At 30.6% G+C, this 57,244-nt stretch carries 61 protein-coding genes and 4 tRNA genes (1 of these 65 cut by a window edge); 31 read left to right on the top strand and 34 right to left on the bottom strand.

The genetic code is table 11. The annotated features are described in order from the left end of the window. The 6 genes from OIF36_00875 to OIF36_00850 all read left to right on the top strand — a co-directional run. Window positions 1-574, top strand: the 3' portion of a protein-coding gene (locus OIF36_00875) for an ABC transporter permease (protein MCV6599023.1). 206 nt of this gene lie to the left of the window's left edge; the window shows 574 of its 780 coding nt (coding positions 207-780); the start codon falls outside the window, past its left edge; its stop codon occupies window positions 572-574. An 11-nt stretch (window positions 575-585) separates the two neighbouring features. Then, window positions 586-1,377 carry an ABC transporter ATP-binding protein gene (locus OIF36_00870; protein MCV6599022.1) on the top strand — a complete coding sequence of 264 codons (792 nt, stop codon included), beginning with the start codon at window positions 586-588 and terminating at the stop codon, window positions 1,375-1,377. Next, window positions 1,377-1,622: a Fis family transcriptional regulator gene (locus OIF36_00865; protein ID MCV6599021.1), complete on the top strand. Its 246-nt coding sequence runs from the start codon at window positions 1,377-1,379 to the stop codon at window positions 1,620-1,622. The genes OIF36_00870 and OIF36_00865 overlap by 1 nt, the downstream gene beginning before the upstream one ends. Further along, the gene (locus OIF36_00860) at window positions 1,603-3,711 is read left to right on the top strand and encodes an ATP-binding protein (GenBank protein ID MCV6599020.1); all 2,109 of its coding nucleotides are present in this window, start codon (window positions 1,603-1,605) and stop codon (window positions 3,709-3,711) included. Before OIF36_00865 ends, OIF36_00860 begins: the two co-directional genes overlap by 20 nt. Beyond that, the gene (locus tag OIF36_00855; protein ID MCV6599019.1) at window positions 3,704-5,068 is read left to right on the top strand and encodes a sigma-54 dependent transcriptional regulator; all 1,365 of its coding nucleotides are present in this window, start codon (window positions 3,704-3,706) and stop codon (window positions 5,066-5,068) included. Before OIF36_00860 ends, OIF36_00855 begins: the two co-directional genes overlap by 8 nt. A gap of 93 nt (window positions 5,069-5,161) precedes the next feature. Then, window positions 5,162-5,833 carry a hypothetical protein gene (locus tag OIF36_00850; protein ID MCV6599018.1) on the top strand — a complete coding sequence of 224 codons (672 nt, stop codon included), beginning with the start codon at window positions 5,162-5,164 and terminating at the stop codon, window positions 5,831-5,833. Between the two features lie 112 nt (window positions 5,834-5,945). Here OIF36_00850 and ychF read toward each other — a convergent pair whose 3' ends face one another. From ychF to OIF36_00825, 5 genes are all read right to left on the bottom strand, one after another. Next, a complete protein-coding gene (gene ychF / locus OIF36_00845) occupies window positions 5,946-7,046 on the bottom strand; it encodes a redox-regulated ATPase YchF (GenBank protein MCV6599017.1) in 1,101 nt (366 codons plus the stop codon). Window positions 7,047-7,074: 28 nt separating this feature from the next. After that, window positions 7,075-8,628, bottom strand: a complete 1,554-nt coding sequence (locus OIF36_00840) for a hypothetical protein (GenBank protein ID MCV6599016.1) — start codon at window positions 8,626-8,628, stop codon at window positions 7,075-7,077. Between the two features lie 14 nt (window positions 8,629-8,642). After that, complete coding sequence (locus tag OIF36_00835; GenBank protein ID MCV6599015.1) at window positions 8,643-9,347, bottom strand: hypothetical protein; 705 nt, start codon at window positions 9,345-9,347, stop codon at window positions 8,643-8,645. Window positions 9,348-9,408: 61 nt separating this feature from the next. Beyond that, window positions 9,409-9,870 (bottom strand): hypothetical protein, encoded by a 462-nt coding sequence (locus OIF36_00830; protein ID MCV6599014.1) that lies wholly within the window; start codon window positions 9,868-9,870, stop codon window positions 9,409-9,411. After that, the gene (locus tag OIF36_00825; protein ID MCV6599013.1) at window positions 9,845-10,369 is read right to left on the bottom strand and encodes a hypothetical protein; all 525 of its coding nucleotides are present in this window, start codon (window positions 10,367-10,369) and stop codon (window positions 9,845-9,847) included. The genes OIF36_00830 and OIF36_00825 overlap by 26 nt, the downstream gene beginning before the upstream one ends. A 130-nt stretch (window positions 10,370-10,499) precedes the next feature. On the opposite strand from OIF36_00825, the gene OIF36_00820 reads away from it, so the two are divergent. Continuing rightward, on the top strand, window positions 10,500-10,904 hold the full coding sequence (locus tag OIF36_00820) for a TraR/DksA family transcriptional regulator (protein ID MCV6599012.1): 405 nt from the start codon (window positions 10,500-10,502) through the stop codon (window positions 10,902-10,904). Between the two features lie 51 nt (window positions 10,905-10,955). Here the strand turns inward: OIF36_00820 and OIF36_00815 are convergent, their stop codons facing one another. From OIF36_00815 to OIF36_00795, 5 genes are read right to left on the bottom strand one after another with little or no spacing between them, the layout of a single operon-like run. Continuing rightward, the gene (locus tag OIF36_00815; protein MCV6599011.1) at window positions 10,956-11,900 is read right to left on the bottom strand and encodes a M23 family metallopeptidase; all 945 of its coding nucleotides are present in this window, start codon (window positions 11,898-11,900) and stop codon (window positions 10,956-10,958) included. A 3-nt stretch (window positions 11,901-11,903) separates the two neighbouring features. Next, window positions 11,904-12,272 (bottom strand): hypothetical protein, encoded by a 369-nt coding sequence (locus tag OIF36_00810; GenBank protein MCV6599010.1) that lies wholly within the window; start codon window positions 12,270-12,272, stop codon window positions 11,904-11,906. Between the two features lie 38 nt (window positions 12,273-12,310). After that, the gene (locus OIF36_00805; GenBank protein MCV6599009.1) at window positions 12,311-12,688 is read right to left on the bottom strand and encodes a DUF2155 domain-containing protein; all 378 of its coding nucleotides are present in this window, start codon (window positions 12,686-12,688) and stop codon (window positions 12,311-12,313) included. Continuing rightward, window positions 12,669-13,145 carry an MlaD family protein gene (locus OIF36_00800; protein MCV6599008.1) on the bottom strand — a complete coding sequence of 159 codons (477 nt, stop codon included), beginning with the start codon at window positions 13,143-13,145 and terminating at the stop codon, window positions 12,669-12,671. Before OIF36_00800 ends, OIF36_00805 begins: the two co-directional genes overlap by 20 nt. Before the next feature lie 12 nt (window positions 13,146-13,157). Continuing rightward, the gene (locus tag OIF36_00795; GenBank protein MCV6599007.1) at window positions 13,158-14,651 is read right to left on the bottom strand and encodes a SurA N-terminal domain-containing protein; all 1,494 of its coding nucleotides are present in this window, start codon (window positions 14,649-14,651) and stop codon (window positions 13,158-13,160) included. 150 nt (window positions 14,652-14,801) lie between these two features. On the opposite strand from OIF36_00795, the gene tpiA reads away from it, so the two are divergent. The 6 genes from tpiA to miaA all read left to right on the top strand — a co-directional run bounded on the left by tpiA (window position 14,802) and on the right by miaA (window position 20,452). Beyond that, on the top strand, window positions 14,802-15,572 hold the full coding sequence (gene tpiA, locus OIF36_00790) for a triose-phosphate isomerase (protein ID MCV6599006.1): 771 nt from the start codon (window positions 14,802-14,804) through the stop codon (window positions 15,570-15,572). Window positions 15,573-15,599: 27 nt separating this feature from the next. Next, a complete protein-coding gene (gene secG, locus OIF36_00785) occupies window positions 15,600-15,980 on the top strand; it encodes a preprotein translocase subunit SecG (protein MCV6599005.1) in 381 nt (126 codons plus the stop codon). Between the two features lie 71 nt (window positions 15,981-16,051). Continuing rightward, window positions 16,052-17,713, top strand: a complete 1,662-nt coding sequence (locus OIF36_00780) for a CTP synthase (GenBank protein MCV6599004.1) — start codon at window positions 16,052-16,054, stop codon at window positions 17,711-17,713. Between the two features lie 147 nt (window positions 17,714-17,860). Beyond that, complete coding sequence (locus OIF36_00775) at window positions 17,861-19,210, top strand: UDP-N-acetylmuramoyl-tripeptide--D-alanyl-D-alanine ligase (GenBank protein MCV6599003.1); 1,350 nt, start codon at window positions 17,861-17,863, stop codon at window positions 19,208-19,210. 8 nt (window positions 19,211-19,218) lie between these two features. Continuing rightward, complete coding sequence (gene cdd, locus OIF36_00770; protein ID MCV6599002.1) at window positions 19,219-19,617, top strand: cytidine deaminase; 399 nt, start codon at window positions 19,219-19,221, stop codon at window positions 19,615-19,617. Further along, complete coding sequence (miaA, locus tag OIF36_00765; GenBank protein ID MCV6599001.1) at window positions 19,607-20,452, top strand: tRNA (adenosine(37)-N6)-dimethylallyltransferase MiaA; 846 nt, start codon at window positions 19,607-19,609, stop codon at window positions 20,450-20,452. Before cdd ends, miaA begins: the two co-directional genes overlap by 11 nt. A 10-nt stretch (window positions 20,453-20,462) precedes the next feature. Here miaA and OIF36_00760 read toward each other — a convergent pair whose 3' ends face one another. Next, the gene (locus OIF36_00760) at window positions 20,463-21,389 is read right to left on the bottom strand and encodes a tyrosine recombinase XerC (protein ID MCV6599000.1); all 927 of its coding nucleotides are present in this window, start codon (window positions 21,387-21,389) and stop codon (window positions 20,463-20,465) included. A gap of 121 nt (window positions 21,390-21,510) precedes the next feature. Between OIF36_00760 and OIF36_00755 the strand changes: the two genes are divergently transcribed. Next, window positions 21,511-21,586: transfer RNA gene (locus OIF36_00755), tRNA-Lys, on the top strand. 472 nt (window positions 21,587-22,058) lie between these two features. Here OIF36_00755 and OIF36_00750 read toward each other — a convergent pair. From OIF36_00750 to OIF36_00735, 4 genes are read right to left on the bottom strand one after another with little or no spacing between them, the layout of a single operon-like run. Then, a complete protein-coding gene (locus OIF36_00750) occupies window positions 22,059-22,499 on the bottom strand; it encodes a flavodoxin family protein (GenBank protein ID MCV6598999.1) in 441 nt (146 codons plus the stop codon). 25 nt (window positions 22,500-22,524) lie between these two features. Beyond that, the gene (locus OIF36_00745; GenBank protein MCV6598998.1) at window positions 22,525-22,698 is read right to left on the bottom strand and encodes a hypothetical protein; all 174 of its coding nucleotides are present in this window, start codon (window positions 22,696-22,698) and stop codon (window positions 22,525-22,527) included. Between the two features lie 38 nt (window positions 22,699-22,736). Continuing rightward, complete coding sequence (locus OIF36_00740; protein MCV6598997.1) at window positions 22,737-22,970, bottom strand: hypothetical protein; 234 nt, start codon at window positions 22,968-22,970, stop codon at window positions 22,737-22,739. Beyond that, entirely contained in the window at window positions 22,960-23,376 is a 417-nt protein-coding gene (locus OIF36_00735; GenBank protein MCV6598996.1) for a transcriptional repressor, read from the bottom strand. Before OIF36_00735 ends, OIF36_00740 begins: the two co-directional genes overlap by 11 nt. 156 nt (window positions 23,377-23,532) lie before the next feature. On the opposite strand from OIF36_00735, the gene OIF36_00730 reads away from it, so the two are divergent. Then, complete coding sequence (locus tag OIF36_00730; protein ID MCV6598995.1) at window positions 23,533-24,264, top strand: coenzyme F420-0:L-glutamate ligase; 732 nt, start codon at window positions 23,533-23,535, stop codon at window positions 24,262-24,264. Window positions 24,265-24,371: 107 nt separating this feature from the next. On the opposite strand, the gene OIF36_00725 is transcribed toward OIF36_00730, so the two are convergent. Further along, the gene (locus OIF36_00725; GenBank protein MCV6598994.1) at window positions 24,372-24,623 is read right to left on the bottom strand and encodes a DUF3977 family protein; all 252 of its coding nucleotides are present in this window, start codon (window positions 24,621-24,623) and stop codon (window positions 24,372-24,374) included. Window positions 24,624-24,742: 119 nt separating this feature from the next. Between OIF36_00725 and OIF36_00720 the strand changes: the two genes are divergently transcribed. Together OIF36_00720 and OIF36_00715 are read left to right on the top strand one after the other, a co-directional pair. Further along, the gene (locus OIF36_00720) at window positions 24,743-25,018 is read left to right on the top strand and encodes a hypothetical protein (GenBank protein ID MCV6598993.1); all 276 of its coding nucleotides are present in this window, start codon (window positions 24,743-24,745) and stop codon (window positions 25,016-25,018) included. A gap of 9 nt (window positions 25,019-25,027) precedes the next feature. Then, window positions 25,028-25,249, top strand: coding sequence for a DUF167 domain-containing protein (locus OIF36_00715; protein MCV6598992.1), 222 nt, complete (start codon window positions 25,028-25,030; stop codon window positions 25,247-25,249). A 10-nt stretch (window positions 25,250-25,259) separates the two neighbouring features. On the opposite strand, the gene OIF36_00710 is transcribed toward OIF36_00715, so the two are convergent. The 6 genes from OIF36_00710 to OIF36_00685 form a co-directional block, all read right to left on the bottom strand. Beyond that, entirely contained in the window at window positions 25,260-25,823 is a 564-nt protein-coding gene (locus OIF36_00710; GenBank protein MCV6598991.1) for a hypothetical protein, read from the bottom strand. Between the two features lie 139 nt (window positions 25,824-25,962). Further along, window positions 25,963-26,580 carry a 30S ribosomal protein S4 gene (gene rpsD, locus OIF36_00705; protein ID MCV6598990.1) on the bottom strand — a complete coding sequence of 206 codons (618 nt, stop codon included), beginning with the start codon at window positions 26,578-26,580 and terminating at the stop codon, window positions 25,963-25,965. A gap of 201 nt (window positions 26,581-26,781) precedes the next feature. After that, window positions 26,782-27,042 (bottom strand): hypothetical protein, encoded by a 261-nt coding sequence (locus tag OIF36_00700; protein ID MCV6598989.1) that lies wholly within the window; start codon window positions 27,040-27,042, stop codon window positions 26,782-26,784. A 36-nt stretch (window positions 27,043-27,078) separates the two neighbouring features. Next, complete coding sequence (locus OIF36_00695) at window positions 27,079-28,422, bottom strand: HD domain-containing protein (protein ID MCV6598988.1); 1,344 nt, start codon at window positions 28,420-28,422, stop codon at window positions 27,079-27,081. Window positions 28,423-28,445: 23 nt separating this feature from the next. After that, window positions 28,446-29,330: a formate/nitrite transporter family protein gene (locus OIF36_00690; protein ID MCV6598987.1), complete on the bottom strand. Its 885-nt coding sequence runs from the start codon at window positions 29,328-29,330 to the stop codon at window positions 28,446-28,448. An 88-nt stretch (window positions 29,331-29,418) separates the two neighbouring features. Then, window positions 29,419-29,670: a hypothetical protein gene (locus tag OIF36_00685; protein ID MCV6598986.1), complete on the bottom strand. Its 252-nt coding sequence runs from the start codon at window positions 29,668-29,670 to the stop codon at window positions 29,419-29,421. Window positions 29,671-29,871: 201 nt separating this feature from the next. Between OIF36_00685 and dnaK the strand changes: the two genes are divergently transcribed. From dnaK to OIF36_00670, 3 genes are all read left to right on the top strand, one after another. Further along, window positions 29,872-31,776, top strand: a complete 1,905-nt coding sequence (gene dnaK / locus OIF36_00680) for a molecular chaperone DnaK (protein ID MCV6598985.1) — start codon at window positions 29,872-29,874, stop codon at window positions 31,774-31,776. Window positions 31,777-31,943: 167 nt separating this feature from the next. Continuing rightward, window positions 31,944-32,078, top strand: coding sequence for a hypothetical protein (locus OIF36_00675; GenBank protein ID MCV6598984.1), 135 nt, complete (start codon window positions 31,944-31,946; stop codon window positions 32,076-32,078). Window positions 32,079-32,286: 208 nt separating this feature from the next. After that, a complete protein-coding gene (locus tag OIF36_00670; protein MCV6598983.1) occupies window positions 32,287-33,186 on the top strand; it encodes a hypothetical protein in 900 nt (299 codons plus the stop codon). Between the two features lie 351 nt (window positions 33,187-33,537). Here OIF36_00670 and clpX read toward each other — a convergent pair whose 3' ends face one another. Then, the gene (gene clpX, locus OIF36_00665) at window positions 33,538-34,845 is read right to left on the bottom strand and encodes an ATP-dependent Clp protease ATP-binding subunit ClpX (GenBank protein MCV6598982.1); all 1,308 of its coding nucleotides are present in this window, start codon (window positions 34,843-34,845) and stop codon (window positions 33,538-33,540) included. A 63-nt stretch (window positions 34,846-34,908) separates the two neighbouring features. Then, window positions 34,909-35,499: an ATP-dependent Clp endopeptidase proteolytic subunit ClpP gene (gene clpP, locus OIF36_00660; GenBank protein ID MCV6598981.1), complete on the bottom strand. Its 591-nt coding sequence runs from the start codon at window positions 35,497-35,499 to the stop codon at window positions 34,909-34,911. A gap of 159 nt (window positions 35,500-35,658) precedes the next feature. Here clpP and OIF36_00655 point away from each other — a divergent pair, with 159 nt between their 5' ends. From OIF36_00655 to OIF36_00635, 5 genes are all read left to right on the top strand, one after another. Next, window positions 35,659-36,315, top strand: coding sequence for an SPOR domain-containing protein (locus OIF36_00655; protein MCV6598980.1), 657 nt, complete (start codon window positions 35,659-35,661; stop codon window positions 36,313-36,315). Window position 36,316: 1 nt separating this feature from the next. After that, window positions 36,317-36,946 carry an endonuclease III gene (gene nth / locus OIF36_00650; GenBank protein ID MCV6598979.1) on the top strand — a complete coding sequence of 210 codons (630 nt, stop codon included), beginning with the start codon at window positions 36,317-36,319 and terminating at the stop codon, window positions 36,944-36,946. A gap of 55 nt (window positions 36,947-37,001) precedes the next feature. After that, window positions 37,002-37,086, top strand: a tRNA-Leu gene (locus OIF36_00645). 110 nt (window positions 37,087-37,196) lie between these two features. Next, on the top strand, window positions 37,197-38,519 hold the full coding sequence (gene tig, locus OIF36_00640; GenBank protein ID MCV6598978.1) for a trigger factor: 1,323 nt from the start codon (window positions 37,197-37,199) through the stop codon (window positions 38,517-38,519). Window positions 38,520-38,965: 446 nt separating this feature from the next. After that, entirely contained in the window at window positions 38,966-39,859 is an 894-nt protein-coding gene (locus OIF36_00635; protein MCV6598977.1) for a hypothetical protein, read from the top strand. A gap of 65 nt (window positions 39,860-39,924) precedes the next feature. Here the strand turns inward: OIF36_00635 and OIF36_00630 are convergent, their stop codons facing one another. From OIF36_00630 to OIF36_00615, 4 genes are all read right to left on the bottom strand, one after another. Continuing rightward, a complete protein-coding gene (locus OIF36_00630) occupies window positions 39,925-40,881 on the bottom strand; it encodes a hypothetical protein (protein MCV6598976.1) in 957 nt (318 codons plus the stop codon). 398 nt (window positions 40,882-41,279) lie between these two features. After that, window positions 41,280-42,329, bottom strand: a complete 1,050-nt coding sequence (gene rlmN, locus OIF36_00625; protein MCV6598975.1) for a 23S rRNA (adenine(2503)-C(2))-methyltransferase RlmN — start codon at window positions 42,327-42,329, stop codon at window positions 41,280-41,282. Then, window positions 42,329-42,832: an invasion associated locus B family protein gene (locus tag OIF36_00620; GenBank protein MCV6598974.1), complete on the bottom strand. Its 504-nt coding sequence runs from the start codon at window positions 42,830-42,832 to the stop codon at window positions 42,329-42,331. The genes rlmN and OIF36_00620 overlap by 1 nt, the downstream gene beginning before the upstream one ends. Window positions 42,833-42,946: 114 nt before the next feature. Continuing rightward, a complete protein-coding gene (locus OIF36_00615; protein MCV6598973.1) occupies window positions 42,947-45,607 on the bottom strand; it encodes a hypothetical protein in 2,661 nt (886 codons plus the stop codon). 153 nt (window positions 45,608-45,760) lie between these two features. On the opposite strand from OIF36_00615, the gene OIF36_00610 reads away from it, so the two are divergent. Genes OIF36_00610 through secB form a run of 4 tightly spaced genes read left to right on the top strand, consistent with a single transcriptional unit; the run spans window position 45,761 to window position 50,929 of the window. Next, window positions 45,761-47,938 carry an SLBB domain-containing protein gene (locus tag OIF36_00610; protein MCV6598972.1) on the top strand — a complete coding sequence of 726 codons (2,178 nt, stop codon included), beginning with the start codon at window positions 45,761-45,763 and terminating at the stop codon, window positions 47,936-47,938. A gap of 47 nt (window positions 47,939-47,985) precedes the next feature. After that, the gene (gene prmC, locus OIF36_00605; GenBank protein MCV6598971.1) at window positions 47,986-49,995 is read left to right on the top strand and encodes a peptide chain release factor N(5)-glutamine methyltransferase; all 2,010 of its coding nucleotides are present in this window, start codon (window positions 47,986-47,988) and stop codon (window positions 49,993-49,995) included. Window positions 49,996-50,009: 14 nt separating this feature from the next. Continuing rightward, window positions 50,010-50,489: a hypothetical protein gene (locus tag OIF36_00600; protein MCV6598970.1), complete on the top strand. Its 480-nt coding sequence runs from the start codon at window positions 50,010-50,012 to the stop codon at window positions 50,487-50,489. Window positions 50,490-50,500: 11 nt separating this feature from the next. After that, on the top strand, window positions 50,501-50,929 hold the full coding sequence (secB, locus tag OIF36_00595) for a protein-export chaperone SecB (GenBank protein ID MCV6598969.1): 429 nt from the start codon (window positions 50,501-50,503) through the stop codon (window positions 50,927-50,929). Between the two features lie 333 nt (window positions 50,930-51,262). Here the strand turns inward: secB and OIF36_00590 are convergent, their stop codons facing one another. Continuing rightward, window positions 51,263-52,756 (bottom strand): ribonuclease J, encoded by a 1,494-nt coding sequence (locus OIF36_00590; GenBank protein ID MCV6598968.1) that lies wholly within the window; start codon window positions 52,754-52,756, stop codon window positions 51,263-51,265. A gap of 89 nt (window positions 52,757-52,845) precedes the next feature. On the opposite strand from OIF36_00590, the gene OIF36_00585 reads away from it, so the two are divergent. Continuing rightward, window positions 52,846-53,541 (top strand): pyrimidine 5'-nucleotidase, encoded by a 696-nt coding sequence (locus OIF36_00585; protein MCV6598967.1) that lies wholly within the window; start codon window positions 52,846-52,848, stop codon window positions 53,539-53,541. A gap of 103 nt (window positions 53,542-53,644) precedes the next feature. Here OIF36_00585 and OIF36_00580 read toward each other — a convergent pair. The 3 genes from OIF36_00580 to OIF36_00570 form a co-directional block, all read right to left on the bottom strand. Beyond that, window positions 53,645-53,732, bottom strand: a tRNA-Leu gene (locus tag OIF36_00580). 42 nt (window positions 53,733-53,774) lie between these two features. Then, a complete protein-coding gene (locus tag OIF36_00575; protein MCV6598966.1) occupies window positions 53,775-54,455 on the bottom strand; it encodes a response regulator transcription factor in 681 nt (226 codons plus the stop codon). Window positions 54,456-54,554: 99 nt separating this feature from the next. Then, a complete protein-coding gene (locus tag OIF36_00570; protein MCV6598965.1) occupies window positions 54,555-55,073 on the bottom strand; it encodes a DUF1013 domain-containing protein in 519 nt (172 codons plus the stop codon). A gap of 139 nt (window positions 55,074-55,212) precedes the next feature. On the opposite strand from OIF36_00570, the gene mutM reads away from it, so the two are divergent. Beyond that, a complete protein-coding gene (gene mutM / locus OIF36_00565; GenBank protein ID MCV6598964.1) occupies window positions 55,213-56,040 on the top strand; it encodes a bifunctional DNA-formamidopyrimidine glycosylase/DNA-(apurinic or apyrimidinic site) lyase in 828 nt (275 codons plus the stop codon). A gap of 112 nt (window positions 56,041-56,152) precedes the next feature. Here the strand turns inward: mutM and OIF36_00560 are convergent. Further along, window positions 56,153-56,238, bottom strand: a tRNA-Leu gene (locus OIF36_00560). A gap of 51 nt (window positions 56,239-56,289) precedes the next feature. Further along, window positions 56,290-56,859, bottom strand: a complete 570-nt coding sequence (locus OIF36_00555; GenBank protein ID MCV6598963.1) for a hypothetical protein — start codon at window positions 56,857-56,859, stop codon at window positions 56,290-56,292. Window positions 56,860-57,244: the final 385 nt, after the last annotated feature.

Here is a 57,244-nt window from a genome sequence, read left to right as displayed (position 1 = left end):
TATGGCATTGGCTCTTCAAACTTATTCAGGATTCTCTAGATTCTCTGCAGAAGGAGCTGTGGCTACAGTAGTAGTGCTAGGTATAACTAGAGAACTTGCTCCTGTTATGGCAGGGCTTATGGTTGCAGGAAGAGTAGGGGCGGCTATAGCGGCAGAGATAGGAACAATGAAAGTTACAGAACAAATTGATGCTCTTACAACTTTATCTACAAATCCATATAAATACTTAGTAGTGCCGAGAGTTATAGCAGGAACAATTATGTTACCTGTATTGGTTTTAATTGGAGATGTTTTTGGAGTTATGGGGGGATTCTTAGTTGGAGTATATAACTTAGATTTTAATCCAGCAAATTATATCAGAAATACAGTTGAGTACTTAGAGCCTATGGATGTTTATTCTGGATTAATTAAAGCGGCTGTTTTTGGATTTATAGTATCTTTAATGGGATGTTATCATGGGTATAACTCTAGAGGAGGAGCTCAAGGAGTTGGTTCTGCAACAACAAATGCAGTTGTATCCGCTTCGATTTTAATATTAATAGCTAACTATATCGTTACAGATTTACTATTCTAGAGGTAAGAGAAATGAAAATAAAAAAAGATAAAACTCCTAAAATAAAAATGAATAATGTTTATAAGCATTTTGGCAGTAAAAAAGTTTTAAATGGAGTTGACTTTGAAGTGGCTAAAGGAGAGTCTTTAGTGATTATTGGAGGATCTGGTACAGGTAAGTCAGTTACTATAAAATGTATATTGGGATTACTCCAACCAGACTCTGGTTCTGTAGAGATAGATGGAGTTAATACTAAAAAAATGAACTCTAAAACAAGAGAAAAAGTAAATGCAAACTTTGGAATGTTATTTCAGGGAGCAGCTCTTTTTGATAGCTTAACAATTTGGGAAAATGTTTCTTTTGCTTTAATGCAAGGAAAACATAAAATGAATAAAAAAGTAGCTAGAAAATTAGCTGTAGAGAAATTATCAGAAGTAGGTTTAGGTAAGGAGGTCGCTGATTTATATCCTTCAGAGTTATCTGGAGGTATGCAAAAAAGAGTGGGCTTAGCAAGAGCAATTGCCTCAAACCCAGAAGTTATATTCTTTGATGAACCTACTACAGGATTAGATCCTATTATGGGAGATATAATTAATGATTTAATCGTTAAGTGTGTGAAAAATTTAGGTGCAACTGCTATATCTATAACTCATGATATGGCGAGTGCTAAAAAAATAGCAGATAAGATTGCTATGTTACATGAGGGGAAGATTATTTGGTATGGAACTGTTAAGCAGTTAGAAAGAACAAAAAATCCATACATAAGACAGTTCGTTGAGGGAGTGGCTGAAGGACCAATAAAAATGAAAGTGAGTAATGAGTAATGTCTAAAGGTGTGGCTTCTTGTATTAAAGAAAAATTAAACAGTTACTTCTATGATTTGCATGGAACTTGTCCAAGAGATTTATATGCTTCTTTATTAAAAGAATTTGATTATTCTCTTATAGATGTGGTTTTGACTCAAACAAAAGGTAATAAAGTTAAAACAGCTGAAATACTTGGCATAAATAGAAATACTCTAAGCAAAAAAATGAAAGACTTAAATATAGATGCAAAAAATTATAAGTAAAATTACATTAAATTCGGTTGCATTTTTGATTACATTCTGTGCAATCGTTTTTGGTGTATTTACTTATATTAAATTCTTATCATCAGACTATTTATTAAGCGATATTAAAACAGTATATGTTTTGATGGTAATAGAGTTATTATTGTTAATATCTCTAGCTTTTATTTTCTTATATAAAATATCGTTCATATTAAGAGAGAAAAAAAAGAAGAGGGCTGGTGCAAAATTGCAATCCAGACTAATTAAGATATTTACAGCTATCCTTACAATACCATTCTTAGTTATATGTATATCTTATGTTTTTTCATCATATTTGGGTATGCAAACATGGTTCTCTGATAGAGTTAAGCAAGCCGTTAATGAATCAGTATATGTATCAGAAGCTTATTTAATTGAGCATAAATCTATAATTAAAACAGATGTTTTAAATTTAGAAAATATGATAAATGAAATATCTATGCAGACCTATAATGATAAGAGTAATTTCTCAGGTATACTAAGAAAATATGCTAATAGCATGGGATTATCAGAAATTATAGTTTTTGATGGGTCAAATAGAGTAATTGCTGAAACTGAGATGTTGCCATCTTTAGAGTTTGATGTCTTTAAAAATATTGAAGAGATGAATTTAGCAAGAAATGGTGAAATAGTTATTATGCATAAGGATAATGAAGAGAGTATTAGCTCTTTGAAGAAGCTGGATGGATTAATAGACTCTTTTGTGCTGGTGAGTAAGTTTGTAGATACAAATATATTGCAACATGTTGAAATTTCAAAAAAAGGAGCTGAAAATTATTTCCATTTAGAAAAGAACATGAGTAAAATCCAGTTCACATTTATATTGGTTTTTGCTATGTTATCTTTAGTCTTGTTATTTCTATCTATAATGCTTTCTTTTGTTTTCACTGATAGAATAACCTCTCCAATCATAGACTTAATAAAAGCTTCTAGAAAAGTTGGGGAAGGTAACTTTAATATAAATATTTGTGAGAGTAAGAACTCTGGAGAAATAAATGATTTAATAAAAGCTTTTAACTTGATGACTAAAAAACTTGAGGAACAACAGCAAGACCTAATAAAAGCAAATCAAGATTTAGATGAAAGAAAGCAGTTTATTGAAAGTGTGTTATCAGGGGTTCCTTCTGGAGTAATGGGAATTAGCAATGATTTAATAATCAATCTAGCTAATCCAGAGGCGGAACACATTTTAGATATTAAAAAGAAAAGTTTAATTAATAAAAATATAGATAGCATTTTTCCAAATGTTAGAAAAATGATAGAAAATAATGTAAGTAGTAAACAGATAGAAATATCTTTTGATAATCAGCCCCATAAAATATTATCGATTAATATTACTAAACAAGAAAAGCAGGGTTTTGTTATTTCTTTCAGAGATATAACAAGTTTGATATATGCTCAGAAACAGGCGGCATGGGGAGATGTTGCAAAAAGAATAGCTCATGAGATAAAAAACCCATTAACTCCTATATCAATATCAACGGAAAGAATTAAAAGAAAGTTTAAGGATGAGGTTAAAGATAAGGAGGTTTTCAATACTTGTACAGATACAATTTTAAGACAAGTAAAAACAATCAGGCAAATGATAAATGAGTTTTCCTCTTTTTCAAGAATGCCAGAACCTGTATTTAAAGAAAACAACTTATCTTTATTAGTTAAAAATGCTACTTTAGCTTTCAAGACAGATGATATTAGTATATCTTTTAGAGGTTTTTCAAAAGATGTAATGTGTTATTGCGATGAGATGCAAATAATACAAGCTATTAGTAATATAGTAAAGAACTCAATTGAAGCTATGCATGAAGTAGTAGATAAAAAGCTGGTTGTATCTATAAATAAAAGTGAAGATAATATAAAAATCACTATAGAAGATAATGGTAGCGGTATAGATATGGATAAAGATATTATAGAACCATATGTAACTACTAAAGATAAAGGTACAGGTTTAGGGCTTGCTATAGTTAAAAAAATAATGGAAGATCACTTAGGGACTATAAGTTTTTATAATAAAAGATCTAGAGGAGCTAAGGTAACTCTATGTTTTAAGTGTAGGAGGATAAATAATGTCTAATAACATATTAATAGTTGATGATGAAAGAGATATAAGAGAGTCCTTATCTGGTATTCTAGAAGATGAAGGTTTTAATGTTATCAAAGCAAATAACGATATTAACTGTTTCAAAAAAATTAAGACAGATAATCCTGATGTAATTATATTAGATATATGGCTTGAGGGTAGTGAGCTTAATGGAATAGATATCCTAAATAAATTACATAATGAGCATTGTGATATTCCTATTATTATGATTACAGGACATGGAGATATAAAAACATCAATAAAAGCTATTAAAATGGGTGCTTATGATTTTTTAGAGAAGCCTTTTGACTTTGATAAATTAATTATGATTATAGGAAGAGCTTTAGAACTAAATGAATTAAAGAAAAATAATAAAAAATTAATTGTTGAGAATGAACTTCATGAAGATGGCTTCTTAATAGGAGAATCAATGAAATCTTTAAAAGAGGAGATTGATGTAATCTCTGGATCTAACTCTAGAGTTTTTATAACGGGTGAAACTGGTGCTGGTAAAGCAAGTGTTGCTAGACTAATACACGAGAAGTCTAATAGAAGAAACAGCTCTTTTATCATGATAAATTGTGCTTCAATGAATGATAAGCTACTAGAAGAAAAACTATTTGGCTCAAAAGACATGGAGGGGCTTATTGAAAAAGCTCAAGGTGGAACTTTATTTCTTAATGAAATAGCAGATATGTCTTTAGAGATACAAGCGAAGATATCTTCATTCATCTTACAAGAAAAATTTTCTAAAATTGATAGCGATATAATATTGGAATCTAACTGTAGAGTAATATGCTCTACAGCTAAAGATATAGAAAAGCTTGTAGAAAAGGGAGCTTTTAGAAAAGATTTATATTATAGACTTAATGTGGTTCCTTTATATGTTCCTAGTTTGCAGGAAAGAAAAGAAGATATTCCTTTATTAAGTAAATATTTCATAGAGCAATATTGTTTAGAGCATAATTTAATACCTAAAAAGATTTCGGAAGAAGTTATGCTACTTTTAAAGAGGTATGATTGGAATGGTAATATTGTTCAATTAAAAAATGCTTGTGATTCAATTATAATAACGAATGCTAGTAATAATAAAAAAGAAATAAAAAAAGATATGTTACCAAGCTATCTACTAAATGCATATAAGTCCTCTTCTGTAAATGTGAATAATACATCTGTTCAATTTCTTAATAAGAACTTAAGAGAAGCTAGAAGTGTTTTTGAGAAAAACTACATAGAGGACCAATTAGATAGATTTCGTTGGAATATCTCCAAGACAGCCGAATTCATAGGCATGGAGAGGAGTGCTTTGCATAAAAAAATGAACTCTTTAGGAATAAAGTCTAAAAAATAACTTGACATTATAGGAATAATATCCTATAGATATAAAAAGAATGAGGGCCATTGTGTCCTCATTTTTTTTAACAATAAATAAAGGAGACCATTTATGAGTGAAAATCTCTTATCTGAAGATAAAAAAGAAAATCAAGAGGATGTAAAAATTCCTCAAAAATTCCTGAATAAAGAAACAGGAGAAATTAACACAAAATCTTTATTAAAATCATATTTAGAACTTGAGAAAAAATTATCAGAAAAAACTTCTCAAATGCCAAAACTTCCAGCATCAATAGAAGAGTACTCTATTATATGCAACCATGATTATTTTAATCCTGATAATGAAATAAATCAAAAACTATTAGAGAAAGGTTTTTCAAATGAACAGGCTCAATTAGTTTATGATTTAGCAGAAGAAAAAATGATACCAATGATTATAGAGATCGCTTCGCACTTTCAATGTGATAAAGAAAAAGAAAAATTGCATCAAAAGTTTGGCGGTCAAGATAAGTGGAGAGAAGTTTCTAGACAATTATTACAATATGGTAAGACTAAGTTGCCAGAGAAAGTTTTAGAAGGTCTATCATCAAGTTATGATGGAGTTATTGCTCTTTATAATATGATGACAGAAGATGCTCCAATTATTTCTGTTGCAGAAGAGTTTGAAGAAGGATTGACTCCTGAAGACTTGCACAAAATGATGAAAGATAAAAAATACTGGCAAACTAAAGACCCTGAGTTTGTAAAAAAAGTAACTCAAGGATTTAAAAAGCTATATAAATAGATTGTATTTTTGATTTTTATTTTGAATATAAAAGAAATCCACTGTTATACTTTTATGTACAGCAGTGGATTTTTACTTTTATCTAAAATAATATCTCAGATTTTTTAACTCTTTAGTTATTAAACTTAAAGTGCATTACATCGCCATCTTTAACTATATATGCCTTACCTTCTTGTCTAACTTTACCAGCTTCTTTACACTTTGATTCTCCACCTAGCATTACATAATCTTCATAAGCTATAGTTTCAGCTCTAATGAAGCCTTTTTCAAAATCTGTATGGATTACTCCAGCAGCTTGTGGAGCAGTTGAACCCTTAACAACAGTCCATGCTCTTGTTTCTTTTACTCCAGCTGTAAAGTATGTGATTAAATCAAGTAGTCTATATCCTGCTTTAATTACTTTATCAAGTCCCGCTTCTTCTAGTCCTAAGCTTTCTAAAAATTCTTTCTTTTCTTCATTGCTATCTAGCTGAGAGATTTCTTCTTCTATTGAAGCACAAATAATAACAACTTCAGCATCTTCTTTCGCTGCTTTTTCTTGTATTTTTGCAGAAAACTCGTTACCTTCTGCAGCACTGTCTTCATCAACATTACAAACATATAAAACTGGTTTAGTAGTTAATAATTGTAATCCTTTTAAAAGTTTATTTTCATCCTCAGTTATTTCTGTATATCTTGCAGGTTTTCCCTCTCTCAATACTTCTAGTACTCTATTTATAATTCCAATTTGCTCTGCAGCAGATTTGTCATTACCTTTTGCTTTCTTTTCTAAAGCAGGTAATCTTTTCTCTAAACTTTCTAAGTCTGCTAGCATTAATTCAGTTTCAATGATTTCAGCATCTCTTATAGGATCAATATTCCCTTCAACATGAGTTATGTCTGTATTTTCAAAACATCTTACAACATATATGATTGCATCAGTCTGTCTAATGTTACCTAAAAATTGATTGCCAAGACCTTCTCCTTTAGATGCTCCTTTAACTAAGCCAGCAATGTCAACAAACTCTAATTGAGTAGGGACTTCTCTTTTGGTTTCAGCAATTTCTCCTAGTATATGTAGTCTTTCATCTGGTACAGCAACAATACCTACATTAGGTTCGATTGTACAAAATGGAAAATTGGCAGCTTGAGCAGATGCCGTTTGAGTTAAAGCATTAAATAAAGTTGATTTACCGACATTAGGTAAACCTACGATTCCACAATTAAATCCCATATTATATATTCTTTCTTTTTATTATTTATTATTTTTGTTCAGTGTGTACAGCTAATGTAGCTGCTCTATTCGCTAATATTTTTTCAAGAACCTGATACTGTTTCCATTTTATAGCTAATGTAGTACCTAAGTTTCTAATAATCTCTCTATCTATGTTTGTAGGGTTATCAGGAGATAATTTTACATAGTAACCTGTAGATTGAGGTATTCTTCTAACAAGAGAATCTAAGAATTGATACTCTGATATTGTATTACCTAAGTCAGCATAATCCTCTTCGGCAGCAGCATTGTTTTCTAACTCTTCTTTTATATATTTAGCAGCATATGTTCCTGTGCCTTCTTTCCCATCGTTAAGAGCCTCCCTGAATGCCATTGAGAAATTACTGATATCTTGAGCAACAGAAAATCTAGCTTGTTTAGATTTTGCTGCAACAAAATCAACACTTCGTGAAGATGGTACATTATCTATGTTTGTTTCTTCTGGTATTGGATTAAACAAGTTAACAATTCCGTTTAATGCAGCAAAAGAATGCTGTAGTGTTTTAATTACAGGTCTTGCTAAAACAAAACCATAGTAGTTTCTATCAGCGGCAGGCAAAACAGTAGGGAATATACTTACTCCAGCTAAGCTATCCAATGGTGCAACACCAATTGGTGTACCATCTTCGTTAAATCTAGCAGGAGGCATAGATGTTTTTTCTGAGTAACCTTCTTCATTTTTTTGTTCAGGGAAATCTCCTGTTGTTTCAAAGGCTAAACTTGAAGCTAATCTTGCATTAATTGCTCCAGATGAATTTGGTGCGAACTCTTCTTTTGTTCCGCTTAATTGCTGTAAAGTTTCTTTATTCAGATTTGAATAAGAAGTAGCTGTATTAGATGCTTTTTTGTATTGTTCTTCGGTCTTTTTAGCAATTTCTATAGCACCAGATTTTGATTTAGCTTTTTCACAGTTATTTCCTAGCTTATCCTTACCAAGACTCATAGCTATTTCAGCTTTCCCTTGATCTATAATCATATTTCTATTTATCTGTTTTTGTTTATTTAGCATAGCTTCTTCTTTTTTAGTTATCTCAGAAAAAGCTGCTTCAATTCTCATCTTTTGACAGTCTATTGCCTGTACAACAGATGTTGGTAATACACATTGAGTAAGAGTAACAGTAGGTATCTCATTATCTATTAAAAGTTTCAAAGCTTGTTCCATGGTTGTCATTCCAGCAGTGAATGATGCTTCAACTAAAGTAGCAGCAAGATCCCCAGTGCCTGAACCTAAGCAAGGTATAGGGGGAAGACAAGAGGCAACGGAGGGAATGGACATCATTCCTGCCCCTGCAGCTAAATTTGTTTCTCCACTTGTTATCGAGCTAATTTGATTTATTGTTTTTTCTATAGAGTATAGTTTTTCTTGATCTGCTTCAATTTTATTTTCTTCTATTTCTTTTTTGATTTCAACATTAGCAACAGAATGTTTTTTTTCTGTATTATCTTTTTTTGGTGTTGCTAATATATTTTGAGCATTAGCAAAACCAAACCCTAATAAAGAAAAAGTAATTATAAATAAACTTATTTTATTTGTTATTTTCATTTTATATCTCCATTTTATTTTGCTAATACATCTGCAGCAATAGATTTATAGTTTTCTTTTTGAAAGCTAAATTTATATGTTGCTGAATTATCTGCTTTAATTTTGCCTACATAAGGAATCTTTTTATATTTTTTGGTGTATGTTTCCACATTTAAGTAAGATTTTGTTGCATCAGTAGTTGCATCAACAAATTTTGTACAAGCCTCGTTAAAGAAACTTGCTCCCGCACCAAGTAATGAGTCCATTAATTTGCCAGGGTTCGCTAAGTTGCCAGCAATTTCTCCAATGTCTTTCATCATTCCGCCAACGATATCTAATCCGTCACCCATCATGCCAGCAATTCCTGACATTATTTCATCACTTGAAAACTTAAGTCCAGCTCCTAGAGCCCCTCCTAGTCCAATTAAAGAAAAATCTGGGACACTAAAACAACCACTTTCTTTTTCTTTTTTTGTCGGAGAAACAGAAGGTTGTTTTTTTATTATTTTATTTATCTCTTGTGTATCAGCTATTACTAATTGTTTATTTCTTTCTGCAATTTTTTGTTTGATTTTCGGATCGCAAAATGTAGAGTTATCATTTGTTGAGCTTTTTTCTGCACTGGTTTCTGTTTGTTTAACCCCAGTAGTTTTAGGAGGAATTGCTACTGCTTGAGCGAAAGATTCAGAGCAGAATATAGAAACTCCTATCAATAAACATAATATGACTTTAATTTTCATCCTTTGATTTCTCCTTACTTCCCTCATACTATTAAATTTTATTAAATTTTACAAGGTTTTTTTAATTTTTACAACCAATTAATTTTATAGAGTATCCTTTTGTATTAATTTTTTTATCACTGTTAAGTTTACCCTTATATACTTTATTATTGTTTTTAACTTGCACAGCAGCATTAGCTTTATCATTTTTATCATAACTACAAGAATTAAATTCTAAATTAAAATCACCTACTTTTTTAAAATCACCTTTATTCATCTCAAGCATTTTATATTTACCGCTATCTAAGTCAGTTACTTTAAAAATCCCTAAATTACTACTGCCGCTATTAATAATTAATGCATTATTTTTATCCTTTTTATTTTTATCACTATTTTCATTATTTTTATTATTATTTTTATATTTCTCAGATCTCTTTTTATTTTGATCTCCATTATTTATAGAATTATATCTACCGTTAGCTTGGCTTAAGCCCCTGTCAGAGCTGGTTTCAAGAGACTCATCTACCCCCCCCCTCAACGGCATCTGCAGATAATTCTTTGAATCTTTTGGTGTCTGGTATGCCTACAGCTTCAGTTACTTTAAACTTTTTTTTCTTGAGATTAACTTTGCCTCCAGTCATATCTTTTACTTGATCAAAGGCCATGTTTTTAGCATCTTTTATAGAGTCTTTAACATATTTATTAGCTATTTTTGATGATTTTTCAACTACATCGCAAAGAGCTTTTTTAATATCTAGGATGGAGGGCATACTTGCTCCAATTTCAAGTTTTTTTAGACAGCTGATGTCAGCCATCTCTTTTGTATTCTTGATACCTTCTCCTATCATTTCACCAGATTTTTCTAAGTTTACAGCATTTAATTCTTGAATCTTATTGGATACATCGCTTCCGATGTCAGCAGTATCTGATTTTATAGAATTTAATTTTTCTGTATTTTCTTTATTCATAATCTCTTGAGCATTAGAGTTTAGGCTAATTACAATAGAAAAAATTAATGTAAGTAATAATAAGTGTGTTTTCATGGTAAATACTCAATAAATAGTTAACAATTTAAGCAATTATAAAATTTTTTTTGCTAAAAATAAAGAAAAAAGTTGAATTTTTTTTATTTTTATAATATCTAAGGGTAAATATTATTTTTAGGAGGGTATCATGTCAGATAATAATTATAAACCAACAGAACAAGAAGAGTTCATGAATGAACAAATGGTTAAGTATTTCGAAAACAAACTTTTAGAAATGAAAGATAAAGTTTTATCAAGAGATAAAGATCATGATATAAATGAAGATCTACAAGACTTAAAAGAAGCAGATCCAAATGATAGAGCAACTAAAGAAGAAGAAGCTGCTCTAGATTTAAAGAATAAGGAAAGAATAAATAAAACTCTAGCAGATATTGAGGTTGCTTTAAATAAAATTAAAATAGGAGACTATGGCTACTGTGAAGAAACTGAAGAAGAGATAGCTGTTATGAGATTAGAAGCTATGCCTACAACAAGGTATTCTATAGAAGCTTTAAAAGAGTTGGAAAAGAATAACGGTAATAGACCTATCTAATATTTATTTACATAATATTAATAAAAAAGCATTTGGAAACAAATGCTTTTTTTATATGTATTTTTCAGGATTAACAGGTTTTGTTCTTTTTCTTATTTCAAAATGTAGTTGGTTATTATCTACTGAACCTGTGTTTCCTACTGTTCCTATTATAGAGCCTCTGTTTACAGTTTGCCCTTTTTCAACTAATATTTTGTTTAAATGAGCATAAGTTGTTATCCACCCAGAATCGTGTTTTATTAATATTATATTACCAAGCCCTTTTATCTTGTCGCTTGCATAAACTACTATGCCGTTTTCAGCAGCTTTAACGGCTGTTCCTTTTGGTGCTAATATGTTTATGCCATCATTGTGTAGGCCGTTTTTCTTTGAGCCAAATGAAGATACTATTTTCCCACTTGTTGGCTTTAAGAATTTTGAAGAACTTCTTTTTGGTGGGGTTCTGCTAATAATATTTTTACTTATTCTTACTTTATTATTGTTTTTTACAAGAGATTTTCTTGTAGTGGACTTGGAATTATAAGGTATGGTTAATTTATCTCCTTTGCTTATTATATAAGGGGATTTTAGATTGTTAACACTTATTAAGGAAGATAATGTTACACTATTTTCTCTTGCAATTGAATACAGAGTGTCATTCTTTTTAACAGTGTAATACTTTGTGTTAGATATTGCTAATTTTTGTCCTACTTTTAAACTATAAGGCTTCTTTAATTTATTTATTTCAATTAGAGATCTTAAAGGAATTTTATGTTTCTTAGCAATTGAATAAGCTGTGTCATTCTTTTGAACTATGACATAATTTTTATATTGATTCTTATTATGTGTTTCTTCAGAGCTAATTGTTTCATTGATAGCTATTGCTCTTCTCTGATTATATTGTCTTCTCGTTAGTTTTCTTAAATTCGCAGATCTTAGAGGGGCAGGGTGTTTCCTTGCGCATGATGTCGTTGCACAACATAAAAGAATTAAAATTATTAACCTTTTTGCATTCATTTTTTAGTTACAAGAGCAGCTCTTTTTATAAGCACAACATCTTGAAGGAATCCAACCTTTTCTTTTCATACACTTTTCTATGAAGGTTTTTGAATTTTGAGATTTCCAATCGTTACCATCTTTAACAGCACATCTTTTTGTATTCAATGTTTCAACTTCAAGCTTTTGTCTGTTTTTAGAGATTGATATGCATTCAGCTAGATCTCTATCTAATAAATCTTTTGCTTTTGGTCCTGTTAAGCTAGTGTCTGTGCTTAATTTTTCTCTTTCCCATAAGTTGCTGTATTCTGTTTTTCTATTTATCATTCCAGAGCATGATGCTAAAGTTAAAACCATTAAAAATAGGCTTGTTGCTTTTAAAATTTTATTCATAGTAATTATTTCTCCTTGTTGTCGCTATGTTACGAAATTTATTTTTCTTTTACAAGTGTTTTTTTGCAATCTTTAACCCAAATATCATATATGCCGCTTTCCATTGCTGATAAAGAAGGGGAAGAGGCAAACATCCAACCCGAGAAGATTTCATCTTTTTTATAATATATCTTTAAAAATGAAGCGGATTCAGGTAGGTCTAGGGGAGATGATTTTTGACAAGATAATGCTTTTATTTTTAAATCTCCAAAATCTGTTTCTTTTCCAACTTCTATTTCAAGAGTTTCTGTTTTACCAGTTATTTTATTTAAAGCTCCTAATACAGATGTATCATAATCCTCCATTTCCATAGCATTAGAAATAGAGGTTGATAATAGTATTAAGAATATTGCAAGTTTAATTGCTTTCGCTTTCATTTTTATCACCTTTATCTTTTAAAGAGAATATAACTTGTCCAAGAAGTTGCTCTAAACTCGCTCCAGATTGAGTGTTTGTAATTTCGTCTCCATCATGTAGAAATTCCTCTTCAAAACCTGCTTCAATGGCGATTAGCTTATTTCCCATTAAACCTGGAGATGATACTGTAGCGATAGAGTCATAAGGTATTCTATCTTTTAAAGAATCTTTTATTGTTAAAGTTGTTTTAACGAAAAAATCATCTTCAATATCGATGTTACTAACAGAACCAACTTTAAATCCTCCAATAGTTACATCAGAGCCTACAGCAATTCCGTTTACATTTGAAAACTTAGCAATTAGGTTGAAGCCGTCAACTGTTTTGATGTTTGATGATGAGTAAACAAACATTAAAAATGTAACCGCAATAGCTAAAACGACACCGCCAAAAATAGTTTCTATTATATTTCTTTTCATAATTTTTTTCCTTTATTCTATTTCGTATAATTTATCAAGAGCATTATAATTTATCTTTGCTTTATATTTATCAAGTAAAGAATTAGCATAAGCTTCCATTATTGTGTAAGATGTATCTACATCTTTTTGTTCTGATACTTCCTTCTTTTCTTCATAATCTATTTCATTAAGAGTAAATAAAAATACACCTTCTTCAATTATTGATAAGCCAGCTTCACCTTCTTTTTCTTTTGTAAATAGCTGAGCTATAGCAATAGGAGAAAGTTTGCTTAACTCTTCAATAGTAGGTCTTCTATGGAAGTTTGAACTTGTTTGAACTTTTAAATTTTCTTCTTTTGCGATATCTTCTAAAGTTTTTTCACTAGCATTTATTTGCTTAACAGCTGCTACAGCTTTCCCTCTAACAAGATCTTCAGCTTTTTGAGAAATATATTTCTCTTTTACTTCTTCTTTAACTTTTGCAAAAGGTTTAGCTTCATTGCCTTTTGTTTCATCTATTCTAACAATAAAGAATTCTCCGTTAACTGTTTCTTTAAGCTCTGATGTTGGTGTTTCTGTAGATGATAGTTCTAAAAGAGTTCCAAGGATATCTTGTTTTGCAACTAATTCTGTCTTCACACTATCTGCATTCATAGGATCAACATTTTTAATTGTTATTATGTCTGTACCAAGCTCTTCACTTATTTCTTCAATAGATAGTTCATCAAATAGTAAGTTTTCAGCTAAATCTACTTTAGATAATAACTCATCTTCAGCTTCTTCAGATTTTTCTTCTCCTGAACTTGATAAAACTAAAACAGATATATCATGTAATACAGGTTCTCTGTATAAATGAAGATTTTCATTATAATATTTTGTTAAATCTTCATCTGAAAATTCAACCTTAGATTCTTCTATAGGTAGTATAATATATTTAGCATTTCTAACTTCACTATTATACTTATTAAGTAGCTCTTTAGAGTATGCTAATGGTTTAGCTCCAGAGGTTATGATTGAAAGTAAATTAACTCTAGCTTTTTCTTGCTTTAGATTATCTATAAATTGTTTTTCTTTTCTATATCCTGAATAAGCAATAACAGATTTAAATTTTTCAGCATCAAAATTACCATTTTCATCTTGGAAATATGGTTCTTCAGCTATTAGCTTTGCAGCAAGGTCATCGCTAACCCTTATCCCCATGCTATCAGCTTCTGTATTAAGAGCTATTTCACTTATCATTTTTTTAACTGATGTATTTAATAGTCCTGCTCTTACACCATCTTCTAGAGAAATGCTTGTATTGTTTTGTTGCCCTATAAAATATAAATCTTTTTTAAAGTTACTATCTATAGCAACATTTGATATTTTTTGTCCATTAATTTCAACTGCTGCATTTTGAGTATGTAAAATATTTCTAATTACATCTGCTACTCCCCATAGTCCAAAACTAAAAATAAGGATTAGCATTACTATTGTAAATAATATAGTTTTTAAATTTTCCGCTAAGTGTTTGTATAATCTTTTCATTGTATTTTCTTCCTAATTTATTTTGTTTATACTCATAATATAGAAAAAGATTTTTTTTTCAAGTTAAAAAATGTAAAATTTTACTAGATTTTTTTTTAAGAAAATGTTAAGTAGTAAAAATAAGAAAATTCAATAGAAAAGGAAAATAAAATGTCAAAAACAAAACTTATTGCAGGAAACTGGAAAATGAATGGTGTGAAAAGCTATGTTGAAGATTTAGCAAAACCTCTAGCTGAGTTCATGAATCAAAAACAATGTGAATCAACAAATGAAGATTCTTACGAAATGCTTATTTGCCCTCCATTTCCTATTTTAGATAGAGTTGTGCAAATTGCAGGTGAATCAAAACTTATGGTTGGATCTCAAGATTGTCATACGGCTGTTTCAGGTGCTCATACAGGAGACACTTCTGCAACAATGATTAAAGATATTGAAGCTACACATGCTATTGTTGGGCACTCAGAAAGAAGAGCTGATCATGCTGAAACAAATGAAATTGTTAAAGCAAAAGCAGCTGCTGCAAATGAAGCTGGACTTGTTAGTGTTATTTGTGTTGGTGAAGTAAAAGAAGAAAGAGAAGCTGGTAAAGAAATAGAAGTTGTTTCAAAACAATTAGAAGAATCTATCCCTGCTGGAGCTACTGCAGAAAATACAGTTGTAGCTTATGAGCCAGTTTGGGCTATCGGTACAGGTCTTGTTGCAAGTATTCAAGATGTTGAAGATATGCACAAAGCTATTAGGGAAAAACTAGCTACAATGATGAGTGATTTTGAAAATGTTAAAGTTCTATATGGTGGTTCTGTAAAACCTGCAAATGCTAAAGAAATCCTAGCAACTGAAAATGTTGATGGTGTTCTAGTAGGTGGTGCAAGTTTATCAGCAGAAAGCTTTATCGAAATTGCAAAAAGTGCTACTTGTTAATTAAATTAATTAAGAGAGGATATTTAAATGCTAGAAATAGTTTTAGTTATACAAGTTATAGTTACTGTATTTTTAATTGCAGTAATTATGATACAAAAATCAGAAGGCGGTGGCCTAGGTATAGGTGGCTCTGGTGGAGGAATGGGTGACTTCTTAGGTGTAAAAGGAACCGCAAATCTTTTAACAAGAGTAACAGCTGTTTTAGCGGGAGCATTTATGGTTCTAGCTATTGTTCTAGCTATATTATACTCTAGAGTTAATTCTCAAGATTCATCAATAGTTGATAAAATCGTTCAACAAGAGGTTGTTGTAGAACAGGTGGTTCAAGATACACAAGAAACACCTCCGGTCGAAACGGAAGTAATAACAACAGAAACTGATGTATCTGATAAAGATCAGAATAAATAGTAACCTTAAAAAAAGAAGTTGTTTTGACTTCTTTTTTTAATAGTAAATAAGTAAGTAAGGAGTTTTAGATAGTGGCTAAAAGAGAAACTAAATTTATATTCGTAACGGGTGGTGTTGTATCATCATTAGGTAAAGGTATAGCGGGAGCTGCAACAGCAGCAATTTTAAAATCTCGTGGTTATAAAGTGAGAATGAAAAAAATTGATCCGTATCTTAATGTTGATCCAGGGACTATGAGTCCAACTCAACATGGAGAGGTTTTTGTTACGAATGATGGTGGTGAAACAGATTTAGATTTAGGGCATTACGAAAGATTTGCAGGAGTTCAAACTTCTAAAAAAGATAATATTACAACAGGTAGAGTTTATCTAAATGTTCTTGAAAAAGAAAGAAAAGGCGATTATTTAGGTCGTTGTATTCAGGTAATACCTCATGTAACAGATGAAATAAAAGAGTTTATAAAAGAAGGTGTTGGAGAATACGATTTTATATTTATTGAAATCGGAGGAACAGTCGGAGATATAGAGGTTACTCCATATCTTGAGGCTATAAGACAATTCGGTAATGATTACGGTAGAGAAAATTGTGTTTATATGCATTTAACTCTATTGCCTAACTTAGAAAAAGCTGGGGAAATTAAAACTAAACCAACACAACACTCTGTTAAAGAATTGTTATCATTTGGTATTCAGCCTCAAATTGTTTTATGTAGATCTAAAAGTGTTCTGTCAAAAGAGCATAGAGATAAAATAGCATTGTTCTGTAATGTTTCTAAAGATAGAGTTATATCAGCTCCAGATGTAGATAATATATATAAAGTACCGCATGTTTATCATGAGCATGGTTTAGATAAAGAAATACTTAAGTGTTTACATATGAGAGGTAAGACTGCTAATTTGACAACTTGGAAGAATGTTTTAAGAGCATCCTTATTCCCAGAAGCAGAAGTTACTATAGGTGTCGTAGGTAAATATATAAATTTATTAGAAAGTTATAAATCTTTAATCGAAGCTCTTGATCATGGAGGTATTGCTAATAAATGTAAAGTGAACCTTAAGTGGATTGATGCAGAAAAAGTTGATAAGTCCTTAGCAGAAGAGTTATTACATGAAGTTGATGGTATTCTTATTCCTGGTGGCTTTGGGGAAAGAGGAACAACTGGTAAAATATTATCAGCAAGATATGCTAGAAAAAATGATATTCCTTTCTTTGGTATATGTTTCGGTATGCAAATGGCAGTTGTAGATTATGCAAGAGATGTTGCAAAACTTAAAGGAGCTAATTCTACAGAATTAGTAGAGCATCCAGAACATAAAATTATATCTCTTATTGAAGAGTGGGATAATCATCATAAAGGAACTAAAGAAAAAAGAGATGAGAACTCTGATTTAGGCGGGACTATGAGATTAGGAGCTTATCCTTGTAAGCTTAAAAAAGGTTCTCTAGTGCAAAAAATATATGGTAAAGCTGATATATCTGAAAGACATAGACATAGATATGAAGTGAATATTCATTATAAAAAACAATTAGAAAAAGCTGGCTTAGTATTTTCAGGAATGTCCCCAGATGGTAATCTACCTGAAATTATAGAAATAGCTGATCATTCTTGGTTTGTTGGTGTTCAATTCCATCCAGAGTTTAAATCAAAACCAACAACTCCACATCCTTTATTTGCTTCTTTTGTGAAAGCAGCAATTAAAAAGCATCGTGAAAGAATGGAAAAAATAGATTAATACTTTTTATTCTTATAAATAGAGCCTTTCTAAAATATATATGTATATGGAGAGGCTCTTTTTTATATCAAATTTTTTAAATCTTACTGGATATTTTTCTCTATATATGCTAAAAGCAATAAGTATAAAATATGGAGATGAAAAACTATGTTATGGAATGATAAAAAATTATTAGAAGCTGTATCTGGAGATTTTAATAAGATACCTTTTGTTGCAGAGGGGGTTTCTATAAATACTCGTAATACAAAAGCGGGAGATGTTTTCGTCGCAATAGAGGGGGGAGAGCAGTATTTAGACAATGCTATAAAAGCTGGAGCTGTATGTGCAATTGTCCCTAAATCCTTTAATAAAGAATTAGAGGGGTTCCCTTTAATAAAAGTTGAGGACACTTTTACATCTTTAGTTGCTATGGGGCAGTATAAGAGAGAAAAAACAAATGCTAAGTTTATAGCTATTACAGGATCAGTAGGGAAAACTGGAACTAAAAATATGCTGGCTAAGATTTTTTCTTTTTATGGAGAAACTTATGCAACAGCTGGTAATTATAATAATCACTACGGAGTTCCTTTAACATTAGCTAATATGCCAGAAAGTACAGATTTTGCAGTTATTGAGCTTGGTATGAATCATGCAGGAGAAATATCATCTTTGGTTAAACAAGTGAGACCGCAGGTAGCTCTAATTACTACTGTAGCAGAGTGTCATATAGAGTTTTTTAATTCTATAGAAGATATTGCTCTTGCTAAAGCAGAAATATTTGAAGACTTAAAGGGGACTGCTGTATTACCTAAAGATAGTCCTTGTTTTGATGTTCTTTTGAAACAAGCAAAAAGTAATACAGATTCTATAATAACCTTTGGAACAGGTGCAGACATCTCTTTAGAGAGTGTTACTTGTAAAGAGGGCTCAAGTGAAGTCAAAATAAATATAGACAATATAGATTATAATTATGAATTATCAATTCCTGGAGAGCATATAGCTTTAAACTCTTGTGGTGTTATAGGAGTGTTAAAAGCTTTGGGGTTAGATATATCAAAAGCCTCTTTAAATATGAAAAAGATAGTTGTTACAGAAGGTAGGGGAAAGAAAATAAAAGTTTCATTTAATGGTAAAGATATAACTTTTATAGATGAGACTTATAATGCTAGTGCTAAATCCATGATTGCTTCAATAAAGACTCTGTCTTTAATAAAAGGAGGAAGAAGAGTTTTAGTTCTCGGCGATATGTTGGAATTAGGAGCTCGATCAGAAGATTTGCACTTATCAATTCTACCTACTATATTAGAGAATAATATAGATAAAGTTTATTGCTGTGGGAAATATATGAAATTGCTTTTTGATGAATTACCTGTTTCAATTCAAGGTGCTTTTAGTGCAAAATCAGAGGGGTTGCTCAATGTTTTGGAAGAAGAGTTACAAGATAAAGATAATGTTTTGACAAAAGGTTCTCATGGTAGTAATATGACTTTAATCATAAATCATTTTAAAAATAAATAGGTGTTACAATGGATAGAAAAATTAAAAAAATGCTGAAGCTTGCAAAAAGAACAAGAGGGAATGCTTATGCTCCTTATTCTAAATTCAAAGTCGGAGCTTGTATTCTTACAAAAAAAGGAAGCTTCTATGTCGGAGCTAATGCAGAAAACTCAGCTTATCCAGAAGGAACTTGTGCAGAAACAAATGCTATTGGTGCCATGGTTTCAGCAGGAGAAAGAGAAATAGAAAAAGTTGTTTTAATTGGACCTGATTATAAAATAATAACTCCGTGTGGTGGGTGTAGGCAAAGATTGGCAGAGTTTGCGGATAAAGATATAGAAATATATTTGTTTAATGATGCAGGGGATTTACAAAAAACTACTGTTGGTGAGCTTTTACCAGGAGGATTTAGCTTAAATGAAAAATAAAGTAGTAATTATAGCTGGTCCTACAGCAAGTGGTAAATCTTCCGTTGCAAAAGAGTTGGCTTTGAAAGAAAATGGAGTGATTATAAATTGTGACTCTATGCAGGTTTATGATGTGCTGAGGATTATCACAGCAAGACCATCAAAACAAGATGAAGGTGAAGTTGAACATAGGCTTTATGGATATTTATCTCCAGCAGAAGCTTGTAATGCAAATCTATGGAGAGAAAGAGCTTTAAAAGAAATAGATGATGTTATATCTAAAGGGAAATTACCTATAATTGTTGGTGGAACAGGTATGTATATAAAATCTTTAATGGAAGGTTTGACCCCTATACCAGATATACCTACAGAAATCCGTAAAAATGCTAGGACAAGATTATTAGAAGAGGGGAGTTCTTCTTTATATAAAGAAATTTCGGAAGATGATAGAAAAAGATTAAGTGAGAATGACAGTCAAAGAGTTTGTAGAGCTTATGAAGTTTTAAAAGCTACGGGGAAATCTATGGCTTATTGGAACTCAGTTCCTAATGTTGGGGTTAGAGATGATTTAGATTTTGATTTAAGAATTATTATGCCAGATTTGCAAGAGCTTTATAAAAAATGCGATGGTCGTTTTGTAAAAATGATAGAGCAGGGGGCTATTGAGGAAGTTAAAGCTCTTATGTCTATGGATTTAGATGAAAGTTTGCCAGCTATGAAAGCTATAGGTGTTCCTGAAATTATATCTTATATAAAAGAAGAAATGAGTTTAGAAGAAGCAATTGAAAAAGCTCAAATGCAAACAAGAAGGTATGCAAAAAGACAAAGAACATGGTTTAAAAAATATATTGCATAAGTTAGTGTTTTTATTTTCTAGGATGACATTTGTTGTAAATGTTTGCTAAGTGTTCTTCGTCAATCTTTGTATATTTTTGAGTTGTTTGTAAAGATGAGTGTCCAAGCATACTTTGAATAGATCTTAAATCTCCTCCGCTAGATAGAATGTGTGTCGCAAATGAGTGTCTAAAAGCATGTGGAGTTAGACTGTTTGGTAAGCCTAAAGAATATCGTATATTTCTTAAAGTTCTTTCTGCTACTCCTGGGTTTAATCTTTTTCCTCGTTTTCCTAAAAATAAAGCAGAGTCTTTTTCAAAATTAAAAGGGCATTCATTTGTATATTTAAAGATAGCATCTTTGGCTTGATTTATTATAGGGACTATTCTTTCTTTATTTCCTTTACCTAATATAGTAATTGTCTCTGACATTGAGTTTATATCTCCAAAGTTTAGACTTATTGCTTCGCTTATTCTTAATCCGCAGGCATATAATAAAGTAAATAGAGCTCTATCTCTTTTCCCAACCCAATCATCACTGTCTTCTTCTGCGAATTTCAATATCTCATCAATTGCTCTCTTATCAATAGGCTTTGGTAACTTCTTAGAAGCTTTTGGAGAGTTTAACACATCAATGCTGGCATTATGCATTTGCCCTATTTTATCCATGAAGTGAAAAAAGTTTCTTAATCCTGCTATGGAACGAGCTCTAGAGTCTGGTAAAACTCCTTGCATAGCTTTCTCTGATAACCAAGAACGGAAATCTGTTAAGTCTGCACTAGATAAATCATTTATGCTAGGTTTCTTATTATGAAATTCATTATAAAAATTTATAAAGTTTTCCATATCTATATTGTAAGCTCTAATAGTATTATCAGATAAATTTTTTTCTTGTTTTAAAAAGAGATTCCACTTGTTGATATACTCTCTTAAATCATCCATAACATTTAAACATTTCATACACATAATCATATATTAAAGTAAATAAAATATCAATTTTTATTTTTTTGATTTTTTTTAAAGAAATAACTTGACTAAAAGAGGAAGTTGATATAATATGCCTTTCATAAGTGGTTAATAAGGGTGCTTAGCTCAGCTGGTAGAGCAACTGACTTTTAATCAGTAGGTCATGGGTTCGAATCCCGTAGCGCCTACCATTTATAAAAACAATCCCCCGTTTGGGGGATTTTTTTTATAAATATATAGGCACTTTGGACTTTGAACCCATGGGTTCGACAATACGCTTAGATTTGCTAGGGAGCGTAGCAACCGCAGCAAATCTGTAGTCTTTGCAACTTTCGAAGACCTGCAAGGTCGCACGAAAGTAATCCCGCAGCGCCTACCATTTATAACAAATAGACTGCCTTTTGGCAGTCTTTTTTTTGTAAATATATAAGGGTTAGCATTAGAACCCTTGGGTTAGAAAACTGTCTAGATTTCAAAGGTTTCGCAGAAACCGTAGGAAACCGTAGTTTTGCAACTTTGAAAGGGCCCTTGCGACCGCAACAAAGTAATCCCGCAGCACCTACCATTGAGAACATTTTTTTACAAGAAGTTTGAATTTTGTTTTTATAAAAATAAAAAAATGGCCTCAGGAGAGGCCATTTAAAATTAGGAAAATTTTTTAAATTATTTTATAGCATTAATTATCTGCTCAACCCAAGGAGCAATGTTCTGATAAAAATCATCTTCATTCTTACATAATTCAGCTATTCTTTCCGCCCCAAGCTTAGACAAAGCATTATCAAAATCTTCTCCAGCTTGACAGAAGTTAGGATACATAGAGTCTCCCAGAGCAAATACTGCAAATTTAACTCCTGATAAATCCTCTGTGTTTGTTTCTGCAGATATGCTTTCCAACATAGTCATGGCATTAGTCGGAGCATCACCATCTCCCCAAGTGCTCGTAGATATTAGAGCTACATCACAGTTCTTTATATCTTCAAGACTAGATTTCGACATATCTAAAACTTCAGCTGATAAAGATGCCTCGTTTAATTTTTGAGAAATAACATTAGCTGCTTCTTCAGCATTTCCTGTTTCTGTTCCAAATAGTATTTTTATATTCATTTAAATTACCTCTTTCTATATAAAATTATTTAGGTGTATTCCCGCAATTATTTCCATTACATTTGCTTATAGGACAATATATTTTGCCTCTTGTTCTGCAAGTAGCACAGGAAGGTCTCATTTCTTCTCCTGTTTTTTTATGTATGTATTTCCCTTCAGGGGTTTTTGTAACTTCAAAGTATTTCGTAAAACTGTTCACTTATAATCCTCTCTTTTAAATTAAAGGCATATCTCCTGCTAACAAGAGATATGCGCGATATCCTCTTCTCTTGTATCAAACAAATCTAGTTTTTTAACGTCAGAGATTGAGAGTGAAAAACTCTCAATAGTAAAACTATAAAGAAAGTCGAAATCAAAAAATCCGCCAAGAGTAGTATCGACCTCTTTTTTAATATTAACTAGAAAATTTTTCCAGCCAAAAGAAAGAGAAGAGGAATTCTTCAAACTTTTTATGTTATTTTTATTTATCATTTTTTTCTCCTTTAGCATAAATTTTTATGTTGTGAGAAATAAGCTCATAACCTTTATCAGAGACTAATTTTTTTATCAGCTCCTCTAAATCAGAGTTGCAGAACTCAATGACATTGTTCTTTTCTATATCTATTATATGGTAATGATGATCTTTAGCATAAGTATTCTCATATATTATATAGTCATCATTAAAAATATGTTTTTCAATAACTTTTTCATCTTCAAGGATTTTTAGAACTCTATAAACAGTAGCAATGCCAATTTGAGGTAAGCTTTCTCTTGCCTGTTTAAGAATATCTTCTATGGTTAAATGCTGCTTAGTATTAATCATAATACTTGTAATAACTTTTCTTGGTTCAGTTATTTTTATTTGTAATTTACTTAATACTTCTATAGCTTTTTCCATTAAAAAACCTCTCTTAAATGTTTCTTGTTGCTAATGATAATCATTATCAATTAGATTGTCAAGAGAAAAATATAAAAAATATTTATTAGACCTAATTATTGACTTATGTAAATATAAGTTTTACATTTACATTAAATCTAAACTAAGGAATAAAATATGAAGATAGAATTTATAACAGTTAAAACAGATAAGTTTACTCCTCCTAAATTTGATATTTATGAGCAATTAGATAAATTTTTACCAGATTTACAAGAGAATGATGTTGTTTTTATAACATCTAAAGTTTTAGCTATACATCAGGGAGAGTGTATAGCTAGGGATAGTATTTTAGATAAAGATGATTTAATAAAGAAAGAAGCTGATTATTATATTGAAAGAGATTTAGAACAAGAGCATAATGTAATGCTAACAATAAAAGATAATATTATCATTGCTTCTGCGGGTATAGATGAATCAAACTCTGATAATTATTATGTTTTGTGGCCTAAAGAAGTAGATAATTTATTGAAAGAAATAAGAGCTTTCTTATGCAATAAATATAAGGTTAAAAATCTTGCTGTTATATCGACAGATTCTCATACTACTCCTTTGAGGTTAGGAGTTTCTGGAATCGCAACAGGATTAGTTGGAATAGAGCCATTAAAAGATGAAAGAGGAGCTTCCGATATATTTGGAAGAGAATTGAAAATAACTAGAGTGGATCAAATAACTCCAATGACATCTATGGCTGTATGGTATATGGGAGAAGGAGGAGAGCAGACTCCAATTTGTATCGGTAGAAATATAGAAGGATTAGTATTTAATGAAAAAGCAAATACTAATGATTTTTTTATCTCTCCTGAAGAAGATATTTTCAAACCAATGTTAAAAACTTTTTATGAAAAATAATATGAAATTTATAAAAGAAGAGTGTTTTAGATTTCATATCAAATATGGGAGTATGTTCTTTGTCATTTAGCAATGGTTTTGATCTTCTTTAATGAAGATAAAACAATTTATTTTCCTCTTAATCCTAGGACCCATTTAAAATTGTTACGGTTTTTTCTTTTAATTTCAAAACCATTTTTGCTAGATATAATAAATACGGTTTTAAAAAGCCATAATCTAGAGTAAATACCAATTATTTTCATTTTGTGGAATCCTTTTTTGCGGATTTCATCTTGTCCTTCTTTTTCTATCTCGCTGGAGACTCCTAATCCATATTTATTGTTATCAAAATCTATCCCTATTTCAGTATATATATCCATAATAATCACTCCCTTAAGTTATGGTCTTTTTTTGTAGTATATTGAATTGGAAAGTAAAGTCAACCAGATACTTGACTTTATCCATTGTATGATATAAATTCTGTTCAAAGGAGTGTAATATGAAATTTATTTTAAAAGCTGTTTATTTAATTTTATTGTTTATATGTTCAACTGTTTCAATAGGCTTATTTGTTGAAAGTATTGTTTCTATTTTTGATGAAATAACTCTTAATTCATTTTTGGATATTTTTATTGCATTTTTAATATTGACTTCATGTATAATAACTTCATTTAGGTTTTATAAAAAGGAAAAATTAATTACTTCTTTTTTGTTTGTGTCCATCGTACCTTTTTTTGCTATAGCAATTATAAGATTTAATTTTTTAGTTATATAGATTGTTAATATGAAATATTCAGTAAGAGTTATAACCAATGCTTCGAGAGATAATATAGATATATTATCAGATGATTCAATGAAAATTCATATAACCACAATTCCAGAGAAGGGTAAAGCGAATAAGAGAATTATAAAGCTATTATCCAAGAAGTTTAATATATCTAAATCAAAAATAAATATAGTGAGTGGAGAGCTATCTTCAAATAAGATTATAGAGATAGATTTATAAACTTACTTGCTTATTCTTCTCCTGAAAATAAGACTAGGGGAGATACTTTCTTTATATTATCGCTTAGAATTAAAGAGTATATGCCATAAGTTACTAGGTTCCCGATACTACCACCAGTATGTTTTGTTATTTTTAATAGTTTTGATGATAGGATTTCTCCTTTGAAATTAGGAGATAGTTGTTTCGCTTTTTTATTACTTATATCTTTTATAACCTCATAATAATCAGCTTCTAAATCAAACCCATCATTGCGGATTTTAGCCTCTTGTTTTGTTGTTATATATAAGTTTCTAGTTATTCCAACATCTTTGCAAAAATCTTGCGAGCATAGACTCTTTACTTGTAAATTGTGTTCACCTAAGAAAACTCCTGGAGTTTTTGAAAGCTTTTCAATATCTTTTATATTTGTGTTCTTTATTACTTGCTCTAAGTTATCACTACTTAGCCATTCTGTATAGAGGCTTTTTATGGAGATTATCTTCCCATTAAACTCCCAAGAGTTTTTATCGTAGCTCTTTGCTGTAGCATGAGGTGTTAATAGTATTAAAAAGATTAAGGTAATTATTTTTTTCATAATGAATAATGCTATATTGTTTTTATATTAATATCAAGTTTATTTTTAAGTTATTTTTTTAGGGCAGGGTGGGTATTAGAAAAAGAAAAGGCTTGTTTTATAAACAAGCCTTTTCGTAATAATCTTATAAAATCTATTATTATCTTGAGTAGAACTCGATAACTAGATTTGGTTCCATTTGAACTGGGTATGGAACTTCATTCATTTCAGGAACTCTAACGAAAGTACCTTTGAATTTCTTCACATCTACATCCATGTAGTCAGCGATTTCTCTTTCTGCAGATTCTACAGCAGATATAACCATTGGCATAGTTCTTGAGCTTTCTTTAACTTCAATAACATCACCAGCTTTACACATGTATGAAGGGATATTTACTTTTTTACCGTTAACTAAAACATGACCGTGGTTAACGAATTGTCTAGCTGCAAATACAGTTGGAACGAATTTCATTCTGTAAACGATAGCATCTAGTCTGCATTCTAAAATTCCGATAAGGTTTTCAGATGTATCACCTTTTCTTCTAACAGCTTCTTTATAGTATTTTTTGAATTGTTTTTCAGAGATGTTACCATAGTAACCTTTTAGCTTTTGTTTAGCCATTAATTGGATACCATAATCAGTTGGTTTTGATCTTCTTGTTGGACCGTGTTGTCCTGGAGCATATTCTTTTTTGTTAATTGGAGACTTTGCTCTTCCCCAAAGGTTAACACCTAATCTTCTGTCGATTTTGTGTTTAGCTTGAATTCTTTTAGCCATTTTATTTTCCTTTTTTGCCTCGCTTTTGCGAGTGTTATTTTGTGTCCGATATTCCTTGCGGAGTGAAGGGTTCTCTTGATTTCTCAGTTAAGCTTCCTCGTTCTCAGACGGTGAGCCTGAAAATTATCATATTTTTTTGAAAAAGTCAAGTTTTTACTTTTTATAATGATTATTGATAATAATTATGGGTTTTAAACGGTTTTATAAAGTAAGCCCGTCTATTTTTCCTAATGTTTTTAGAGTCTTTAATCTATCTCTAAATTCATCTTCTGTAACACTTTCAACTTCAAGAAGTTTGTTGTGATCCTCTAACTTTAATAAGTATTCATTGTTTAATTCAAAATCTTTACTTTCTCTATTATAAACATATGAAGCTACTTTTAATCCGCTTTCATTTAACTTAACTTTAACAGGTATTTCATCTATTAAATAGTATTTGTAGGTTTCTTCTGATTTAGTCATATTCTTCCTCCTTTAAATAAACTAATATTACTTAAACTATAATGTTTGAAGTTGAAACTTTTTTTCAGTTATATTCTTTTTTTCTGCTTTCTTTTTAGAATTAGGAAAGTGTTCAGAAAATAACTTAATTTTATTTTTACTACTTTCATTGTATTTTGTCAAAGCATTATCATATAATTCTATAGATTGTTTAGAGAGTTCATCATATTTTAAAGCTTCCTCATGGCTCATTTCTCTGTTTTCTTTTATAGTTTTAGCTAAGATGCCTCTTCTTGCTTTGAATAAATTATGTGCACCATTATTGCAAACCTCACATATACATTTTAAATTAACAGCTACTTCTGTTATATGTCCATCAACTTCTGCATACATAGCAATTCCTCTAAAACCTAAGCCATTATCAAAAGGTGATTTAATAGTATCTCTTCTTTTCTTAACTTTGAACTTGCTTTCTAAAGTTTTGCTAACTTCAAGCATTTTTTCATAGCTATCACAAACAAAACTACATCTAGCAACATCTGTTATTTTAGATATATCTCCAGCAAAAGAAGTGTCTTTTTTTTGTAATAGTCTTTTAGGCTTTTTTAAAGGTACTGGTACAAAATTTACACCTTCTCCAAGCTCTTCTTTTAGTTCTTTAGCTGTTTTTAAAATTGTTCTTTTAGCTTTCGCAGCAGATTTATATAGGGCTATCATTTGCTCTTTTAATCCTTTGATTCCAACTACACTTGATTGTTTTAAATCTCTGTTTACATATATTTTTTCTGCTTGTCTGATTTTCTTATCAAAGATATTGATTAAAGGAGAATTTACATATGATAATTCTTCATGTACTTTTCTAGCAAACATTGTGTATTTAGCTTTCCATTGCATAGAAGATTTAGCACTCTTCATGTCAATAACATTAGATATTTTATCACCTATTCTGATTAGTTGAGCACCTAAGGATATTTTTGTTAGTCCCTCAATTTGTCTTTCTTTTAACCAAGCTTTATATTGTTGAGATGTTAATTTATCTGATATTTCAGGGTTGTCTTCGTCGGTTACTTCTTTAACTATTTTGGCTACATTCTCTCCAAACTCTCTAACAATATCTTCATGCTTAATTAGACCATTGCTATCTTCTACAACATCGTGCAATAATGCTGCACAAACGATATTTTCAAGGTTTTCTAAATTAGGATGGTTTTCTAAAATTAGGGCGGCAACTTTAATGGGATGCTTTATATAAGGAGTTTTTTTATCTAATCTTAGTTGTTCTTTGTGTACTTTGTCTGCTAAAGATAAAGCTTTTTTTATTTTTTCTGAATTATGAACCGCTCTTACTAAATGTTTACCATAAAAGCTAGGGTCTCTATCTAAAATTCTTGTATTATCCACTTGCTACCTCGTTTTTTATATATCTATTTAGCTGTTTCGTTAGTTTCTTGTTCTTTAGTGTTTTTTATGTATACAAACCAGAATAGAAGAGAAATAAACATTACTCCACCAACAATATTTCCTAATGTAACTGGAACTAAGTTATCCATAAAAAAGCTGTTAACTGTGAAGTTGTTTATTCTGTCGGCTGATATGTGACTTTTTTCTACCACTTCTGGAATAGCTTTTAGAGATAATGCTTTAGGTATATAGTACATATTTGCGATGCAATGCTCGTATCCAGAAGCTACGAACATAGTAATAGGAAATACTATAGCTGATATTTTTCCGATAACTTGTCTTGAAGTGCAAGCTAACCAAACAGATAGACATACTACACAATTACAAAGAATACCTCTAACGAAAGCTTCTGTAAATGTTAGGTCTGTTTTTGCTATAGCAATTTTAAGAGCACTTGCTCCTGTTGCGAAATCTGCTTGTTTATATAGTCCTGATAAGTATATTAAGGCAACTAATAACAAAGAGCCTATAAAGTTTGCGAAATAAACAATGCCCCAATTTCTGAATAGAGATTTAAAGCTCACCTTTTTCTGTAGAGCAGATATTGTTATCATAACATTGCTAGTAAACAGTTCTGTCCCTGCAAGCACTACCATAATAAGCCCAGTGCTAAACACTATACCTGATAAAAGCTTTGATATACCTTTTCCTACATATTTTGCAGAGTCGTGAGTAACTAGAGTTGATACTTCAGCTGCTAAACCAATAAATATACCTGACATGATACCCAGTATTAATAAGTTTAAAAACTTCTTACTTGCTTTGATAGGCATGATGCTATCACATATTTCACATGCTGTTTTTTTAGGAGTTTTGCACTCGCAATATTCTTCTTCAAAATGTACCATTTATTTATTCCTTTTTATAGTTTAACTATTTGATAATTTAAATAGAATTTTACAATTTAGTTAAAAAGTCAAGTTTTTTTTAAATTTTTTAATTAATACTTAATTCTTCTGTTATTTTTTGAAAGTTTTTACGAGATAAAGCTGGTCTAATATTCTTCATAACTTTTTCTGTTGTTCCTAAGTTGTATCTGCCTTCTTTTTCTGATTTTTGAATAATTTTTACTAGAGCAGGATTAACAATTGCTAAGTATGACATCTCTGTTATAAGAGACTCTTCATTATAAAACCATTCTTTTAAACTGTGAACCATTCTTGTTAATTGAAAATCTGAATCTGTCATAATTATTCCTTTTTGTGTTTTATATTGTTATTATGCTGTTTTATTTATATAAAATATAGAGAATAATATCATATTTAAATAGTCTAATCAATAATAAAATAAAAAAAATAAAAAATACTTGAAAAAGTAAAAGAGAGTCCCCAAATGATATATAAGAAGCGATAAAGCTTAGGAAAATAAGTTAAAAAAGAGGAGAAAAAAATGTCAAAAGTTATTGGTATTGATTTAGGAACAACAAACTCATGTGTATCTATAATGGATGGAACACATGCAAAAGTTATAGAAAACTCTGAGGGAACAAGAACAACTCCTTCAATGGTAGCTCTAACAGATAAAGGTGAGAAATTAGTAGGACAACCTGCAAAAAGACAAGCTGTTACAAATCCAGATAATACTCTATTTGCGATTAAAAGATTAATTGGTAGAAGGTTTGCAGATCCTTTAGTAGAGAAAGATAAACATCTTGTACCATACTCAATTGTAAAGGGTGATAATGGAGATGCTTGGGTGGAAGGTCATGGAGAAAAATATGCTCCATCACAAATTTCAGCATTTATTTTACAAAAAATGAAAGAAACTGCAGAGTCTTATCTTGGCTCTGATGTAACACAAGCAGTTATTACAGTTCCAGCATATTTTAATGACTCACAAAGACAAGCAACAAAGGATGCTGGTAAAATTGCTGGTCTTGAAGTGCTAAGAATTATTAATGAGCCAACAGCTGCTGCTTTAGCATATGGTCTAGATAAAAAAGATGGTGGAACTATTGCAGTGTTTGACTTGGGTGGTGGTACATTTGATGTATCTATTCTAGAAATTGGCGATGGATTATTTGAAGTTAAATCAACAAATGGAGATACTTTCCTAGGTGGTGAAGATTTTGACTCAAGAATTATTAATTTCCTTGTTGAAGAGTTCAAAAAAGAATCTGGAATTGATTTATCAAAAGATAAACTAGCTCTACAAAGATTAAAAGAAGCTGGAGAAAAAGCTAAGATTGAATTATCTAACTCAATTGAAACAGAGGTAAATCTTCCGTTTATTACTGCAGATGCTTCTGGACCAAAACATTTACAAATCAAAATTTCAAGAGCTCAATTAGAGAGCTTAGTTGCAGATTTAATTAAGAGAACAATTGAACCTTGTCAAAAAGCAATGAAAGATGCAGGAATTTCAGCAAGTGAAATTGATGATGTTATCTTAGTTGGTGGTATGACAAGAATGCCTAAAGTTCAAGAAACAGTTAAAGAAATTTTTGGCAAAGAGCCAAATAAAGGTGTTAACCCTGATGAAGTTGTTGCTATGGGTGCTGCAATTCAAGGTGGTGTTCTACAAGGGGATGTTAAAGATGTTCTTCTATTAGATGTTACTCCTCTTTCATTAGGTATTGAGACTCTAGGCGGTGTGTTTACAAGATTGATTGATAGAAATACAACAATCCCAACAAATAAATCTCAAGTTTTCTCAACTGCAGAAGATAATCAACCAGCTGTATCAATTAGAGTTTTCCAAGGTGAAAGAGAAATGGCTGCAGATAATAAATTATTAGGTAATTTTGACTTAGTTGGTATTACTCCAGCACCAAGAGGTGTTCCTCAAATTGAAGTTGAATTTGATATTGATGCAAATGGTATTGTTAAAGTTAAAGCAACTGATAAAGCTACTGGTAAAGAGCAAGAAATTAAAATCCAAGCTAACGGTGGGTTGTCTGACTCTGATATTGACTCAATGGTTAAAGATGCAGAGGCAAATGCTGAAGCAGATAAAAAGAAAAGAGAACTTATTGAAACAAAAAATAAGGCAGACTCTTTAGTTAACCAAACAGACTCAATGCTTAAAGAATTAGGTGATAAAGTTAGCGAAGAAGATAAAAAATTAGTTGAAACAGCTAAAGAGGAATTAGCTAAGGTTAAGGATTCTGATGATGTTGAAGAAATTAATGCGAAGATTGAAGCATTAAATGAAGTTTCAATGAAACTAGGACAACAAATGTATCAAGCTAGTCAAGCTGAAGCACAATCAGGACAAACTGCTGGTGGTGCAGAGTCTGAAGCAGATGCTAAACCTGAAGAAGATGTAGTTGAAGGTGAAGTTGAAGAGAAATAGAATTTTAATTCATTTTTATTTTTAAAAAAAATTACCCCATGCAAGTATCACACATACGAGAAGGGGTAATTTTTTTAATTTAAAAATGTTTAAAAGTTCTATTTAAATAAATCTGCTTTTTAATTTGCAATTATTTACTCTATGAAAAACAGAGAGAAGGGGCGAAGATGACATTAGCATTTTCCCCATCCGGTCATTCTGATGAGCGGAGCGAAGAAGAATCTCATTGTGCTACTGGATATAAATTCACATTCCACATGCATGAAAAGATTCTTCATTTTGTTCAGAATGACTTTATCTAAACACACACTGCCGCATCCCCAGCCCGTCATTCTGAACGGACACACTTGTGTGGTAGTGAATAATCTCATTGTGCTACTGGATGTAAAGCAACATTACACAAGCATTAATTAATAAGCTAATATGATATTTTTATATCTAACTTCTTGTTTTATCTTGTATTTTATGATATTATTACTTAATTAAATCAATAAAGGATAATTTGTTATTATGGATAAGGTGTTTATATCATTAGAAAAAGCTGAAGAAAAGATTGAATCTTTTCATAAAAGAGCCGAAGAGAATGAGAAAAGGGTTCAAAGCTATGAAGAGATTCTTAATGTTTTTGAGCATGCAAAAGAGAACTATTATTTGGCCATTGAAGAACTTAAAATTGATACTATAAATGGAGGTAAAGTTCAAGATTACGAAAAGGGTTATTTCAATATAATGGTTGAAAGGAATCTAAGCAAAGCTATTACTATAGACTTGTTAGCTCTGAGAAAAGATAGTTTTAGAAAAGAGTTAAAAAAGAGACCTAATGAGTGGGTTTATGATAAATATATGGATGAGGTTTTAGTATTACTTAATGATGCTGTATCTGAAATGATAACTGATTTTGATAATCCTGACAAACAGGATAAGAAGTTCATGGAATTTTATAATTGTGTACATAACTCTGTGTTTTCTCAGGAGGATTTGATGTATAGACAAGACTTTATTTTAAATAATCCTGTTTATATAAATCCTATAAATAGGATGTTTCAGTTACATGATAAAACAATGATTATATTGGAAGAGTTGGATGTTATAGAGCCTTGTTCTCAGAGAGATGTTTGGAAGAAAGCTGATGTTTTAAATAATTGTTTAGAGTGTATGGATGATTATATTGTAAAGAATACAATGTCTTTAGTTGGTGCATTTTCGGAAAATGATTTCTCCGAGCTGGGAGAAAAGGCAGAAAGTGTTTTTCAAGCTACTGCTATTTGTGATGCTACAAATAAACTTGTAATGAAAAAAGCGAAAGATATGTTGGTAAAAGTTTTGACTCCAGTGGTTGAAGAAGCAATGCCAGTTTTGGGAGCTAAAGGTAAAGAAAAAGATGCTACAGTTAATCCTAATATAGGATAATATTTTTTTAATCAAATTATTGTTAATGTTATTTATTAATTTATCATTCTGAAGGGGCTCTCTTGTGTGGTAGTGAAGAATCTACCTGTGCTACTGGATGTAAATTAACATTACACAGGCACGAAAAGATTTTTCGACTCCTTACAGTCGCTCAAAATGACATTAGCATTTTCCCCATCCGGTCATTCTGATGAGCGGAGCGAAGAAGAATCTTCTTGTGATACTGGATATAAATTAAGATTCCACAGGCATGAAAAGATTCTTCACTTTGTTCATAATGACAAAAAAAGAAGACATAATAAAAAAAGCTCGGGGTTATCCGAGCTTTTTTATATTTATAAACTAATTGTCTTAGCTAGCTTTTTTAGATCCTGCTTTTTTAGCTGGCTTCTTTGTAGCTGTGTTAGCTTTTTTCTTAGTTTTAGTCTTTAGTTGTTTAGGTTCTTTGTATTTAACAATACCTTCTTTTTCTCCAGAGACAACTTCCGCATCAATAGTTAAAGATTCTACTTGGTCATTACCTGGTAATTCAAACATTGGATCCAGAAGGAATCTTTCTAAGATTGATCTTAATCCTCTAGCTCCAGTTTTTCTTTCCATAGATTCTTCAGCTATTTTCTCAATAGCATCTTTTGTAAACTTAAGTTTTATATCCTCCATTTGGAATAAGTGTTGATATTGTTTTGTAAGTGCATTTTTAGGCTCTGTTAATATCTTCACTAATGCTTTTTTATCTAAGTCTTCTAGAGTAGCAACAACAGGTATTCTTCCAACAAACTCAGGGATTAATCCGTATTTAAGTAGATCTTCAGAGATTACTTGCTTAAATAGTTCGCTTTCTTTTCTATGTTTTTTACTCTTAACTTTAGCTTCAAATCCAATAGAGCTTTTTTCTGTTCTTTGCTCAATAACTTTATCTAGTCCCGCAAAAGCACCGCCACAGATGAATAAGATATTTGTTGTGTCAACATGCAAAAATTCTTGCTGAGGGTGTTTTCTTCCGCCTTGAGGAGGTATTGATGCAACAGTTCCTTCAATCAATTTTAATAGAGCTTGTTGAACACCTTCTCCAGAAACATCTCTTGTAATTGATGGGTTATCTGATTTTCTTGTAATTTTATCAATTTCATCAATATATACGATACCTCTTTGAGCTTTTTCTACATCATAATCAGCTGCTTGAAGCAGTTTTAGAATTATGTTTTCAACATCTTCACCAACATAACCAGCTTCTGTTAGAGTTGTTGCATCCGCAATAGTAAACGGAACATCAAGCAGTCTAGCTAGTGTTTGAGCAAGTAATGTTTTACCACAACCTGTAGGTCCTAATAAAAGTATGTTAGATTTATGTAGCTCAATCTCATCTTTTTGAGTAGTTATGTGATTTAATCTTTTATAATGGTTATGTACTGCAACAGAAAGAATTTTTTTAGCTTGCTCTTGACCGATAACATATTCATCAAGAGTTTCTTTGATTTTCTTTGGAGAAGGAACTTCTCCATCTTCAGCAATCGCAGTTTTAACTTCTTCATTAATTACATCTGCACATAGCTCAACACACTCATCACAAATGAATACATTAGGCCCAGCTATGATTTTCTTTACTTCGTTTTGACTTTTTCCACAAAATGAGCAGAAGAACTCTTTATCTTTAGCCATATATTTATCTTAAGCAATAAGAATTTAACTATGAAATTCTTAAGCTTATCTCCTTTCTTTAAATTATACAGGTCTTTTTTCAATAACCTTGTCAATTAACCCAAACTTTTTAGCTTCTTCAGCAGACATGAAATTATCTCTGTCTAAAGCATCTTCAATTTCTGATAGTTTTCTACCAGTATGTTTAACATAAATTTTGTTAAGTCTTTTTCTTAGGTTAAGAATCTCTTGAGCCTGAATTTGAATATCACTAGCTTTCCCTTGAGCTCCTCCAGAAGGTTGATGAACCATGATTCTAGAGTTAGGTAGTGAGAATCTTTTACCTTTTGTTCCCGCTGCCATAAGGAGTGAACCCATAGAGCATGCTTGTCCAATACATATAGTGTTAACATCACATTTTATATACTGCATTGTATCATACATTGAAAGCCCTGATGTTACGACTCCTCCTGGGGAGTTGATGTATAGGTAAATATCTTTATCAGGGTTTTCTGACTCTAAAAATAATAATTGAGCACACACAAGGCTCGCAACACTATCATTTACTTCTCCTGTTAGAAAGATAATTCTCTCTTTTAATAATCTTGAAAAAATATCAAATGATCTTTCTCCTTTTGATGTTTGCTCAACAACCATAGGGACTAAATTTGACATAGTAATTGTATCTCCTTTTTTCTTACTGTTTAATATAACTTATAGAGATGAATTTAAAAAAAATCAACAATAAAATCAAAAAAAATATATTGACAAAAGGACTAGTTATATATAAATATTAATGCATATATATGTTAATTTTTATAATGAGGTTTCAAAATGAATAAAGATAAAATTTTTAGATTTGTTACAGGTGTGGTTTTTATCATTTTTATGGTGGCTATTTTTTCTTCATACTTTTCTGCAAAACAAGAGAATAATATTAATGAAGCAGTGCCAGTTGTGAGTGCGGATAAATCACCTATTAAAATTAAGCCAAAAGATGAAGGGGGCATGGATATACCTTTCAGAGAAACAGAAATATACGAATCAGCTTCTAGGGATGTTGATGATACAGAGACATCTAAACTAAAAGATTCTAAAAAAGATTTGAAAATAAAATTTGAAGAAACAGAAGTTAAAACAGAAAAAGATGTTGAAGACTTAGATGATCTTATAAATGTTCTATCAGGAAAAGAAAATAAAAAGATAGAAACTAAAAAAGCAATTAAAAAGATAGTTGAATCAAAACCTTCTCCTTTTGGAATATATAGAGTTCAATTAGGCTCTTTAAGAAGTAGAAATGATGCTGTTAATACTTGGAAAAAGCTAAAGAAAAAATATTCGGGAACTTTAGATGGCTTAAAAGGTCATATAGAGAAAGTAAATACAAGTAGGGGGATTTTTTATAGAGTTCAAACCTCTAAAACCACAAAAACAAGAGCTAGCAAAGTTTGTAATGTTATCAAAAATTGTTTAATAGTAAAGGCAAAGTAGTATGAATAAGGCAAATATTAAAGATATTTTTGAGATATTTAAAAAAGATAATCCTGCTCCAGAGTGTGAGTTGGATTTCGTAAATGATTATACTTTCTTAACAGCTATAATATTATCTGCTCAAGCAACAGATAAAGGAGTTAATAAAGCTACTCCAGATCTTTTTGCTAAAGTAGATAATCCTAAGGCAATGTTGGAATTAGGTATAGATGGTTTAAAAGAGTATATAAAAACAATTGGGCTATATAATAATAAAGCTAAGTCTATTATCAAAATGTCAGAAGACTTAGTGAATAAATTTGAAAGCAAGGTTCCTACTGATAGAAAAGATTTAGAAAGCTTGGCTGGAGTTGGTAGAAAAACAGCTAATGTCTTTCTTAATAGTTATTATCACCAACCTTTTATAGGGGTTGATACACATGTTTCTAGAACTTCTCAAAGATTAGGATTGACAAAAAATGATAAGCCTTTGAAAATCGAAGCAGATCTAGAAAAAGTAATACCTGATGAGTATAAAACATATGCTGGTCATTGGTTGGTTCTACATGGTAGATATGTGTGTAAGGCTAAAAAACCAGATTGTGAAAACTGTAAAATAGCAAAATATTGTGATTTTTTTAAAAGTTCTTAAAAAATAACTTGCATTTTTTTAAAAATTGAGTTATAAGGATAACTCTTAGAACTGTGCGGATGTGGTGAAATTGGTAGACACGCTAGATTTAGGTTCTAGTGCCGCGAGGCGTGGGGGTTCAAGTCCCTTCATCCGCACCATAATATTAAGCGATTTCTTTCGCATAAAAAATTAAGCAGGCTTTGCTGGCTATTTGGACTCAAAGTCTATACTTTATAACTATAAATAAAAAAGAGTGGTTAGCATAAATATGGAAATAAAAAAAACAAAATCATCAGGTCTTAAAAGATCTTACGATGTAAAAGTGTCTGCAAAAGTTATAGCAGAAAAAAAAGAAGAACAATTACTAAAAATTGGTGAAACAGCTAAAGTTGACGGGTTTAGACCTGGTAAAGTTCCTTTAGATGTTCTAAAGAAAAAATACGAAAGTGCTGTAATGGGCGAAGTTCTTGATGCAGTAGTTAATAAAGCAATCTCTGATCTATTCGAAAAAGAAGATATTAGACCAGCTGCTCAACCAAATGTTGAAATTAAAAAATTTGAAGAAAATGAAGATCTTGAAATCTCTGTGGATTTAGAAACTATTCCAGAAGTTAAAGAAATAGACTTTTCTAAAATCTCTATAGTTAAACCAGTAGCTAAAGTTGAAGATAAAACTATAGAAGAAACTCTAACAAATATTGCAAATGCTCATAAAACATCAGAAGCTCTTGATGAAAAAAGAGCTGTTAAAAAAGGTGATATCGTTTCTATAGACTTTGACGGTAAAGTTGATGGAGAAAGAAAACCTGGAATGAAAGCAGAAAAATATGATCTAGAAATAGGTTCAGGAATGTTTATACCTGGATTTGAAGATCAAGTTATTGGGCTTAATATCGGTGATGAAAAAGATATTAAAGTAACTTTCCCAGCTGACTATGCTGCAAAAGATCTTGCAGGTAAAGATGCTGTTTTCGCTGTTAAAGTTCATGAGTTAAAGAAAAAAGTAGTTCCAGCTATTGATGATGAATTAGCTAAGAAAATGCAGTGTAAAGATTTAGAAGAGCTAAAATCTAAAATCAAATCTAGTGTTGAATTAGAATATTCAGAATTAACAGATATGGCTGTTAAAAGAACTATGCTAGATACTCTAGATTCTAAAGTTAAACTTGAATTACCAGAAAGCTTGCTTGAAGGTGAATTTAAAGAAATCTGGAATCGTGTTGAAGAAGATAAAAAACAAAATCCAGAAAGCTCAGAATATAAAGGTAAATCTGATAAAGATTTAGAAAAAGAATACAAAGGTATTGCTGAAAGAAGAGTTAAACTTGGTCTTGTTCTGGCAGATATTGGAAACAAAAACAAAATTACAGTATCTCAAAAAGAAATTAATCAAGCTATTTCTCAAGAAATGCAAAAGTATCCTGGTCAAGAAAAACAAGTTCTTGAATTCTATCAAAAGAATCCAAATGCTATTGCATCTATTCAAGCTCCTTTATTTGAGAAAAAAGTTATGGACTTTGTTCTTGAGTTAGCGAAAGTTGAAGAAAAAGAGATGTCTGTAGATGATATCAAAGCTATAATAGAAAAATAGATTATAAGTTCATTTTATATGATTATTCGAGCCCCAGCTTTTAGCTGGGGTTTTCGCTCATGTACTTTTATGTACACTTCACTCAAAAATAATTCACCTAAAATAAGCTTAAAATCTATTTTTTAATTAGGGGTTTTTTCATAATCTAAAATTTTTTAAAATCTATTTTTTATTGTCATTCTGAACAAAGTGAAGAATATTTTCATGCTTGTGTAATGTTAATTTACATCCAGTAGCACAATGAGATTCTTCTTCGCTCTGCTCATCAGAATGACGGGTTGGGGAAATGATATTGTCATTTTGAGCGAATGCAAGGAGTCGAAAAATCTTTTCATGCTTGTGTAATTCAAGGTTATATAATTAAACTATAAAAAGGTATCTATGATTTTCATTCATAAACTTAATAAAATTGACAAAACATTAATTTTCTTATATATAAATAAATTATGAATATATTAAAAACAAAAGCAGATCTTATTGATTTTATAGAAAATGATGACAAAGCCATTTTTTTAGGAAAATATCCAGAAAAGATTCTATCTATGTATGAAGCTAAGGAAAATGGTTTACCTGTTTTTTTTACTCCAATTTTATTCTTAAATACAGCTAAAAAAGAAGATATAGTTAAGGTGTTAAAAAGTGTTGAGTTTGATGAGGGGAGATTGAGGATTCTTGCCGATAGACAATGGCAATCAGGAATAATACCAAAATCGCAGAGTATTTTTTTTAATGAAGAGAATTGGATAGAGAAAGCATATAAGACTATATCAGAATTTTTTGATAAATATGGTTATGTTGCAATTCTTTCTGTTCCTATGCCTACAAAGTTTGATTATTCTTTTAATTTATTTGTTAATCCAGATAAACTAGTTATTGAATATATGCCTGCAGGTTTTTCTGGAGCGGAATTAAATAAAAATTTAGTGACTCCTTGTGGTATAATAAACTTTAAGACTCATGAATGGGGTAAGTATAGGCTGCAGAGTCACTCATTTCATGAGATAAGTAAAGAAACTAAAGATTTCTATTATTCTTTTATTCCAACATGTTTTCCTTGTATTAGAGGCTTTGATAAATCTGGAGTTAAAAAATGGCTTTTAGATAATAATCATAATAGAATTAATGAAAAAAAGGGACCTATAAGCAAAGCTAAAATACAATATTTAATATCAATAGCCAAAGATATTATTAATAAGGATTTCTATTCTAGAATGAATGCTCCTAGTATTACATTGTTTGGTCAGATATATAAAGGGAAGGTTTATTTCTATGGTTGGATGACCGCAGATGATAATAACTTAATTCCTTATTTTAATAAGCTTTCAAAGAATATAATATAGATAACTATATATAAAAAAAGACTCAGTCGTTGCTGAGTCTTTTCTTCCTTCATAAATCTTTTTATTTATGCAGCTGTAGGCTGTTTTGTTTTTACTCTCATTTTAACTCTACCGAAAGTTAATATATTTGCTACACCTTTGAACATATTCTCAATGAATTCCATGATAGTTTTTAACATATTGTCCATTCTTTTTTGCTCTTCTTTTAATTCTTCGAATTTTTTAGCTTTTTCTGTTAGTTTTTTTGTGCTGTCTTTCATTTCTTCTTTAGCATTTTTATACATATCAGTTAAGCTGTCTTTTTCTTTTTGTGATGTTAATAGACCTTTAGATCTTTTGTTTCTAGTTGCATTTTTAGCTTCATCAAACCTCTCATCAATCTTAGAAATTAATGTATTCATTTTTTTCTTATCTTTTGCTCTAGATTTGATGTCATCTCTATCACCTATACCATAATTGTTAATTACTTTGTTAAGTTTAGTTATATTTGAGGAGATTTCATCAAAAGCAGGTTTATGAGCACCTTTAACTTCAGCATTATGAGCTTTTTCCAGTGCATTTTCTTTAACTTCAAATGCTTTATTAGCACTTTTTTCTGAAACCCCTTTGATAAACCCTTTAAGTTCACCTAGTTTATCACCTATACCTAAGTTGATTCCTGAGCAACTACTGTTAGTTTGTTGATTTTTAACTGCTTTATTTTCCTTTGCTTTCTTGCCTGTAATTGCAAGAGCTATTTGTTCTTTAAATTCTTTATTGCTAGGGTGATTCATTATAATTTTAATGTCTTCATTAGAAAACCCTGACTCTTCTATAATTTTTGCAATATCTTCTCTCATCTCTTTAGGAGTCCTAGAGCTTGATATGATTTCATTAATTGTAGCCTTAAGAGCATTAACCTTTTGAATTCTAGTTTGCATACTTTTTGAAAGCATTCTCTTTGTTGCTTCAGCATTTGATTGACCTGTATTACTATTTACAGAATCTGTAGTTTCATTTGTTGTTTCAACTTCTTTTGTCATTTTTTACCTCCAAAAAATTTTGTATAGATGTTTCCTATCTATAGATATACTTATACCATGTTTTTAGGTAAAAGTCAAATCAAACTCAATATTTATTGTATTTTTATTAATAAAAAGTTGTGTTTATTTGTTATTTTATTACGATAAAGTGCTTTTTAAACGGAAAAAGTTCGATTTATAGTTTTTTTTAAGTTTTTAGCTTGATAAACAGGTGATTATTGCTTTTTTTTGCTAATATTTTGCTTAAAACTTAAGCGAAATTTTTGGTTTTTGTGCGATTCTACACTATAAAAAACGAATCGCTTATATTATCTAACAATTTAATTTACTGAAATAAGTATATTGCCTAAATATCTATCTAAAGGCTTTTTTTATCATAAATTTTTAACTAATAGCTATTAAGACTTATTCTTAAGTTGACCGCAGGCTGCAGAAATATCATTGCCTCTTGGAGTCCTGATAGGGCAAATGTATCCTGCTCTTGTTAATATATCAGAGAATCTTTTCATAGCTTCTGGAGAAGATCTCTTAAAAGATGAGCCCTCCCATTCATTGAAGCCTATAAGATTAATTTTCGCAGGGATTCCTTTCAATAGCTTAATTAAGTCTAAAGCATCTTGCTTTGTATCATTAAGTCCATCTATCATGATATATTCAAAAGTTACTCTTCTAGAGTTTGATAAGTTTGGATATTTTCTAATCTCTGCCATAAGCTTTTTAATAGGAAAAGCTTTGTTTATAGGCATTATTTTACTTCTTTTTTCGTCATTAACAGCATGTAAGGATATAGCTAATTTAACATCTGTATCAATTCCAAGAGAAACAATCTTATTTGCTATTCCGCAAGTAGATACGGTAATTCTTCTTTTTGATATAGATAAACCTTCTCCATCAGACATTATGTTTAGAGCTTTAACTAAGTTGTCGTAGTTATTTAAAGGTTCTCCTTGTCCCATCATAACAATGTTAGAAAATTTTCTTGTCTCTAATAGTTTTCCCCACTCTTGAACATAGTCTCTACAATGAACTACTTGAGCTATTATTTCAGGTGTGGTTAGGTTTCTAGTAAAATCTTGAGTTGCTGTACAACAAAACTTGCAGCCCATTTTGCATCCTACTTGAGATGATACACATAAAGCTCCGCCTCTGTTTCCTTCAGGAATGAAAACACATTCTACAGAATTGCCATCTTCAGTCTCTAATAACCACTTTACAGTGCCGTCAATAGATTTTTGCTCATTAAGGACTTTTAATCGTTTTATTTCATATCTGTCTTCTAGTGTTTTTTGTAGTTTTTTAGATATATTGGTCATATCTAAAAAATTTCTAGCTCCATGGTGGTATATCCAAGAGTAAATTTGTTTTACTTGATATTTTTTTACATCTAGTTCTTCATTTAATAAGTTGAATAATTCATCGTAAGATAAACCTAAGAGATTTTTTTTCATTATTTTACCTTACATCTTCTAGATATGTCTGTATATGCTGACATTGTTCCTCTTAATGAGAAAGTATCTTTGGTATATGTTCCTCTTGAAGAATGTCCCTCTATAGTCATTTTTGAGCCTCTTTGAATTGCTTCTGCAATTTCATTATCAGTTCTTTCATCTTTAGCCCAAGCAGTATCTTTATCTGTAAACAACTTCCATCTTTTATTATCTATTTTTAAAGTTACTTCACTATTAGCTTTGAAAGAGTATCCTGTTTTAAAACTAAAAACATTTTTAGAATTATCTCCTGGGCGATGAGTTAGCATAGCTATGATATCACCTCTATAAGTATATTTACCTACGGATGATTTTGGAGTGGATGCCATGTAACAAACTCTACCACTTTCTTCGGTGAAAGTATAAGATTCCCAATCTCCATGAGCATCAATTAATGTTGGCTCTGATGCAAATGCTGAGTTTGTTATAGTAATTAACACTAATAAAGCTAATATTTTTTTCATTTTATACATTCCTTAATATTTATTATATTCAAGTAAGTATATAGACTATTTTTTAATTTTTTTCAAGACAATATTTTATAAATATAGCCACAATAAAGCTTGTGGCTATAAATTTTAATTAGGCATGTTTTTTAGCGAAGGCTCTGAGCTTCCTAGATTCCAAGATTCGCTATCCCATGCTCCATATGTTGAGCCCGTTTGTATTGTAGATATTTGTGAGGCATTACAGACTGTCGCTACACTTTGAACCTCATCACAATATCCTCCTTCATTTGCAGGAGACACTGATGAGTATCCAGCCAAGCTTCCTACATTTACAGAGCCACTAACTGTCCCAATTCCATAACTGTTAGTTATTTTTGAGAAAGAAACTCCAACTAATCTTCCAACTCCACTAATACCTGTTACATTTCCTGTTGCATAACTATTTGTTAAGAAGCCTAATGATGTAAGGTTTCCGACTAATCCTCCAATTCTTTGAGATGCTCCGCTTACATTACCAGTAGCATAACTGTTTAATACTTTATAACCATAACCAGCTAGTCCTCCAACATAAGAGTTTTGTCCTGTTACTTTAGCAGTTGAATAACAGTTCTCAATATTTGATTGACCATAGCCTATTAGGCCTCCGACTAAATCACTTGTCCCGTTAACTGTTCCAGAGGAATAAGAATTTTTGACTGTATAGCCAGTTAAGCTGCCTCCAAGAAGTCCTCCAACATGAGTCGATTTACCAATCACATTTACATCTGCATAACATTGAGAAACATTAGAAGCTGATCCAGATAGCCCTCCAACATGTTTGGAGTTGCCTGTTATATTTCCTGTAACACTATTATTATGTAATGTTGAGTAAGAGGCACTACCAATTAAACCACCAACATTTTCGTTGCCTGTAACAGTTATATTTAATATTGATAGGTTTGATATGTATGATCCTCTAGCTTTCCCTAAAAATCCTTGTTGATTTGAAGAAGGTCTATTAATATAAATGTTCTTTATATAATGCCCTTGTCCATTAAAGTTCCCTAAGAATATATTTGATTCATTTACTCCTATAGGATTCCAACCTTTAGAGTCATCTGCTGATGATAGGTTGCCATCGCCATCCCAATCAACAGAAGTTTTGTCTCCAAAATCCACATCTGCATTTAATTTATAATTTGCTGACATTGATTCATATGTTTGTAATTGAGATAGGCATAGTAATTGTTTTTCTGCTAATTTGCTATTCCCATTTTCCCCACCAATTACATAAGAGTTCCCATCGTAATATATATTCTCTAGAGGATTGGATGAGTCGCAAGCTGATGGTATGTTATCGAAAGCTATTTTACTATCTATATTACCAGCAACTTCCCACTCTAATTTAGGATTTATATCATTTAAATCTTCCCATAGCTTGTCTTCCCATAAACTAATACTTCCTTTGTTTCTGATTAAATTTGCATTTTCACTATTGCAAATTGTTATTGTAGATTCATCATGATATTCACACAGATTATTTTCATTGTTTATGTTTATATCTCCGCCTCCAACAAGTCCTCCTTTAAGCGAAGAAGCACTAACACTTGCTGTGGAATAACTGTTTTTAATAGCAAGATTTGAAGCCGATTTACCGACAAGCCCTCCCACATAAGAGGATCCAGAAATATTGCCAGCAGAGTAAGAGTTATTAATATAAGAAGGGGCTTTCCCTCCAACTATTCCCCCAACTTCAGAAGTTCCTATCACTTGAGCATCTGTATAACAATTATTTATATATGAATATGAAGCATCTCCTAAGATTCCTCCAATATAATGAGTTCCTCTTACTTCTCCTTTTACATAACTATTAGAAACAAATGATATATGTCCTCCAAGTCCTCCAACATTATCTTTACCCTTTATGTAAGCATTTTTTAGTCCAATATCATATATTTTTCCTAAATCTGAATACCCTATAAATCCTTGATAATCAGATGATGGCCTGTTTATATATAGATTAGATATTGTTTTACCGTTACCTAATATTTTCCCTTTAAATTTATTTGTTGGGTTCCCAATAGGAGTCCAGCCTTCGTTATCGTTATTATCTCCTGCTGTTCCACTATTATCCCAATCTACATTGCTCTCATTTGAGTCAAAAGAAATGCTTTTAGTCAATTGGAAAGTTCCATTTAATATTCTTTCTCCAATCGCTGAATCACTTTGATATTTGGATATATGTAATAAGTCTTTATCGCTAGAAAGTAAATATTCTTGATGAGAATTACATAATATAGCATGTCCTCCAGCATCTATAGGGTTATCACATGTAGATGAAACAGTGATATCAATATGCTTTGTTGCTTCTTGAGTATTTCCTGCTGCTGCAAATATGCTTAAGTGAGTCTCTCCAGTTTCATCGCTAATTGCTCTTGATATAGAGATTTTTCTATTAATTCCAGTCCCTGATATAATCACATTATCTTTTGCAATAATATTTTCATTGCTTAATTTGAAATATAGACTTACTTCGTCTGGGTTTATATCTCCTGAAGCTGTTATTGAAAAATCAATTTCTTTATTTGTATCGCTTTGATCTATAACAATATCATCAATGTTTATTTTAACATTGCCAACTGCTTCTGCAACAACACTGCCGTCAAAAGGTATATTGGAGTTAGAGTCTATAAGTCCAGTTAAAGATGTAAAGTAGTAATAATCTCTAGCGATGCTTGTGTTCATGCCACATATAAAAGATGTAATTAGTATTACTGTGTATAATATAGTTTTTTGGAATTTTCTCTGCATATTTATCTCCTTTTTCATATATTAATAATATATATAGTATATATTTTATATGTATGTCAATATATAGTTTTTTATCTTGCATAAAAATAAGTTTATCTATATGATGAGCTGAAATAATATTTTAATATGTTTAATATCTAAGAGGTTAAATAAATGAAAGTTTTTTTAAAAAGCTTAATAATGCTTGTTTTTGTGTTGTGTAGTAATATGAGCTTTGCTGTAGAAGAATTAAAAGAGATAAGTGAAAATAAGTTCTCTAAAGTTGAGAAATACTATAATCAAAAATTATCACAAAAAGACTTATATCAATATGGATATAATGAGCTTATTAAAAGAGGAAATTATGTGTCATCAGGGGGAGTTCAAGATGACTATGTGTTAGGAAGTGGTGATGAAATAAGTGTTTCTTTAACTGGTGGCAAAAATATGACTTATGAAGTAACTGTTAATAAGCATGGTAAAGTTATATTTGAAGGTTTGTTGCCAATAGATGCTGCTGGTTTAAAACTGTATGAATTCAAAGATTTATTACAGGCTCGTGTTTCTAAGATGTATCTAAATACAAAAAGTTATGTTAGCTTAAATAAAATTCGTTTAATCAATGCTACTATTTTGGGAGAGGTGGCAAAACCTGGTGCATATACTCTTAATGCTATGTCTAAACTTAGTGATCTTATATCTATGGCTGGGGGTATAAAGAAAACAGGTAGTCTTAGAAAAATTATAGTAATAAATAACGGAGAGAAAAAGGTTATTGATTTATATGAAATGTTTGCAGGTAATGATAACTTTGAAGATGTTTATTTAAAGCATTCTACTAGGGTTATGATACCAACAATAAGTGAGACGGTAGCAGTTATAGGAAGTCTTCAAAAAGAATCTATATTTGAGAGTTCTGGTAATGATGAATTAATAAGAGTTATAGCAGGAATTGATAAAAATGTAAGTGTTAATAAAACTAAATTTGGTAAGGGAAACTTGATTATAGTATCTGATTCTAAATCCTCATCTGAAGTCGTTGAGATGATTAATTCAAATTCTAGCAGATTTTTATCTATTAATAAAAGCAAATATTTATCAGAGCTAATGAAGGAAATAGACTTGGATTATAAAAAGAACATGTATCCTTTCATTGGCATTATTGAAAGATTTAATGATAAAAATCTAACAGCTAATAAAATTATGTTTAATCCTGCTCTTGTTCTGTCTAAAAATAGAGAGGTTATTCTAAAACAAGGCGATAAAATAACTCTATTAACTAAGCAAGATATTGAAAGTTTTCAAAAAGAAGAAAAAGAAGATTTAAATGATATAGTTCTAAAGCATTATGATTTATTGGCTAATAACTCGGTATCTTTATATGGAGAGGTTTCTCAAGAAGGTTTATATCCTGTTTATGATAATGTTAAGGTTACAGACTTAATTGGACTTTCAGGAGGTGTTTTGCCTTCTGCAAATAATCAGAAAATAGAGGTTACAAAAACAAAATATGATAGAATAGATAAAAAGCAATTATCATTTAACGATCTAAAAGAAAAATACATTAGAGTTACCAGAGGTGATTCTGTAGTTGTTAAAGCTAAATTTGATTTAGTAAATGATGCTGGTGTTTACATATCTGGAGAGGTTAAATATCCTGGGAAATATAGCTTTGTTCGAGGAGAGAAACTTTCTAGTTTAATTGCTAGAGCAGGAGGTTTAACAGAAGAGTCTTATGCTTACGGGACTGTTTATTCTAGAGAAAGTGCTAGGATTAAAGAGAAAGAAAAATACAAGCAGGCAGTAAGAAACTTAGAAAGAAGTTTAGCAGAATATATTGCATCAAATGAAGATGTAAATACAAATCATATAAAATATTCTCAGAGTTTAATAGAGGAAATTAAAGCAATTAAGCCTTTAGGCAGAATAGTTGTTGAGGCAAATCCTGATGCTTTGGCTACTTCTCCAGAAAAAGATATACTACTTCAAGAAGGTGATAAAGTATATGTGCCTAAAAGGAGTTTAACTGTTCATGTGATGGGAGAGGTTTTAAATCCATCAAATCTGAAATTTGAAACAGGTAAGAAATCTAGAGATTATATCAAAGAAGCTGGTGGCTATAGCTATTATGCGGATAAGGGTAGAGGTTTTATACTATTCCCTGATGGTAGCTCTAAACCTATAAAAGAGAGTTCGTGGGATTTTGCAGAAACATCTGTTCCTGAAGGCTCTACAATTATAGTTCCTAGAGATCCAGATCCATATAACTTTATGGAAAGCTCTACATTCATAACAAATGTATTAAGTCAAATTGCAATTACAACTGCAGCAATTTCAGATATAAAAGATTAATTAAATATATTCTTGCAAGAATAGTATTTATTTGTTAAATTTATCGAATGTTAAAAAAGATTAATTACTCTCATTTGCAAATGCAATTATTATTGCTAGCAATCACTATATACTCTATATGGGGGCAACCAACTCCAGAAAGTTTAGGTGTGGTTGAAATAGTTATTGCCATATTGCTAGTTATATCAATTGGAACATTCAATTTTCTTGGAGTTTTAACATTAAGACCTTTATTTGAAAAAAAACGAGAAGCTTTTGAAAAGGTTGGTAGTGTAGCTTTATCATTTTTATTCATAATTCCATTTGTTAATGGGCTTATAAGAGGGCATAGTTTATCTTTGATTATACGAGATGCTATACCGTTGCTTTATTCTTTTATACCTGTGTTTATGTATTCAAAAATATCTAATAGAGATACCTCTAGACTTTATTTAGTTGGTGTTTTTGCTGGAGTTTGTTTGGCTTTAAGGTTCTTGATTATATCGGGGTTTTCTTGGGAGCTATTGGGGGAGTTTGGATTTTATGATAACAATATGTATTTAGCAATTTCTCCATTTATATTGTTTGCAACATTATTTATGTTTTTAGATTTTTTTGAGGTTAAAAGTTTAATAAAAAAAGGCTTAACAATTTTCTATTCTACAATTTGTTTTGGAGCGATGATGGCAACTTCTCAAAGAGCCTCAATTGGTTCAGCTGTTGTTTTCTCAAGTTTATATGTAGTTAATAAATCAAGAAAAAATATATTATATGTTGTATCTGCATTGGGTATATTTGCTTTAATGTATTTCTACTTTGGAGAATATATAGATACCTCACTTAATATGTTAATTGAAAAAACTAGAGCTGTTGGCAGTAATTCAAGAATTGAAGAGTTCTATGCTGTAATTAGCGAAATTAAAAATAGTGTAGCAGATATATTATTCGGTAAAGGTTGGGGGTATAAGTTTCAATCACCAGCTATTGTTGATACAAAGGTAGGTTTTACTCATTGTATGTTTACTTACTTTGTTTTAAAAACAGGTTTGTTAGGAACTTTCTTATACTCTTCATATTTAGCTTTAATATTTATAAAGGTCTTTACAAATAATAAAAATATTAATTTTATTTCTTATTCTTGTTTAGCACCTATTCTTATCTCTATGACATTATATACGGGGTATAAATATTTTGACTTTGGTTGTCTATTATTAATTATGCTATCAACAAAAGTAATTCCTTCGACCGTTTCTCAGAAAAGACAAGATATAATTAATAAATTCAATGAAGCAAAAATTGATAATCCTGTTCTTGATAGTAGTATTATAATGCAAAAAGCATTAGGGGTAAGTAGAACAATGCTTTTTGTGGATGGGGCTAGAGCTCTATCTCATAGAGATGAGTTAGCTATAAATAAACTGGTTAAAAGAAGATTAAATAATGAGCCTATTGCTAGAATTGAAAAAAGTAAAGAATTTTGGGGGCTAGAGTTTGGTTTGAATAAGAATACTCTTGTGCCTAGACCAGATAGCGAAAGTGTTGTTGAAAGTATATTAGAAAACTTTGATGATAATGACGAGCTTAGAGTATTAGATTTAGGAACAGGTAGTGGCTGCTTGTTATTATCTATTTTGCATGAATTTAAGAATGCTACAGGTGTTGGTGTTGATTTATCAGCTGGAGCTCTTAGGCAGGCAAGACAAAATGCTAACTCTTTAAAATTGAAGGACAGATGTAAGTTTATAAAAAGCAACTGGTTTGATAATGTTCATGGAGAATTCGATATAATAATATCAAACCCTCCTTATGTTAAAAGAGATGAAAAACTATCAAAAGAAGTTTATAATTATGATCCTCATTTGGCATTGTTTGCTGAAAATGAAGGGCTAAACTGTTATGAAGAAATTTCTAAAGAAGTTTGTAAATACATGAAACCTCAAGGGAAGCTATTCCTAGAGATAGGAGTAGGGCAAAAAACAAAAGTTTCTTGCTTTATGAAAAAAGCTGGTCTAAGATATTTAGGACAGAAAAAAGATCTAAGAGGTAAAATAAGATGTATAGTTTTTCAAAAACCTTAATTTTAATATTTTTAATGTTTGTTAGTGCTTGTTCGTCAACAGCCATGATTAAGTTAAATAAGTGCCCTGAAATATCTATTATATCTGATGGTTATAAAGTTAATAAGTTAGATGAAAATACAGGTGAGGCTTTGTATAAAGCAATCATTACAAAACCTTTTGCAGAGTGTCATTTAACAGAGTATCAAGAATTAGAAATTGAAGGTACTTTTCAGTTGCATATTTCTTTAGATAAAAAAACGGCTAATAATATTCCAATTCACTATTTTATCTCTGTATTAGATGATAATAATAAAATTATACTGAAAAGTAATTATGTTGAGAATATAAATATAGAAAATGAATCTTCTTATAAATTTGAGGTGTTAAATTTTAAAGAGAAGATTAGAGTTAATAATTTAGATGTTTTAGGGAAATATAAAGTTTTATTAAGCTTTCAGTTAACTAAAGAAGAATTGTTAAATAATAGAAAAAGTATAAATCCATATGAATAAGGAGTAAGTAAATGGTAAAAAAGAAAGCAGAAAATAATGAAACAATAAAAATGTCAATAATAGGGCAATACTTGAAGGATCTATCTTTCGAGAGTCCTAATGCTCCTGATATTTTCCAAAATAAGTCAGTACCAAATGTTGATGTTAATATAAATATAGTTATTAATAAAAGCGGCTCAGCAAAAAATATATACGAATCGTCTTTAAAGGTAAAGGCTACTCTTACACAAGAAGAGAAAACTTCATTTATCGTAGAGGTTGATTATGCGGCTCTTGTAGAGATTGTTTCTGATAATGAAGATGCTATAAAGGCTGTGTTAGTAAAAGAAGTACCTAAAATTTTATTTCCTTATGTAAGGCAAATTATTTCTTCAATAAGTGTTCAAGGAGGCTTCCCTCCATTGAATATTGCCCCTGTAAATTTTGAGGAATTGAAATAAAAATAAATAATATTTTCAATGACTTAGGTTGTTTTAATAAAAAAAGCAAAAAAAAGAGTTGAAAATAGGGGGTTTTTATAGTATATTACTATTCATAGAGAGGTAATTATTCTTCTCTTATATTTTGAGACTTCGGTCTCTAAATATTTCCTCCCCGAACTTAGGCCGTGAAATTTTCACGGTCTTTTTTTTATTTGTTTTCTTTAATAAAACATGATATCGGACGGAAGAAATGGAGTATATTGTTAATGCTAGAAAAACTTTAGAAGAAAGACCAGTTACAGAAACTAGTCAATCTTTAACAGATGTTGTTGAAACTATCAATCAACTTAATTAAAATTCCTCTTTAACTAGAGTGTAAGTTAAGAAATCTTTATCATTGGAAGCAATTATTTTGCTTCCATTTTTATTTATTTCGATTATATCCCCATTATTAGGAGCAAGTATTTCAAAAGTATTACCTTTATAATATTCTAAATCACTATTTACTTCTTCGGCTAATCTTTTGAGAGATTCTCTATGTTTTTTTTCTCCGTGCATAGTTATAAAACTTTTTAACTCAGTTTTAGATATATCTGTCAAAAATTCTTTTAATTCTCCGCCTAGTCCATGTCCTGATGCATGAATATCGTACATAGGTGGTGTATAAACTTTCTCAACTGTTTCCCCAATCCTTTTAAGCATAGGATATACGAAATCTTCATTGCCAGGAATGACAGAAGCTGAATCTAGGACTATATCATATCCTTTGAATGTAAATTTTTTATGATCTTCTTTTGAAGCAAGAGTCATAGCTGCACCATCTTCTGCTTGAGTTCCTGTTAGCATTATTAACTGTTCTTCAACCGGTATGTCTTCTAGATTAACAAATTTACCATTAATTATAGTTTCATCTATATCAATTTTTATATCAAATCTATTTTCGATACTCTTTACAATTTCTTGTTTCATGTTTTTGACAGTAGCCTCCATAGATCTTCCGAAGTATATAAGCTTCCTATTGTTTTTATGAGCTAGATACACAAATATTGCAAGTCTTTGATCATTTGTTGCCATTGTTGTTGCTACAACTCTGTTTTTAGGGTGTTTGTTGATAATATATTGAATATTATCCATAATTTTCATTTCAGTAGAGTTTCTGCCTTTAGATTCTGCTCTGGTGGATTCCATGAAGCAAGCAGATATTTTATTCTTACCCATGTCTTGTATGATAGATCTTGCATAACCTGGCTCTATAAGAACTGTAGTATCTGTTTTAAAATCTATTTGGAAACATACTCTAATAGGTTCTTCATCATCTCTATCTTTTGCCGTATATAGAAAACCTCCGCTACCACTTACAGAATGACTAACTGGATACCAATCAATATTTAGATAATCATTAATTTTTATTTTACAGCTTTTTTCTCTTTTAGGATCTATTTCTTTGTATCTTATACTATCTGGAGCTTCTAGAGCTTCTAGCATTCCCTCTATTAAAGAGATGGTTCTACGAGTTGCATAAACAACAGGTAATCTATAACCTTCCTTGGCTAAAATTGCTATAGCACCTATATGGTCTAAATGACCATGAGTTAATAATATTGCTTGAGCCTCTTTAGGATTTCTATCTTGATCTTCATGTTTTGATAAATACTCTGTAACATCTGGATAAAAATAATCTGGATCATCAGCTTTTTTTCTATCAGCAAAGCTTACTCCTAGCTCTTGGATAAGATAAATATGTTTGTTGTGCCCTTGTTCATCTTTATAATTAAACTCAACCACATGGCTGTTCGCTCCAACTTCGTTATTGCCTCCAGCAATCCACCACTTAAAATAGCTCATTTTTCTAACCTTTTCTTAATCGTTATATTAATTCTAACCTAAAATAAAACCTTGCTTTTTGCAAGATAAAGTTTTATATAAAAATTATTATGATTAAAAAATTAGAAAATGTAAAAAGCTGGATATTTGATTTAGATGAGACTCTATATAGACCAGATAGTAAAATAGCTAATCAAGTTTCAGATAAAATAACTGAGTTCCTAATGCTAGAATATGGTTGGGAAAAAGATATCGCTGTAGATATAAAAAAGAAATATTACTATGAGTATGGATCAACACTACAAGGATTAATAAAAGAGGGTAAGCTTGAAGATGCTAAAAAGTTTGAGACTTTTTGCCATGATGTAGATATATCTCGTTTAGAACAAAATAAAGCATTAGACAAAGCTTTAAAAAAGTTACAAGGTAAGAAATATATTTTAACAACCTCTCAAAGTGTATATGCAGAAAAAGTTTTAGATGCTCTTGGTATATTAAATCACTTTGAATTAATATGGGGTCTTGAGGAAACTGATTTTATTGCAAAGCCTGATGTTCATCCATATAAAAAGCTAATAACTGAAGCTGAGTTGGATATTGATAAGACAGCTATGTTTGAGGATAGTTATGTTAATATTACAAAGGCGAAAGAGATAGGTCTAAAAACTGTTTGGATTGATAACGGTGCTACTTTGGAGTCAAACACAAAATATGTTAGAGAAGTTGATAGTTCTTTAATAGATGTTAGAACAGATGATATTGTTGAAACAATTAATGATATTGCAGACTATCAAAATAAATTTTAAATTAATTAAGGTGCGGTTTTTAAATTGTTATTTTAAAGATAATTCTAATACTTAGTTAATGCTCAAAGTTATAAAAAAAACACCCCAAAGGGGTGTTTTTTTATGGTGCGATCGGAGAGACTTGAACTCTCACCCTTTTATCAAGGACAACGACCTCAACGTTGCGCGTCTACCAATTCCGCCACGACCGCTATGTCATGGCATTATACATAATATTCAAGAAAAAGCAATATTTATTGCTCTTTATCTAATAAATAATATCCTCGTCCCCAATCGGTTTCTATGAAGCTTTCTCCTCCGCTGATTTTTTCAATCTTTCTCCTTAACTTACAAATAAATACATCGATTATCTTTGCTTCAGGTTCATCATTTCCGGAATATAAGTGATTTAGAAATCTCTCTTTATTTAAAGTACTTCCTTTTTTCAAGAATAAAAACTCTAATATCATATATTCCTTTTTTGTAAGAGATATTGCTGATCCTTTAAAATAAGCTTTTTGTTCAGATAGATTTATTTCTAGATCTCCAGATTTAATCTTATTTTGAGCATATCCATTAGCTCTTCTAATAATTGCTTTAATTCTAGCTAGAAATTCTTGATTGTCAAATGGCTCAACAATAAAGTCATCTGCACCTTTTCGTAAAGCACTTATTCTCTTTGACATGTTTTCTGTTTTTGAAATCGCAAGAACAGGAGTCTTGATGTTATCGTTTCTTAATTCCTCTATTAAATGGTCTCCATCCATAGAGTCTAGCATTTGTTCTATAATTATTAAATTGTATTCATATAGTTTGCACAGTTCTAGCATCTCTGTTTTAGAGCCACATGTATCTATAATTATTTCTTTGCTGTTTAATAAATTTTTAATTTTGTCTATAGTGGCTTGATAGTTTTCAACTAGCAGTACTCTCATAACTTTACATTTCCTTCCCCTTAGAAATTTAGTGTTATTTATTATCTTTTAAATAAAAAGAGTTAATAATAGGTTAATATTACTAACTCTTTAGCTGTGTTATTTTTTCGCAATTGCTGCTTCCAGATCTTCAGAAGAACATAGTCCTGATGTAACTGGGCTTGTAGGAACAATTTCATCTTGTTTTCGGTGAGTCTTTGTTCTAACTGCTTCAATTGTAGGTGTTGTGGTTCTTATTAACTTAACAATAACCTCATCCTTCATTTCTGGATAGTTTTTGATTAACCATGCAATCGCATTTGGCTTATCTTCTCTTTTTGAGATAGGTATATATTTAATACCTTTTGTTCTCTTTGATACCTCTGGGATATCTTTTCTAGCAAGCTTTCTTTTTAATTGCTCTTTTGGATCAGCTTCACATCTTTTGATTTCTTCTTTTGTTAGAAGTTCATCTTTGATTGGGCTTTCACCAATAACTTTAGGTATTTCTCCGTCTGCAATAGCTTTTACTTGTAGCCAGTGAATTCCACAGAACCTACCAATTTGTTTGAAAGTTAAGCTTGTGTTATCAATTAGCCATGTCGCTGTAGCTTGAGGCATAGATATTTTGTTTTTCATACTCTTCTCCTTTATATTTTTTCTAAAATATTACCCCCTTTTTTGGGGGCAAATATAAAAAAATACTTTCATTTTTTTATTTATTAATGTTAATATCATATAAAGAAATAATAATCAAGTTTTTTTTAAAGGGAGAGTTATGCCAGAGCTACCAGAAGTTGAAATAATATCCAGTGGATTGAGGAAATATATAGTAAATAGAAAAATATTAGATGTTAAAATATTTAATTATAAGTTGAGACGAAATATCAATGATAGCTTTATAAATGATGTGAAAAACACTACTATTAAATCAATTAAACGAAGAGCTAAATATATAATTATTGAGTTATCTAATGGTAAGTCAATACTATGCCATTTGGGTATGACGGGTCAATTAACTTTAAATGAGAATTTAGATGAAAACAACTTAAAGAAACATACTCATGTTATAATTAAGTTAGATTCTCATATGTCTATTATATATAATGATGTTCGTAGGTTTGGGTTAATGATAAGTTTAGATAGTAGAGATGTTGATAATCATGATTTAATATCACATATAGGTATAGAGCCTCTAAGTGATGAATTTGATGGTGAAGTTTTGTTTAAATTATTAAGTAATAAAACTGGTAATATTAAAGCAGCTTTATTAAATCAAAAAATAGTTTGTGGTATTGGTAATATATATGCTTGTGAGGCTCTTTTTTATGCTAATATTTCTCCTCTCCGTAAAGCTAACTCTCTATCTTCAAAGGAAGCAGATTCCTTAGCGAAACACACAAAGAGAATATTGAAAGAGTCTATAGAAGCAGGAGGCTCAACTTTAAGAGATTATGTTCAAAGCGATGGCTCTATGGGAGGTTTTCAAAATAACTTTGCTGTCTATGGTAGAGCAGGTGAAAAGTGTATTGTTTGTGATGATGTAATTAAAAATATTAAGCAGGGAGGGAGATCAACTTTCTACTGTTCTAAATGCCAAAAATAGATTTTATATTATTTTTTTAGAAAGATATTTATAAACTACTATTATGAAATTCATTTATTTTTAAATATATTTCTGTGTAAATAAAAAAAACACCCAAAAGGGTGTTTTTTTATGGTGCCTCGAGCGAGACTCGAACTCGCACAACCAGAGGTCGGCAGATTTTGAATCTGCTGCGTCTACCAATTCCGCCACCGAGGCATTTCAAAATCAAAAAAAATATATGATAAATATGACTAAAAGTCAAGAAAATTAATTTCTAACATTTATTAAAGAGAAATCATTAAATGAGTTCGGTGTATCTTGTTGTGAATCAATAGCTTTTGCTTTTTTAAATTCATAATCCGCAATTTTTTGCAAAGCTTGAGCTCGAGAAGTGTTTTCTGTCAGAGGAATGCATAGTTCAGCAGATAACTTTGCTATTAAAGCTTGCTCAAAGAATGGAGGGAATGAACTCTCATCTGGTGAGAATATATATGTTAAGTTAAGTTCATCAGCATTTGCATGTATTTGATCTCCTGCAATTCTGTAGTAAATGCCTTGACCTCTATCACCAACTCCAGCAGAAAGAGCTCTTAAAAAATCAGAGGGCAATTGAAATGATGAGTCGTAATCTGCTATAGGATTTTGTTGCAATCTCGCTAGAGATGTTTGTTTAGTGGCGAAAGACCATGGATGAGAAGATAATATTGCTCTTTTTACTATAGGATACAAAGTGTTCACTATTTCCGCTTCAGCAGTGTTATCGTTAAATGAATTGATTGGCATAGCTCCAACTTTTATAAGAGCAGCAGAAGCTATAGATACTTGAGATAATGCCATTGTTTAGTTCCTTTCTTTTTAATATAAAAAAAGCCCATGTTTTTACATGGGCATAGTTGTTCTTATTTCAATTATTGATTTATAGGACATTTTTCCTATTTTGTCAAGTTTTAATTTGCATTATTGTTCTCGTAGCTCTTGCAAAATGCATAGTTATGGTTTATATAGTCTATAAAACAAAGAAAGCGAAGCAATATGATTAGAGTTAAAAATTTATTGTTTATTAGATATGAATTTAAAATGATATATAATAAGAAGGAAAATATATATGCCTAATATTGCTACGATGTATGATATAAGAACTAAAAATATATCTTATGACAAAAAAGCTTTTTTAGATTTAGTTAAAGGTGATGTGTTAGAAGTTGGAAGTGGAACTGGTCGT

This window comes from Alphaproteobacteria bacterium (assembly GCA_025800285.1).
In the GTDB taxonomy this organism is placed as follows: Bacteria; Pseudomonadota; Alphaproteobacteria; order JAOXRX01; family JAOXRX01; genus JAOXRX01.
Note: the sequence above shows the minus strand (reverse complement) of the source record. Positions and strands in the feature narration are given on the sequence as shown.

Excerpts from the sequence above, each read along its gene's own strand:
- OIF36_00870 (MCV6599022.1), top strand. The coding sequence starts at position 586 with ATGAAAATAAAAAAAGATAAAACTCCTAAAATAAAAATGAATAATGTT.
- OIF36_00865 (MCV6599021.1), top strand. The coding sequence starts at position 1,377 with ATGTCTAAAGGTGTGGCTTCTTGTATTAAAGAAAAATTAAACAGTTAC.
- OIF36_00860 (MCV6599020.1), top strand. The coding sequence starts at position 1,603 with ATGCAAAAAATTATAAGTAAAATTACATTAAATTCGGTTGCATTTTTG.
- OIF36_00855 (MCV6599019.1), top strand. The coding sequence starts at position 3,704 with ATGTCTAATAACATATTAATAGTTGATGATGAAAGAGATATAAGAGAG.
- OIF36_00850 (MCV6599018.1), top strand. The coding sequence starts at position 5,162 with ATGAGTGAAAATCTCTTATCTGAAGATAAAAAAGAAAATCAAGAGGAT.
- ychF (MCV6599017.1), bottom strand. The coding sequence starts at position 7,046 with ATGGGATTTAATTGTGGAATCGTAGGTTTACCTAATGTCGGTAAATCA.
- OIF36_00840 (MCV6599016.1), bottom strand. The coding sequence starts at position 8,628 with ATGAAAATAACAAATAAAATAAGTTTATTTATAATTACTTTTTCTTTA.
- OIF36_00835 (MCV6599015.1), bottom strand. The coding sequence starts at position 9,347 with ATGAAAATTAAAGTCATATTATGTTTATTGATAGGAGTTTCTATATTC.
- OIF36_00830 (MCV6599014.1), bottom strand. The coding sequence starts at position 9,870 with ATGCCGTTGAGGGGGGGGGTAGATGAGTCTCTTGAAACCAGCTCTGAC.
- OIF36_00825 (MCV6599013.1), bottom strand. The coding sequence starts at position 10,369 with ATGAAAACACACTTATTATTACTTACATTAATTTTTTCTATTGTAATT.
- OIF36_00820 (MCV6599012.1), top strand. The coding sequence starts at position 10,500 with ATGTCAGATAATAATTATAAACCAACAGAACAAGAAGAGTTCATGAAT.
- OIF36_00815 (MCV6599011.1), bottom strand. The coding sequence starts at position 11,900 with ATGAATGCAAAAAGGTTAATAATTTTAATTCTTTTATGTTGTGCAACG.
- OIF36_00810 (MCV6599010.1), bottom strand. The coding sequence starts at position 12,272 with ATGAATAAAATTTTAAAAGCAACAAGCCTATTTTTAATGGTTTTAACT.
- OIF36_00805 (MCV6599009.1), bottom strand. The coding sequence starts at position 12,688 with ATGAAAGCGAAAGCAATTAAACTTGCAATATTCTTAATACTATTATCA.
- OIF36_00800 (MCV6599008.1), bottom strand. The coding sequence starts at position 13,145 with ATGAAAAGAAATATAATAGAAACTATTTTTGGCGGTGTCGTTTTAGCT.
- OIF36_00795 (MCV6599007.1), bottom strand. The coding sequence starts at position 14,651 with ATGAAAAGATTATACAAACACTTAGCGGAAAATTTAAAAACTATATTA.
- tpiA (MCV6599006.1), top strand. The coding sequence starts at position 14,802 with ATGTCAAAAACAAAACTTATTGCAGGAAACTGGAAAATGAATGGTGTG.
- secG (MCV6599005.1), top strand. The coding sequence starts at position 15,600 with ATGCTAGAAATAGTTTTAGTTATACAAGTTATAGTTACTGTATTTTTA.
- OIF36_00775 (MCV6599003.1), top strand. The coding sequence starts at position 17,861 with ATGTTATGGAATGATAAAAAATTATTAGAAGCTGTATCTGGAGATTTT.
- cdd (MCV6599002.1), top strand. The coding sequence starts at position 19,219 with ATGGATAGAAAAATTAAAAAAATGCTGAAGCTTGCAAAAAGAACAAGA.
- miaA (MCV6599001.1), top strand. The coding sequence starts at position 19,607 with ATGAAAAATAAAGTAGTAATTATAGCTGGTCCTACAGCAAGTGGTAAA.
- OIF36_00760 (MCV6599000.1), bottom strand. The coding sequence starts at position 21,389 with ATGAAATGTTTAAATGTTATGGATGATTTAAGAGAGTATATCAACAAG.
- OIF36_00750 (MCV6598999.1), bottom strand. The coding sequence starts at position 22,499 with ATGAATATAAAAATACTATTTGGAACAGAAACAGGAAATGCTGAAGAA.
- OIF36_00740 (MCV6598997.1), bottom strand. The coding sequence starts at position 22,970 with ATGATAAATAAAAATAACATAAAAAGTTTGAAGAATTCCTCTTCTCTT.
- OIF36_00735 (MCV6598996.1), bottom strand. The coding sequence starts at position 23,376 with ATGGAAAAAGCTATAGAAGTATTAAGTAAATTACAAATAAAAATAACT.
- OIF36_00730 (MCV6598995.1), top strand. The coding sequence starts at position 23,533 with ATGAAGATAGAATTTATAACAGTTAAAACAGATAAGTTTACTCCTCCT.
- OIF36_00725 (MCV6598994.1), bottom strand. The coding sequence starts at position 24,623 with ATGGATATATATACTGAAATAGGGATAGATTTTGATAACAATAAATAT.
- OIF36_00720 (MCV6598993.1), top strand. The coding sequence starts at position 24,743 with ATGAAATTTATTTTAAAAGCTGTTTATTTAATTTTATTGTTTATATGT.
- OIF36_00715 (MCV6598992.1), top strand. The coding sequence starts at position 25,028 with ATGAAATATTCAGTAAGAGTTATAACCAATGCTTCGAGAGATAATATA.
- OIF36_00710 (MCV6598991.1), bottom strand. The coding sequence starts at position 25,823 with ATGAAAAAAATAATTACCTTAATCTTTTTAATACTATTAACACCTCAT.
- rpsD (MCV6598990.1), bottom strand. The coding sequence starts at position 26,580 with ATGGCTAAAAGAATTCAAGCTAAACACAAAATCGACAGAAGATTAGGT.
- OIF36_00700 (MCV6598989.1), bottom strand. The coding sequence starts at position 27,042 with ATGACTAAATCAGAAGAAACCTACAAATACTATTTAATAGATGAAATA.
- OIF36_00690 (MCV6598987.1), bottom strand. The coding sequence starts at position 29,330 with ATGGTACATTTTGAAGAAGAATATTGCGAGTGCAAAACTCCTAAAAAA.
- OIF36_00685 (MCV6598986.1), bottom strand. The coding sequence starts at position 29,670 with ATGACAGATTCAGATTTTCAATTAACAAGAATGGTTCACAGTTTAAAA.
- dnaK (MCV6598985.1), top strand. The coding sequence starts at position 29,872 with ATGTCAAAAGTTATTGGTATTGATTTAGGAACAACAAACTCATGTGTA.
- OIF36_00675 (MCV6598984.1), top strand. The coding sequence starts at position 31,944 with ATGACATTAGCATTTTCCCCATCCGGTCATTCTGATGAGCGGAGCGAA.
- OIF36_00670 (MCV6598983.1), top strand. The coding sequence starts at position 32,287 with ATGGATAAGGTGTTTATATCATTAGAAAAAGCTGAAGAAAAGATTGAA.
- clpX (MCV6598982.1), bottom strand. The coding sequence starts at position 34,845 with ATGGCTAAAGATAAAGAGTTCTTCTGCTCATTTTGTGGAAAAAGTCAA.
- clpP (MCV6598981.1), bottom strand. The coding sequence starts at position 35,499 with ATGTCAAATTTAGTCCCTATGGTTGTTGAGCAAACATCAAAAGGAGAA.
- OIF36_00655 (MCV6598980.1), top strand. The coding sequence starts at position 35,659 with ATGAATAAAGATAAAATTTTTAGATTTGTTACAGGTGTGGTTTTTATC.
- nth (MCV6598979.1), top strand. The coding sequence starts at position 36,317 with ATGAATAAGGCAAATATTAAAGATATTTTTGAGATATTTAAAAAAGAT.
- tig (MCV6598978.1), top strand. The coding sequence starts at position 37,197 with ATGGAAATAAAAAAAACAAAATCATCAGGTCTTAAAAGATCTTACGAT.
- OIF36_00635 (MCV6598977.1), top strand. The coding sequence starts at position 38,966 with ATGAATATATTAAAAACAAAAGCAGATCTTATTGATTTTATAGAAAAT.
- OIF36_00630 (MCV6598976.1), bottom strand. The coding sequence starts at position 40,881 with ATGACAAAAGAAGTTGAAACAACAAATGAAACTACAGATTCTGTAAAT.
- rlmN (MCV6598975.1), bottom strand. The coding sequence starts at position 42,329 with ATGAAAAAAAATCTCTTAGGTTTATCTTACGATGAATTATTCAACTTA.
- OIF36_00620 (MCV6598974.1), bottom strand. The coding sequence starts at position 42,832 with ATGAAAAAAATATTAGCTTTATTAGTGTTAATTACTATAACAAACTCA.
- OIF36_00615 (MCV6598973.1), bottom strand. The coding sequence starts at position 45,607 with ATGCAGAGAAAATTCCAAAAAACTATATTATACACAGTAATACTAATT.
- OIF36_00610 (MCV6598972.1), top strand. The coding sequence starts at position 45,761 with ATGAAAGTTTTTTTAAAAAGCTTAATAATGCTTGTTTTTGTGTTGTGT.
- prmC (MCV6598971.1), top strand. The coding sequence starts at position 47,986 with ATGTTAAAAAAGATTAATTACTCTCATTTGCAAATGCAATTATTATTG.
- OIF36_00600 (MCV6598970.1), top strand. The coding sequence starts at position 50,010 with ATGTTTGTTAGTGCTTGTTCGTCAACAGCCATGATTAAGTTAAATAAG.
- secB (MCV6598969.1), top strand. The coding sequence starts at position 50,501 with ATGGTAAAAAAGAAAGCAGAAAATAATGAAACAATAAAAATGTCAATA.
- OIF36_00590 (MCV6598968.1), bottom strand. The coding sequence starts at position 52,756 with ATGAGCTATTTTAAGTGGTGGATTGCTGGAGGCAATAACGAAGTTGGA.
- OIF36_00585 (MCV6598967.1), top strand. The coding sequence starts at position 52,846 with ATGATTAAAAAATTAGAAAATGTAAAAAGCTGGATATTTGATTTAGAT.
- OIF36_00575 (MCV6598966.1), bottom strand. The coding sequence starts at position 54,455 with ATGAGAGTACTGCTAGTTGAAAACTATCAAGCCACTATAGACAAAATT.
- OIF36_00570 (MCV6598965.1), bottom strand. The coding sequence starts at position 55,073 with ATGAAAAACAAAATATCTATGCCTCAAGCTACAGCGACATGGCTAATT.
- mutM (MCV6598964.1), top strand. The coding sequence starts at position 55,213 with ATGCCAGAGCTACCAGAAGTTGAAATAATATCCAGTGGATTGAGGAAA.
- OIF36_00555 (MCV6598963.1), bottom strand. The coding sequence starts at position 56,859 with ATGGCATTATCTCAAGTATCTATAGCTTCTGCTGCTCTTATAAAAGTT.